This is a genomic window from Pseudomonas sp. SWRI77 (assembly GCF_014269105.1).
Taxonomy (GTDB): Bacteria; Pseudomonadota; Gammaproteobacteria; order Pseudomonadales; family Pseudomonadaceae; genus Aquipseudomonas; species Aquipseudomonas capeferrum.
Window position 1 is genome coordinate 54,086 of the sequence record NZ_JABWRV010000023.1, and the last position, 53,422, is coordinate 107,507.

General features: G+C 63.8%; 46 protein-coding genes (1 of these 46 only partly in view). 31 read left to right on the plus strand and 15 right to left on the minus strand.

Annotation, left to right across the window (positions count from 1 at the left end):
• The 3 genes from aat to infA form a co-directional block, all read left to right on the plus strand.
• On the plus strand, positions 1 to 171 hold the end of the coding sequence (gene aat, locus HU766_RS20420; protein WP_186660152.1) for a leucyl/phenylalanyl-tRNA--protein transferase. The gene continues 510 nt to the left of window position 1, outside the view; 171 of the gene's 681 nt are visible here — the last part of the coding sequence; its start codon lies off the left edge, out of view; it ends in the stop codon at positions 169 to 171.
• Between the two features lie 57 nt (positions 172 to 228).
• Positions 229 to 936, plus strand: a complete 708-nt coding sequence (locus tag HU766_RS20425) for an arginyltransferase (RefSeq protein WP_033696734.1) — start codon at positions 229 to 231, stop codon at positions 934 to 936.
• Positions 937 to 1,038: 102 nt separating this feature from the next.
• A complete protein-coding gene (gene infA / locus HU766_RS20430) occupies positions 1,039 to 1,257 on the plus strand; it encodes a translation initiation factor IF-1 (RefSeq protein WP_002553999.1) in 219 nt (72 codons plus the stop codon).
• Positions 1,258 to 1,413: 156 nt separating this feature from the next.
• Here infA and clpA read toward each other — a convergent pair whose 3' ends face one another.
• Together clpA and clpS are read right to left on the minus strand one after the other, a co-directional pair.
• On the minus strand, positions 1,414 to 3,684 hold the full coding sequence (gene clpA / locus HU766_RS20435; RefSeq protein ID WP_186660157.1) for an ATP-dependent Clp protease ATP-binding subunit ClpA: 2,271 nt from the start codon (positions 3,682 to 3,684) through the stop codon (positions 1,414 to 1,416).
• A 30-nt stretch (positions 3,685 to 3,714) separates the two neighbouring features.
• Positions 3,715 to 4,077: an ATP-dependent Clp protease adapter ClpS gene (gene clpS / locus HU766_RS20440; RefSeq protein ID WP_003251220.1), complete on the minus strand. Its 363-nt coding sequence runs from the start codon at positions 4,075 to 4,077 to the stop codon at positions 3,715 to 3,717.
• 230 nt (positions 4,078 to 4,307) lie between these two features.
• On the opposite strand from clpS, the gene cspD reads away from it, so the two are divergent.
• Positions 4,308 to 4,568 carry a cold shock domain-containing protein CspD gene (cspD, locus tag HU766_RS20445; RefSeq protein ID WP_033696731.1) on the plus strand — a complete coding sequence of 87 codons (261 nt, stop codon included), beginning with the start codon at positions 4,308 to 4,310 and terminating at the stop codon, positions 4,566 to 4,568.
• Between the two features lie 69 nt (positions 4,569 to 4,637).
• Here cspD and icd read toward each other — a convergent pair whose 3' ends face one another.
• On the minus strand, positions 4,638 to 5,894 hold the full coding sequence (gene icd / locus HU766_RS20450) for an NADP-dependent isocitrate dehydrogenase (protein ID WP_033696730.1): 1,257 nt from the start codon (positions 5,892 to 5,894) through the stop codon (positions 4,638 to 4,640).
• 414 nt (positions 5,895 to 6,308) lie between these two features.
• Between icd and HU766_RS20455 the strand changes: the two genes are divergently transcribed.
• The 13 genes from HU766_RS20455 to HU766_RS20515 all read left to right on the plus strand — a co-directional run bounded on the left by HU766_RS20455 (position 6,309) and on the right by HU766_RS20515 (position 21,453).
• Positions 6,309 to 8,534 carry an NADP-dependent isocitrate dehydrogenase gene (locus HU766_RS20455; protein ID WP_095064360.1) on the plus strand — a complete coding sequence of 742 codons (2,226 nt, stop codon included), beginning with the start codon at positions 6,309 to 6,311 and terminating at the stop codon, positions 8,532 to 8,534.
• A 152-nt stretch (positions 8,535 to 8,686) separates the two neighbouring features.
• Positions 8,687 to 9,127 (plus strand): NUDIX domain-containing protein, encoded by a 441-nt coding sequence (locus HU766_RS20460; protein WP_186660159.1) that lies wholly within the window; start codon positions 8,687 to 8,689, stop codon positions 9,125 to 9,127.
• A gap of 59 nt (positions 9,128 to 9,186) precedes the next feature.
• Entirely contained in the window at positions 9,187 to 10,311 is a 1,125-nt protein-coding gene (mnmA, locus tag HU766_RS20465; protein WP_186660161.1) for a tRNA 2-thiouridine(34) synthase MnmA, read from the plus strand.
• Complete coding sequence (gene hflD, locus HU766_RS20470; protein ID WP_186660163.1) at positions 10,308 to 10,934, plus strand: high frequency lysogenization protein HflD; 627 nt, start codon at positions 10,308 to 10,310, stop codon at positions 10,932 to 10,934. The genes mnmA and hflD overlap by 4 nt, the downstream gene beginning before the upstream one ends.
• 189 nt (positions 10,935 to 11,123) lie before the next feature.
• A complete protein-coding gene (purB, locus tag HU766_RS20475; protein ID WP_033699922.1) occupies positions 11,124 to 12,494 on the plus strand; it encodes an adenylosuccinate lyase in 1,371 nt (456 codons plus the stop codon).
• Positions 12,495 to 12,575: 81 nt separating this feature from the next.
• Positions 12,576 to 13,742 carry a cupin domain-containing protein gene (locus HU766_RS20480; RefSeq protein WP_186660165.1) on the plus strand — a complete coding sequence of 389 codons (1,167 nt, stop codon included), beginning with the start codon at positions 12,576 to 12,578 and terminating at the stop codon, positions 13,740 to 13,742.
• Positions 13,735 to 14,169: a GNAT family N-acetyltransferase gene (locus HU766_RS20485; RefSeq protein WP_033696724.1), complete on the plus strand. Its 435-nt coding sequence runs from the start codon at positions 13,735 to 13,737 to the stop codon at positions 14,167 to 14,169. Before HU766_RS20480 ends, HU766_RS20485 begins: the two co-directional genes overlap by 8 nt.
• Before the next feature lie 155 nt (positions 14,170 to 14,324).
• On the plus strand, positions 14,325 to 16,283 hold the full coding sequence (locus HU766_RS20490) for a DNA topoisomerase III (RefSeq protein WP_186660204.1): 1,959 nt from the start codon (positions 14,325 to 14,327) through the stop codon (positions 16,281 to 16,283).
• Positions 16,284 to 16,391: 108 nt separating this feature from the next.
• A complete protein-coding gene (locus HU766_RS20495) occupies positions 16,392 to 17,681 on the plus strand; it encodes an FAD-binding oxidoreductase (protein ID WP_186660167.1) in 1,290 nt (429 codons plus the stop codon).
• Entirely contained in the window at positions 17,674 to 18,225 is a 552-nt protein-coding gene (locus HU766_RS20500; RefSeq protein ID WP_033696721.1) for an XRE family transcriptional regulator, read from the plus strand. Before HU766_RS20495 ends, HU766_RS20500 begins: the two co-directional genes overlap by 8 nt.
• A gap of 15 nt (positions 18,226 to 18,240) precedes the next feature.
• The gene (locus tag HU766_RS20505; RefSeq protein ID WP_186660206.1) at positions 18,241 to 19,587 is read left to right on the plus strand and encodes a glutamine synthetase; all 1,347 of its coding nucleotides are present in this window, start codon (positions 18,241 to 18,243) and stop codon (positions 19,585 to 19,587) included.
• Positions 19,588 to 19,699: 112 nt separating this feature from the next.
• Positions 19,700 to 20,530, plus strand: coding sequence for an alpha/beta hydrolase (locus tag HU766_RS20510; RefSeq protein ID WP_156310083.1), 831 nt, complete (start codon positions 19,700 to 19,702; stop codon positions 20,528 to 20,530).
• Between the two features lie 143 nt (positions 20,531 to 20,673).
• Positions 20,674 to 21,453, plus strand: a complete 780-nt coding sequence (locus HU766_RS20515) for a TSUP family transporter (protein ID WP_033696718.1) — start codon at positions 20,674 to 20,676, stop codon at positions 21,451 to 21,453.
• Here HU766_RS20515 and nudC read toward each other — a convergent pair.
• Positions 21,421 to 22,251: an NAD(+) diphosphatase gene (gene nudC, locus HU766_RS20520; protein WP_186660169.1), complete on the minus strand. Its 831-nt coding sequence runs from the start codon at positions 22,249 to 22,251 to the stop codon at positions 21,421 to 21,423. The two genes, HU766_RS20515 and nudC, sit on opposite strands and share 33 nt — an antisense overlap.
• Before the next feature lie 34 nt (positions 22,252 to 22,285).
• Complete coding sequence (locus HU766_RS20525) at positions 22,286 to 23,098, minus strand: crotonase/enoyl-CoA hydratase family protein (RefSeq protein WP_047581826.1); 813 nt, start codon at positions 23,096 to 23,098, stop codon at positions 22,286 to 22,288.
• Between the two features lie 151 nt (positions 23,099 to 23,249).
• Between HU766_RS20525 and nhaB the strand changes: the two genes are divergently transcribed.
• The 4 genes from nhaB to HU766_RS20550 all read left to right on the plus strand — a co-directional run bounded on the left by nhaB (position 23,250) and on the right by HU766_RS20550 (position 27,275).
• Entirely contained in the window at positions 23,250 to 24,752 is a 1,503-nt protein-coding gene (gene nhaB, locus HU766_RS20530; protein ID WP_186660178.1) for a sodium/proton antiporter NhaB, read from the plus strand.
• Between the two features lie 172 nt (positions 24,753 to 24,924).
• Positions 24,925 to 25,476: a lipocalin family protein gene (locus HU766_RS20535; protein WP_077068357.1), complete on the plus strand. Its 552-nt coding sequence runs from the start codon at positions 24,925 to 24,927 to the stop codon at positions 25,474 to 25,476.
• A gap of 48 nt (positions 25,477 to 25,524) precedes the next feature.
• Positions 25,525 to 26,298, plus strand: a complete 774-nt coding sequence (locus HU766_RS26455) for an NIPSNAP family protein (RefSeq protein WP_346656701.1) — start codon at positions 25,525 to 25,527, stop codon at positions 26,296 to 26,298.
• A 17-nt stretch (positions 26,299 to 26,315) separates the two neighbouring features.
• The gene (locus HU766_RS20550) at positions 26,316 to 27,275 is read left to right on the plus strand and encodes a ribonuclease Z (protein WP_186660180.1); all 960 of its coding nucleotides are present in this window, start codon (positions 26,316 to 26,318) and stop codon (positions 27,273 to 27,275) included.
• 115 nt (positions 27,276 to 27,390) lie between these two features.
• Here the strand turns inward: HU766_RS20550 and HU766_RS20555 are convergent, their stop codons facing one another.
• Together HU766_RS20555 and HU766_RS20560 are read right to left on the minus strand one after the other, a co-directional pair.
• Positions 27,391 to 28,674 carry a Zn-dependent hydrolase gene (locus tag HU766_RS20555; RefSeq protein ID WP_186660183.1) on the minus strand — a complete coding sequence of 428 codons (1,284 nt, stop codon included), beginning with the start codon at positions 28,672 to 28,674 and terminating at the stop codon, positions 27,391 to 27,393.
• 45 nt (positions 28,675 to 28,719) lie between these two features.
• Complete coding sequence (locus HU766_RS20560) at positions 28,720 to 30,210, minus strand: NCS1 family nucleobase:cation symporter-1 (protein ID WP_033696709.1); 1,491 nt, start codon at positions 30,208 to 30,210, stop codon at positions 28,720 to 28,722.
• A 616-nt stretch (positions 30,211 to 30,826) separates the two neighbouring features.
• Between HU766_RS20560 and hydA the strand changes: the two genes are divergently transcribed.
• From hydA to preA, 3 genes are all read left to right on the plus strand, one after another.
• On the plus strand, positions 30,827 to 32,266 hold the full coding sequence (hydA, locus tag HU766_RS20565; protein WP_186660184.1) for a dihydropyrimidinase: 1,440 nt from the start codon (positions 30,827 to 30,829) through the stop codon (positions 32,264 to 32,266).
• Positions 32,267 to 32,372: 106 nt separating this feature from the next.
• The gene (locus HU766_RS20570) at positions 32,373 to 33,740 is read left to right on the plus strand and encodes an FAD-dependent oxidoreductase (protein WP_186660186.1); all 1,368 of its coding nucleotides are present in this window, start codon (positions 32,373 to 32,375) and stop codon (positions 33,738 to 33,740) included.
• The gene (gene preA, locus HU766_RS20575; RefSeq protein WP_033696706.1) at positions 33,741 to 35,015 is read left to right on the plus strand and encodes an NAD-dependent dihydropyrimidine dehydrogenase subunit PreA; all 1,275 of its coding nucleotides are present in this window, start codon (positions 33,741 to 33,743) and stop codon (positions 35,013 to 35,015) included.
• Positions 35,016 to 35,055: 40 nt separating this feature from the next.
• Here the strand turns inward: preA and HU766_RS20580 are convergent, their stop codons facing one another.
• The 8 genes from HU766_RS20580 to gnd form a co-directional block, all read right to left on the minus strand.
• Entirely contained in the window at positions 35,056 to 35,451 is a 396-nt protein-coding gene (locus tag HU766_RS20580) for a DUF4440 domain-containing protein (protein ID WP_186660188.1), read from the minus strand.
• 1 nt (position 35,452) lies between these two features.
• Positions 35,453 to 36,073 carry a TetR/AcrR family transcriptional regulator gene (locus HU766_RS20585; protein WP_033696704.1) on the minus strand — a complete coding sequence of 207 codons (621 nt, stop codon included), beginning with the start codon at positions 36,071 to 36,073 and terminating at the stop codon, positions 35,453 to 35,455.
• Positions 36,073 to 36,429: a VOC family protein gene (locus tag HU766_RS20590; protein WP_186660190.1), complete on the minus strand. Its 357-nt coding sequence runs from the start codon at positions 36,427 to 36,429 to the stop codon at positions 36,073 to 36,075. The genes HU766_RS20585 and HU766_RS20590 overlap by 1 nt, the downstream gene beginning before the upstream one ends.
• 60 nt (positions 36,430 to 36,489) lie before the next feature.
• Positions 36,490 to 36,777, minus strand: coding sequence for a HigA family addiction module antitoxin (locus tag HU766_RS20595; protein ID WP_033696702.1), 288 nt, complete (start codon positions 36,775 to 36,777; stop codon positions 36,490 to 36,492).
• Positions 36,778 to 36,792: 15 nt separating this feature from the next.
• Positions 36,793 to 37,071, minus strand: coding sequence for a type II toxin-antitoxin system RelE/ParE family toxin (locus HU766_RS20600; protein ID WP_077068355.1), 279 nt, complete (start codon positions 37,069 to 37,071; stop codon positions 36,793 to 36,795).
• Positions 37,072 to 37,200: 129 nt separating this feature from the next.
• Positions 37,201 to 38,997, minus strand: coding sequence for a glycoside hydrolase family 15 protein (locus HU766_RS20605; protein ID WP_186660192.1), 1,797 nt, complete (start codon positions 38,995 to 38,997; stop codon positions 37,201 to 37,203).
• A 72-nt stretch (positions 38,998 to 39,069) separates the two neighbouring features.
• On the minus strand, positions 39,070 to 40,575 hold the full coding sequence (zwf, locus tag HU766_RS20610) for a glucose-6-phosphate dehydrogenase (RefSeq protein WP_186660194.1): 1,506 nt from the start codon (positions 40,573 to 40,575) through the stop codon (positions 39,070 to 39,072).
• Positions 40,572 to 41,594 carry a phosphogluconate dehydrogenase (NAD(+)-dependent, decarboxylating) gene (gnd, locus tag HU766_RS20615; protein WP_227697295.1) on the minus strand — a complete coding sequence of 341 codons (1,023 nt, stop codon included), beginning with the start codon at positions 41,592 to 41,594 and terminating at the stop codon, positions 40,572 to 40,574. Before gnd ends, zwf begins: the two co-directional genes overlap by 4 nt.
• Positions 41,595 to 41,759: 165 nt before the next feature.
• On the opposite strand from gnd, the gene HU766_RS20620 reads away from it, so the two are divergent.
• The 7 genes from HU766_RS20620 to glgX all read left to right on the plus strand — a co-directional run bounded on the left by HU766_RS20620 (position 41,760) and on the right by glgX (position 53,138).
• Positions 41,760 to 41,927 (plus strand): DUF6026 family protein, encoded by a 168-nt coding sequence (locus HU766_RS20620; protein WP_077068354.1) that lies wholly within the window; start codon positions 41,760 to 41,762, stop codon positions 41,925 to 41,927.
• Between the two features lie 542 nt (positions 41,928 to 42,469).
• Positions 42,470 to 44,029: a glycogen synthase GlgA gene (gene glgA, locus HU766_RS20625; protein WP_186660196.1), complete on the plus strand. Its 1,560-nt coding sequence runs from the start codon at positions 42,470 to 42,472 to the stop codon at positions 44,027 to 44,029.
• Between the two features lie 14 nt (positions 44,030 to 44,043).
• Positions 44,044 to 45,786: a malto-oligosyltrehalose trehalohydrolase gene (gene treZ / locus HU766_RS20630; protein WP_186660198.1), complete on the plus strand. Its 1,743-nt coding sequence runs from the start codon at positions 44,044 to 44,046 to the stop codon at positions 45,784 to 45,786.
• The gene (gene malQ, locus HU766_RS20635; protein ID WP_186660200.1) at positions 45,783 to 47,852 is read left to right on the plus strand and encodes a 4-alpha-glucanotransferase; all 2,070 of its coding nucleotides are present in this window, start codon (positions 45,783 to 45,785) and stop codon (positions 47,850 to 47,852) included. Before treZ ends, malQ begins: the two co-directional genes overlap by 4 nt.
• Positions 47,849 to 50,623 carry a malto-oligosyltrehalose synthase gene (locus HU766_RS20640; protein WP_186660202.1) on the plus strand — a complete coding sequence of 925 codons (2,775 nt, stop codon included), beginning with the start codon at positions 47,849 to 47,851 and terminating at the stop codon, positions 50,621 to 50,623. The genes malQ and HU766_RS20640 overlap by 4 nt, the downstream gene beginning before the upstream one ends.
• A gap of 14 nt (positions 50,624 to 50,637) precedes the next feature.
• Positions 50,638 to 50,886 (plus strand): DUF2934 domain-containing protein, encoded by a 249-nt coding sequence (locus tag HU766_RS20645; protein ID WP_033696691.1) that lies wholly within the window; start codon positions 50,638 to 50,640, stop codon positions 50,884 to 50,886.
• A gap of 98 nt (positions 50,887 to 50,984) precedes the next feature.
• Positions 50,985 to 53,138 (plus strand): glycogen debranching protein GlgX, encoded by a 2,154-nt coding sequence (gene glgX, locus HU766_RS20650; protein WP_033696687.1) that lies wholly within the window; start codon positions 50,985 to 50,987, stop codon positions 53,136 to 53,138.
• Positions 53,139 to 53,422: the final 284 nt, after the last annotated feature.

Here is a 53,422-nt window from a genome sequence, read left to right on the forward strand (position 1 = left end):
TTCGTCACGCTGGTCACGCACCTGCGCCAGGCCGGTTTTGTCCTGATCGACTGCCAGATGCCGACCAACCACCTGCACAGCCTTGGCGCCCGCGCCATCAGCCGCGCCGAGTTTGCCGGGTACCTCGCGCGTTACCTTGACCAGCCCAACAGCGCCACCTGGGTTCCCTAGGCGAGTTCCCAGAGCTGGCTTACACTTAAAGGCAAAGTCTCACCGAAGGGGTTGATCATGACAGAGTTGGCGCGGTTGAAGTTCTATGCCACTCAGCCCCACTCCTGCAGCTACCTGCCCGAGGAGCAGGCCACCACGCTGTTTCTCGACCCCAGCCAGCCGATGGACGTGAACGTCTATGCCGACCTGTCTGAAATGGGTTTTCGGCGCAGCGGCGACCACCTTTACCGCCCCCACTGCCAAAACTGCAATGCCTGCGTGCCGGCGCGCATTCCGACGGCGCGCTTCATCCCCAACCGCCAGCAGCGCCGCATCCTCAAGCGCAACGCCGACCTGACCGTGACCGCGGCACGCCCGGCATTCAAGGAAGAGTACTTCGACCTGTACCGGCGCTACATCGAGACCCGTCACGCCGACGGCGACATGTACCCGCCCAGCCGCGACCAGTTCTCCACCTTCCTGGTGCGCGACCTGCCGTTCTGCTGGTTCTACGAATTCCGCCTGGCGGGGCGCCTGCTGGCGGTGGCGGTGTGCGACCTGCTGCCTAACGGCCTGTCGGCGGTGTACACCTTCTACGAGCCCGATGAAGAGCGCCGCAGCCTGGGCCGTTTCGCCATCCTCTGGCAGATCACCGAAGCCCTGCGCCAGAATCTTGAGGCGGTTTACCTCGGCTACTGGATCAAGAACTGCAAGAAGATGAACTACAAGACGCAGTATCGACCCATCGAGCTGCTGATCAACCAGCGCTGGGTCACCCTCAACTGAAAGCATTGGCTTGAAACACTATTTTCCGGCATAATCCACGCCACTTTTTTGCCCGGTGCGGTTATGCGTCGGGCCAACACTGGACACCGAGGGCTCAACTGCATGTCGAAAGAAGACAGCTTCGAAATGGAAGGTACTGTCGTCGACACCCTGCCCAACACCATGTTCCGCGTGGAGTTGGAAAACGGGCACGTCGTAACCGCGCACATCTCCGGAAAGATGCGCAAGAACTACATTCGTATTCTCACTGGCGACAAGGTCCGCGTCGAACTGACACCTTACGACCTGAGCAAAGGCCGCATCACTTACCGTGCGCGCTAAGCCCAAGCCATGAAAAAGCCCGGCCATGTGCCGGGCTTTTTTTTGGGGTTGAAGAACTGGGAGGGCTTTGCCCTCCTTTCGCGACGCAAGGCCGCTCCTACAGGATCGCGGTAACCTGCAGGTACGGTGAGAAAGGGCCGCATAGCGGCCCCACTGTCACGCCACCTCAGCCGTGGTCTCGAAGTCGAACACCAGCTCGCCATCGCGCAGGTCGACGTGCACCACGCCACCATGCTCGGCCAGCTCGCCAAACAGGATCTCCTCGGCCAGTGGCCGTTTGATCTTGTCCTGGATCAGCCGCGCCATTGGCCGCGCGCCCATCTGCACATCGTAGCCCGAGGCCGCCAGCCAGCCGCGGGCGTCATCACTGACTTCCAGCAGCACACGCTTGTCTTCCAGCTGGGCCTGCAGCTCGATGAGGAACTTGTCGACGATGCTCTTGATCGTCTCGTGGCTCAGGCGGCCAAACTGGATGATGGTGTCCAGACGGTTGCGGAACTCCGGCGTGAAGCTCTTGCGGATGACTTCCATGGCATCGGACGCATGGTCCTGATGGGTAAACCCGATCGAAGCCCGCGCCGCGGTTTCAGCCCCGGCGTTGGTGGTCATGATCAGGATCACGTTACGGAAGTCCGCCTTGCGCCCGTTGTTGTCGGTCAGCGTGCCGTGGTCCATCACCTGCAGCAGCAGGTTGAAGACTTCCGGGTGGGCCTTCTCGATTTCGTCCAGCAGCAGGACGCAATGCGGCTGCTTGGTGATTGCCTCGGTCAACAGGCCACCCTGGTCGAACCCGACATAACCGGGCGGGGCACCGATCAGGCGCGAAACGGTATGCCGCTCCATGTACTCGGACATGTCGAAGCGCACCAGCTCTACGCCCAGCGCCTTGGCCAGCTGCCGCGCCGCTTCGGTCTTGCCGACACCGGTAGGCCCGGCGAACAGGAACGAGCCGACCGGCTTGTCAGGCGCCTTGAGCCCGGCACGGGACAGCTTGATCGCGGTCGACAGCGAGTCGATGGCAGGGTCCTGCCCGAACACGGTCAGCTTCAGGTCACGCTCCAGGTTACGCAACAGTTCCTTGTCGGAGCTGCTGACATGCTTCGGCGGAATCCGTGCAATCTTGGCGACGATGTCTTCAACTTGCGGCACGTCGATGCGTTTGACCCGGTTCGCCTCTGGCTGCAGGCGCTGGTAGGCACCCGCCTCGTCGATCACGTCGATGGCCTTGTCCGGCATGTGCCGGTCATTGATGTAGCGCGAGGCCAGCTCGGCGGCGGCGCGCAGGGCTTCGTCGCTGTACTCGATGTTGTGATGGCTCTCGAACCGGCCCTTGAGCCCGCGCAGGATGCCCACGGTGTCCTCCACCGAAGGCTCGCTGACATCGACCTTCTGGAAGCGTCGCGCCAGGGCACGGTCCTTCTCGAAGATGCCGCGAAACTCTTGGAAGGTAGTCGAGCCAATGCAGCGAATGTCGCCAGACGACAGCAGCGGCTTGAGCAGGTTGGATGCATCCATGACCCCACCAGACGCCGCACCGGCACCGATGATGGTGTGGATCTCATCGATGAACAGGATCGCCTGCGGGCGCTTGCGCAGCTCGCCGAGCAGCGCCTTGAAACGCTTCTCGAAGTCGCCACGGTACTTGGTGCCGGCCAGCAGCGCACCCAGGTCGAGGGAGTACACCACGCTCTGGGCCAGCAGGTCAGGCACCTGACCGTCGACGATACGCTTGGCCAGGCCTTCGGCAATGGCAGTTTTGCCCACCCCGGCCTCACCCACCAGCAGCGGGTTGTTCTTGCGCCGACGCGCCAGAATCTGCGCGACGCGCTCGACCTCCTGCTCGCGCCCGACCAGCGGGTCGATGCGCCCGGCGCGGGCCAGCTCGTTCAGGTTGCTGGCGTAAGCATCCAGCGGGTTGCTCGACGATGACGCTTCGCCACCGTCCTCGTCCTGCATTTCCTGGTCGCCTTCAGTGTTCGGGCCATGGCCCGGCACCTTGGAAATGCCATGGGCGATGTAGTTGACCACGTCGATCCGGGCCACGCTCTGCTGCTTGAGCAGGAACACGGCCTGGCTTTCCTGTTCGCTGAAGATCGCCACCAGCACGTTGGCGCCGGTCACTTCGCGCTTGCCGGAGCTTTGCACATGGAACACGGCACGCTGCAGCACACGCTGGAAGCCCAGGGTTGGCTGGGTCTCGCGGTCTTCATCGTTGACCGGAATCAGGGGCGTGGTGGAATCGATGAACTCTTGCAGGTCGTGCTTGAGTTTGTCGAGATTGGCGCCACAGGCGCGCAGAACGGTCGCGGCAGCCTCGTTGTCAAGGAGTGCCAGCAGCAGATGTTCGACGGTCATGAATTCATGACGTTTCGAACGAGCCTCCTTGAAGGCCAGATTGAGGGTGACTTCGAGCTCGCGGTTTAACATAGCTTCACCTCATACCCAAGTGGTCGGCGATTAACCGTCCTTCTCGATTTCACAGAGTAGCGGATGCTGGCTTTCCCTGGCGTATTGGTTGACCTGCATGGCCTTTGTTTCGGCGATGTCACGGGTAAACAATCCGCACACTGCCCGCCCCTCGGTATGGACGGTCAGCATGATCTTGGTCGCCAGCTCGCGGTTCAGACTGAAGAACGTCTCGAGCACTTCGACGACGAAATCCATCGGTGTGTAGTCATCGTTGAACAAAACCACCTTGTACATCGGTGGCGCCTGCAGGATCGGCTTGGCTTCCTGGACAGCAAGACCTGAGCCGTCGTCCTCATTCGATTGCGGGCGATCCTGATTGAATGTTAGTCGAATCTCACTGGGTGCATGCATGGAAAGAATTTCATCATGATCGACAGGTTAAAGTTGTCGGTTGAGCGCAAAGTTCGCCTACGGCGCACGCGCCGCCTGACCTTGACTATCGGCAAAACGGTGTTACAACCAATAAGAACCCACCGTGGTCGATAAAGATCCGCGCAGTCAACCAGATTTTTCGCATGGTTCGTATGCGGATGAAGTGGATGATACTCCAGTGATGGAGTCCTTTGCAGAGGGACATAGGGATGGCAAGCGGTAAAGTCAAGTGGTTCAACAATGCCAAGGGCTACGGATTCATCAACGAGGATGGTAAATCCGATGACCTGTTCGCTCATTACTCGGCCATCCAGATGGACGGATACAAAACGCTCAAGGCTGGCCAGGCCGTGGAATTCGAAATCATCCAGGGCCCCAAAGGCCTGCACGCGGTCAAGATAATGGACGCCGTTACCGCTGCGGCTGCCAAGGCCCAAAGCCAGACCGCGAGCGAAACCGCCAGAGCCTGAACCCTGCTCCGTGTCGGTATACGAAAAAACCGGTCGCCTCTTTAGCCAGGCGACCGGTTTTCTCTTGCCTCACATATGCTTGATCATCTCATCGCCAAAGCCTGAACTGCCCACCAACTTCGCCCCTTCCATCAGGCGCTCGAAGTCGTAGGTCACGGTCTTGGCGGCAATCGCGCCGTTGGTGCCCTTGATGATCAGGTCAGCCGCCTCGGTCCAGCCCATGTGGCGCAGCATCATCTCTGCCGACAGAATCACCGAGCCCGGGTTGACCTTGTCCTGCCCGGCATACTTGGGCGCGGTGCCGTGGGTAGCTTCGAACATGGCCACGGTGTCGGACAGGTTGGCGCCCGGCGCGATGCCGATACCGCCCACTTCCGCCGCCAAGGCGTCAGACAGGTAGTCACCGTTGAGGTTGAGGGTGGCGATCACGTCGTACTCGGCCGGGCGCAGCAGGATCTGCTGGAGCATGGCGTCGGCGATGGCATCCTTGACGATGACCTCGCGACCGGTCTTGGGGTTGTTGAACTTCATCCAGGGGCCGCCGTCGAGCAGCTCGGCGCCAAACTCGTCGCGGGCCACCTCGTAACCCCAGTCCTTGAAGGCACCTTCGGTGAACTTCATGATGTTGCCCTTGTGCACCAGCGTGAGCGATTCGCGGTCGTTGTCCACCACGTATTGCAACGCCTTGCGCACCAGGCGCTTGGTGCCCTCCCTGGAGACGGGCTTGACGCCAATGCCGCAGTCCTGGTCGAAGCGGATCTTGGTGACGCCCATTTCCTCCTTGAGGAACTTGATCACCTTGTTCGCCTCGGGCGAGCCGGCCTTCCATTCGATGCCCGCATAAATGTCTTCGGAGTTCTCACGGAAGATCACCATATCGACATCGCCAGGCTTCTTCACCGGGCTCGGCACGCCCTGGAACCACACCACCGGGCGCAGGCACACGTACAGGTCAAGCTGCTGGCGCAAGGCAACGTTGAGTGAGCGGATGCCACCGCCGACCGGTGTGGTCAGCGGCCCCTTGATCGACACCACGTACTCACGCACCGCATCGAGGGTTTCCTGCGGCAGCCAGGTGTCCTGGTCATAGACCTGTGTGGCCTTCTCGCCCGCGTACACCTCCATCCAGGCAATCTTGCGCTTGCCGCCGTAGGCTTTCTGTACGGCAGCATCCACCACCTTGATCATCACCGGCGAGACATCGACGCCGATCCCGTCGCCTTCGATATAGGGAATGATGGGGTTGTCGGGCACATTGAGCGAATGGTCTGCATTGACGGTGATCTTGGTGCCGTCGGTCGGAACCTTGATTTTCTGGTATCCCATGCTTGCACTACTCCGCTTTCGGGTGTGATTGGACATCGTGCGATCCACTGAGCCTAAACCACATCTGCTGACCTGCAAGCACTGCGACAACGCGCCACATTGCCCCTACGTCTTTGGTCTTATAAATGGCGCCGATGTCACTTCGCCTTGCTGAATAGCCCGATTGGTTTGATATACTGCGCCGCGACCGTAGGGTCATCGGGGCGAACCCTTGGAAAATGCGGCTCGCCCTTGGCCAAGAACGGCCACGAAGCCTGGGCTGTTACCGCAGTTCAGCACTTGACGCTCGACTGATGCATCCACCATCACCGCTCGCAGCCTCTCGACTTTCCGCTCATGGCGTCGCCAGGGCGAAGCGCCTACCCTGCGCACCTCGAGACTCGAGTACGCTCAGCACATAGAGAGTTAAACCGCATGCCCACCCGTTCCAAGATCATCTATACCTTCACCGACGAAGCCCCTGCCCTCGCCACCTACTCGCTGCTGCCGATCGTCGAAGCGTTCACCGCCTCGGCTGACATCGCCGTCGAAACTCGCGACATTTCCCTGGCTGGCCGTATCCTCGCGGCTTTCCCGGAGCAACTGGGCGCCGAGAAGCAAGTAGGCGATCACTTGGCGGAACTGGGCCAACTGGCTACCACGCCTGAAGCCAACATCATCAAGCTGCCAAACATCAGCGCCTCGGTACCGCAGCTCAAGGCCGCGATCAAGGAACTGCAAGGCAAAGGCTTCAACATCCCCGACTACGCCGACGAGCCGTCCACCGAGGCCGAGAAAGAATCCCGCGCCCGCTACGACCGCATCAAGGGCAGCGCCGTCAACCCAGTACTGCGCGAAGGCAACTCCGACCGCCGCGCCCCGCTGTCGGTCAAGAACTACGCACGCAAGCACCCGCACAAGATGGGCGCCTGGGCTGCCGACTCGCAGTCGCACGTTGCCCACATGACCCAAGGCGACTTCTACGGCAGCGAAAAGGCCGCGCTGATCGAGGCTGACGACAGCCTGCGCATCGAGCTGGTCGGTAAAGACGGCACCACCACCGTTCTGAAAGCCAAGACTGCGGTCAAAGCTGCCGAGATCGTCGACTGCGCCACCATGAGCCGCAAGGCCCTGCAAGCCTTCATCGCCGAGCAGATCGCCGATGCCAAGGCCTCTGGCGTGCTGCTGTCGGTACACCTGAAAGCCACCATGATGAAGGTCTCCGACCCGATCATGTTCGGCGTCATCGTCGAAGCGTTCTACAACGACGTGCTGGCCAAGCATGCCGCCGCACTGGCTGAAGTGGGCTTCAACGCCAACAACGGCATCGGCGACCTGTACGCCCGCATCAAGGACCTGCCAGCTGACAAGCAGGCCGAGATCGAAGCCGACATCCAGGCCCTGTACGCCGTTCGCCCGGCCCTGGCCATGGTCAACTCCGACAAAGGCATCACCAACCTGCACGTGCCGAGCGACGTCATCGTCGACGCCTCGATGCCGGCCATGATCCGTGACTCGGGCAAGATGTGGAACACCGCAGGTGAGCTGCAGGACGCCAAGGCGATCATCCCGGACCGCTGCTACGCCGGCATCTACCAGGCCACCATCGAAGACTGCAAGGCCAACGGCGCCTTCGACCCGACCACCATGGGCAGCGTACCGAACGTCGGCCTGATGGCGCAGAAAGCCGAAGAGTACGGCTCCCACGACAAGACCTTCCAGATCCAGGCCGATGGCGTGGTGCGTGTGGTCGATGGCAAAGGCCAGGTCGTGCTGCAGCAGAACGTCGAAGCGGGTGACATCTTCCGCATGTGCCAGACCAAGGACGCGCCGATCCAGGACTGGGTCAAGCTGGCCGTCAACCGTGCCCGCCTGAGCAACACCCCGGCGGTGTTCTGGCTGGACCCGGCGCGCGCCCACGACGGCGTGATGATCGAGAAGGTGCAGCAGTACCTGAAGGATCACGACACCACCGGCCTGGACATCCGTATCCTGGCCCCGGTCGACGCCATCAAGTTCTCCCTGGCCCGCATCCGCGAAGGCAAGGACACCATCTCGGTGACCGGCAACGTGCTGCGCGACTACCTGACCGACCTGTTCCCGATCATGGAGCTGGGCACCAGCGCCAAGATGCTGTCGATCGTACCGCTGATGAACGGCGGTGGCCTGTTCGAAACCGGCGCTGGCGGTTCGGCACCCAAGCACGTGCAGCAGTTGGTCGAAGAGAACTTCCTGCGTTGGGACTCGCTGGGTGAGTTCCTGGCCCTTGCCGCTTCCCTGGAGCACCTGGGCAACACCTACGACAACCCGCGTGCCAAGGTCCTGGCCAACACCCTGGACCAAGCTACCGGCAAGTTCCTCGACACCAACAAGTCGCCTTCGCGCAAAGTCGGTGGCATCGACAACCGCGGCAGCCACTTCTACCTGACCCTGTACTGGGCCGAAGCCCTGGCCGCCCAGGCTGACGACGCCGCCCTGCAGGCGCGCTTCGCCCCGCTGGCTAAAACCCTGGCCGAGAACGAAGCGACCATCGTCGCCGAGCTCAACGCCGTTCAGGGCAAGCCGGCCGACATCGGTGGCTACTACGCCACGGATGCCGAGCTGACCGCCAAGGTAATGCGCCCAAGCCAGACCTTCAACAGCGCCATTGCCGCTCTGTAAGGTACGCTTGATGTAACACCACAAACCCCGGCCACGCACCGGGGTTTGTGCTTTTTAGCCGCAAGCTGCAAGCCACAAGTCAAAGCAGCCCGCGTACTGCTTCGACTTGTGGCTTGCAGCTTGAAACTTGCTACTTAGGGAGAGAATCGACCGTGTCCTGGCAACCCCATATCACCGTCGCCACCGTCGTCGAGCACGAGGGCAAATTCCTCTTCGTCGAAGAGTTCAAAGCTGGCCAGCATGTCTTCAATCAGCCCGCTGGCCACCTGGAACCCAACGAAACCCTGCCCCAGGCCGCCCTGCGCGAAACCCTCGAAGAAACCGCCTGGGAAGTCGAACTGACCGCCGTGGTCGGCATCTACCTGTACACCGCACCCAGCAATGGTGTGACCTACCAGCGCATCTGCTTCGCCGCGCGCCCGGTGCGCCATCACGCCGACCTGGGGCTGGACAGCGACATCGTCCGCGCCGTCTGGCTGACCCGCGACGAGTTGTTCGCCGACCCTAGCCGCTGGCGCAGCGAGCTGGTGCCGCGCTGCCTCGACGACTACCTGGCCGGCCCGCTGCACAGCCTCGCCCTGCTGCGCGACTGACGCGCGGCCTCGGGTTTGATAGAATCGGCGTTTTTCCCCTCTGATACACATCGGTAGCCATGACCAGCCCAGCACTCAAAGACCCCGCCAAGACCCGCGTCATCGTCGGCATGTCCGGCGGCGTGGACTCTTCCGTCTCCGCCCTTCTGCTCATGGAGCAGGGCTACCAGGTGGAAGGGCTGTTCATGAAAAACTGGGAAGAGGACGACGGCACCGAATACTGCACCGCCCGCGAAGACCTGGCCGACGCCCAGGCCGTGTGCGACCGCATCGGCATCAAGCTGCACACCGCCAACTTCGCCGCCGAGTACTGGGACCACGTGTTCGAGCACTTCCTCGAAGAATACAAGGCCGGCCGCACGCCCAACCCCGACATCCTCTGCAACCGCGAAATCAAGTTCAAGGCGTTTCTCGACTACGCCCTGTCGCTGGGTGCCGACCTGATCGCCACCGGCCACTACGTGCGCCGCCGCGACACCGGTGAGCTCACCGAGCTGCTCAAGGGCCTGGACCCGAACAAGGACCAGAGCTACTTCCTGCATGCCGTCGGCGGCAAGGAAATCGCCCGCACCCTGTTCCCGGTCGGCGAACTGGAAAAACCCGAAGTCCGCGCCATTGCCGAAAAGCACGGCTTGGCCACGGCCAAGAAAAAGGACTCCACCGGTATCTGCTTCATTGGCGAGCGCCGCTTCAGCGACTTCCTCAAGCAGTACCTGCCGGCCCAGCCAGGTGAAATCCAGACCACCGACGGCGAAGTCATCGGCCGCCATCATGGCCTGATGTACCACACCATCGGCCAGCGCCAGGGCCTGGGTATCGGCGGCCTCAAGGATGCCGGCGACGAGCCGTGGTACGTGCTCGACAAAGACCTCTCGCGCAACGTGCTGGTGGTCGGCCAGGGCAATGAGCACCCGTGGCTGTTCTCCCGCGCCTTGCTGGCCTCGGACATCTACTGGGTCAACCCAATCGACCTGTCCAGCCCACGCCGCCTGACTGCCAAGGTGCGTTACCGCCAGGGCGACCAGGGTTGTACCCTTGAGCGCAGCGATAACGGCTACCGCGCGGTGTTCGACGAGCCGCAGCGGGCCGTGACGCCCGGCCAGTCGGTGGTGTTCTACGACGGCGAGGTATGCCTGGGTGGCGGCGTGATCGAGACCGCCGAGCCCTGGAGCCCGCGCGCATGAGCAACCTGCAGGAGCAATTGATTGCCCTGGGCGGTGTGTTCCAGGCCGCCGTGCTGGTCGACCGCATCGCCCGCACCGGCCAGGCCAGCGAGGCCAACATCGGCTGCATGCTGGGCAGCCTGCTGGTACGCGACCCCAAGGACACCCTGGAGGTGTTCGGCGGTGACGACCTCAACCTGCGCGACGGTTACCGCGCCCTGGTCGGCGCGCTCGAGCGCGACCCCAGCAGCCTGCAGCGCGAGCCGCTGCGCTATGCCCTGTCGATGCTGGGCCTGGAACGCCAGCTGGCCAAGCGCGGCGACCTGCTCGACACCATCGGCAACCGCTTGCCGCAGATTCAGTCGCAGGCCGACCATTTCGGCCTGATTCATGAAAACGTCATCGCTTCCAGTGGAGCCTTGTACCAGGACACCCTGAGCACTTTGCGCCAGCGTATTCAGGTACACGGCGACATGCGTTTCCTGCAGCAGCCCAGCAACGCCTCGAAGATCCGCGCCCTGCTGCTGGCCGGCATCCGCGCCGCGCGCCTGTGGCGCCAACTGGGCGGCCATCGCTGGCAGTTGGTGTTCAGCCGCCGCAAGCTGCTCAACGAACTGTACGACATGATGCGCACGCCGTCCTGAAGAAAAACGCCGGACCTGTAGGAGCGGCCTTGCGTCGCGAAAGGGCTGCACAGCAGCCCCAGAATCGCCGCCCCAGCATAGATTGCCGGGGCCGCTGCGCAGCCCTTTCGCGACGCAAGGCCGCTCCTACAGGCATTTTTCATGTATGATATGCGCCCTTCCAAAAGCCTGACTGTCCGAGAACACCCCATGCAGCTTTCCTCGCTCACTGCGGTTTCCCCTGTAGACGGCCGTTATGCCGGCAAAACCCAGGCCTTGCGCCCCATTTTCAGCGAATACGGCCTGATCCGTTTCCGCGCCCTGGTCGAAGTCCGCTGGTTGCAGCGCCTGGCCGCCCACCCGCAAATCGGCGAAGTGCCGGCGTTCTCCGCCGAAGCCAACGCCGTGCTGGACACCCTGGCCACCGATTTCAAACTTGAGCACGCCGAACGCGTCAAGGAAATCGAGCGCACCACCAACCACGACGTCAAGGCCATCGAGTACCTGCTCAAGGAGCAGGCTGCCCAGCTGCCTGAGCTGGCCAAGGTCAGCGAGTTCATCCACTTCGCCTGCACCAGCGAGGACATCAACAACCTGTCCCACGCCCTGATGCTGCGCGCCGGCCGTGACGAAGTGCTGCTGCCGCTGATGCGCCAGATCGCCGACGCCATCCGCGCCCAGGCCCACGCCCTGGCCGACGTGCCGATGCTGTCGCGCACCCACGGCCAACCGGCTTCGCCGACCACCCTGGGTAAAGAGCTGGCCAACGTCGTGTACCGCCTGGAGCGCCAGATCGCCCAGGTGGCCGCCGTGCCGCTGCTGGGCAAGATCAACGGCGCCGTAGGCAACTACAACGCCCACCTGTCGGCCTATTCGCAGATCGACTGGGAAGCCAACGCCCGCGCCTTCATCGAAGACGAGCTGGGCCTGCAGTTCAACCCGTACACCACCCAGATCGAGCCGCACGACTACATTGCCGAGCTGTTCGATGCGATCGCCCGCTTCAACACCATCCTCATCGACTTCGACCGCGATGTGTGGGGCTACATCTCCTTGGGCTACTTCAAGCAGAAGACCGTCGCGGGCGAAATCGGCTCGTCGACCATGCCGCACAAGGTCAACCCGATCGACTTCGAAAACTCCGAAGGCAACCTGGGTATCGCCAACGCGCTGTTCCAGCACCTGGCCAGCAAGCTGCCGATCTCGCGCTGGCAGCGTGACCTGACCGACTCCACCGTGCTGCGCAACCTGGGCGTGGGCTTCGCACACAGCGTCATCGCCTACGAAGCCAGCCTCAAGGGCATCGGCAAGCTGGAAGTCAACACCGCACGCATCGCCGCCGACCTGGACGCCTGCTGGGAAGTGCTGGCCGAGCCGATCCAGACGGTCATGCGCCGCTTCAACATCGAAAACCCCTACGAGAAGCTCAAAGAGCTGACCCGTGGCAAGGGCATCACCCCTGAAGCGCTGCTGACCTTCATCGACGGCCTGGACATGCCAGCCGACGCCAAGGCCGAGCTCAAGCTGCTGACCCCTGCTACCTACATCGGTAACGCGGCAGCACAGGCCAAACGCATCTAAGCTGACCGTCGCGTTCAACGCCCGGCTTAGCCGGGCGTTTTTATTCCCGGACGAAAATTACGTTTTTTCAATAGGTTGAACATGAATCCTGATACTCCACTGCAGCTGCTGGGCGGCATCTCTGCCCGCGAATTCATGCGCGACTACTGGCAGAAGAAGCCCCTGCTGGTACGCCAGGCCTTCCCCGACTTCATCAGCCCGATCGAACCCGACGAACTGGCCGGCCTGGCGCTGGAAGAAGAAGTTGAATCGCGCCTGGTGCTCGAGCACGGCGAACACCCTTGGGAACTGCGTCGCGGCCCGTTCGAGGAAGATGTCTTCGCCACCCTGCCCGAGCGTGACTGGACCTTGCTGGTACAGGCCGTGGACCAGTTCGTCCCGGAAGTGGCCGAACTGCTGCAAGAGTTCCGTTTCCTGCCCAGCTGGCGCATCGACGATGTGATGGTCAGCTTCGCCGCCCCCGGTGGCAGCGTCGGCCCGCACTTCGACAACTATGACGTGTTCCTGCTGCAAGGCCACGGCAAGCGCAACTGGAAGATCGGCCAGATGTGCAACAGCGACAGCCCGCTGATCGAGCACGCCGACCTGCGTATCCTGGCCGACTTCGAACAGAGCGGTGAGTGGACCCTGGAGCCCGGCGACATGCTCTACCTGCCGCCGCGCCTGGCCCACTACGGCGTAGCCGAGGACGACTGCCTGACCTACTCGGTCGGTTTCCGTGCCCCGAGCGCCGCCGAAGTGCTGACCCACTTCACCGACTTCCTCGGCCAGTTCCTGCCGGACGAAGAGCGCTACAGCGACGCCGACGCGCAGCCGGTCAGCGACCCGCACCAGATCCAGCACGATGCCCTCGACCGCCTCAAGGGCCTGCTCGACAAGCACATGGGTGACAAGGACCTGCTGCTGACCTGGTTCGGCCAGTTCATGACCGAGCCGCGCTACCCGGAGCAGGTGGTGGGTGAAGAGCTGAACGAGAAAGAGCTGATCGAAGCCCTTGAGGATGGCGCCATCCTGATCCGTAACCCAAGTGCGCGCATGGCCTGGTCCGAGCTCAATGACGACCTGATGCTGTTCGCCAGCGGCCGTAGCTGCCCACTGCCCGCCAAGCTGCGTGAGCTGCTGAAGCTGGTCTGTGCGGCGGACGCGTTACACATCGAAAACCTTGCAGAGTGGTTGGAGGATGAAGATGGCCTTATGCTGGTACAGCAGCTGATCAAACAAGGAAGCCTGGGATTCGCCAATGAATAAGATTCGTGTGCGCCTCGCCGACTGGCATAAGGACAACGCCGACATCCGGCGTATCCGTGAAGCGGTGTTCATTGCCGAACAGCACGTACCGCCAGAGCTCGAGTGGGACTCGGACGATCCGACTGCGGTGCACTTCCTGGCCCTGGAGGGTGACTACCCGATCGGTACCGCCCGCCTGCTGCCCGACGGCACTATCGGCCGAGTATCGGTACTCAAGGACTGGCGCGGGCTGAAGGTGGGCGATGCACTGATGAATGCGGTCATCATCGAAGCCCAGCAGCGCGACCTGAAGCAGCAGACACTCAGTGCCCAGGTGCACGCCACGCCGTTCTACGAGCGCCTGGGCTTTCGCGTCGTCAGCGAAGAGTTCCTTGAAGCCGGCATCCCGCATGTGGACATGGTGCGCGACTCTCGCGAAATCGCCTGATCCCTAAGTGTTTGCCTGCACTGCCCCGCGAAAGGGGCAGTGCAGGCAAAACATCTCGACCGACAAAACCTGTACATCCATCCAGATAAAACTTGCCTCTGCGCCCCTGCTTGCGCATCCTAGTGCCCATCACCCCCGATGAAGCGTTTGCGGCCATGCGCCTGTTCCTCTGCGAAAAACCCTCCCAGGCAAAAGACATCGCCAAAGTACTCGGCGCCACTCGCAAGGCCGACGGCTGCTGGCAAGGCACCGATGTCTGCGTGACCTGGTGCATTGGCCACCTGCTCGAAACCGCCCCGCCCGACAGTTACGACGAACGCTACAAGCGCTGGAACCTCGCCGACCTGCCGATCATTCCCGAAAAATGGAAGATGCTGGTCAAACCCAAGACCGCCAGCCAGTTCAAGGCCGTCAAGCGCCTGCTCGGCGAGGCGCGCGAACTGGTGATCGCCACCGACGCCGACCGCGAAGGCGAGATGATCGCCCGCGAACTGGTCGAGCACTGCCGTTACCGCGGGCCGATCCAGCGTTTGTGGCTGTCGGCACTCGACGATGCCTCCATCCGCAAGGCCCTGGCGCGCCTGCTGCCCGGCCAGGAGACATTCAGCCTTTACCACTCGGCGCTGGGCCGCTCCCGTGCCGACTGGCTGATCGGCATGAACATGAGCCGGCTGTTTACCTTGCTCGGCCGCCAGTCCGGCTACCAAGGGGTGTTGCCGGTAGGCCGGGTGCAGACGCCGACCCTGCGCCTGGTGGTGGACCGCGATCGCAGCATCGCCGACTTCGTGCCAGTGCCGTTCTGGGCCATCGACGTGCAACTCGAACATGCCGGCCAAGGCTTCAATGCCCAATGGCGGGCCCCGGAGGACGCCTGTGACGACCAGGGCCGGTGCCTCAACCCGGCCTTGGCGCAACAGGCTGCCGCCGATATGAGTAACGCGGGCACGGCCCGAGCGGTCAAGGTGGCGACAGAACGCGTGCGCGAAGCTGCCCCCCTGCCCTTCGACCTGGGCACCCTGCAGGAGCTGTGCTCGAAAAAGTTTGGCCTCGGCGCCCAGGAAACCCTCGACATCGCCCAGGCCCTGTACGAAACCCACAAGCTGATCACCTACCCGCGCAGCGACTGCGGCTACCTGCCACTGAGCCAGCACGCCGAGGCGCCCGCCATTCTCGCAGCGTTGCAGCGCGCCGATAGCAGCCTTGCGCCGCTGCAGCCTTACCTTGAGCCACAGCGCCGCTCCCGTGCCTGGAACGATGCCAAGGTCAGTGCCCACCACGGCATCATCCCCACAGCAGCGGCCAGCGACCCCGCGCGCCTGCCCGCCAAGTACAAAGCGGTCTACACCTTGATACGTGCCCGTTACCTGGCGCAGTTTCTGCCCAACCACGAGTACGACCGCACCCAGGCCGATTTCGACTGTGCGGGCCATGCCCTGCGCGCCGTGGGCAAGCAGATCGTCGAGCCTGGCTGGCGGCGTGCCTTGCCCGAGGCATTGACCCCGGCCAAAGGCCGCGAGGCAGCGCCAGCCCAGGTCCTGCCAGCCTTGCGCGAAGGCCAGGACTGCAACGTGCAAGGCCTGCAGCTCAAGGACATGTGGACCCAGCCACCCAAGCCCTTCACCGAAGGCGACCTGATCAAGGCGATGAAGAACGTCGCCAAACTGGTAGATGACCCTCGGCTGAAACAGAAGCTCAAGGAAACCACCGGCATCGGCACTGAAGCGACCCGGGCCAGCATCATCCAGGGCCTGCTCGACCGCGGCTACCTGGTCAAGCACGGCAAGGCCTTGGCCGCGACGCCTGCGGCCTTCAGCCTGATCGACGCCGTGCCACGCGCTATCGCCGACCCCGGCACCACGGCAATCTGGGAGCAGGCCCTGGACATGGTGCAGAGCGGTGAAATGAGCCTGGAAGAGTTCGTCGCCCGGCAGTCGGCCTGGATGGGCAAGCTGGTCGAGCGCTGCAGCGGCATGCGCATGACCATCACAGGGCCTGCAGCCGGCGCCGCGCCGCCCTGGAAAAAGAAGCGCCGGGGCGGCGGGAAAGGCAAAACCACCGCAGGCAAGGCGGCCGCAGCCAAGCCAAGGCAACCGAGGAAAAAGGCGGCAACCTGAACCCTGGCAATGCCAAAACCACAAAACCCGACAAACAAACTGGCGCCGTGAAATTTACCTGCTAAATTTTCATGAAAATAATGATAAAAATTTTCATGAGGCCCCGGTATGTTCAAGCAATCCGCGCAACACATTGCCACCTACTACGCCCAGACCTACCCCACCCCTATTCCTCTACGCCCTACTCTGCAAGGCCGACACGACACTGACGTGCTGATTGTCGGCGCCGGGTTCAGCGGCCTGCACACCGCCCTGCGCCTGGCCATGGCCGGCAAGCGAGTGACGCTGCTGGAAGCCAGCCGTGTGGCCTGGGCTGCGTCCGGGCGCAACGGTGGCCAGGCGTTGCTGGGCTGGTCATGCGACATGCCGCCGCTGGAAAAAACCCTCGGCATCGAACGCACTAGGCGCTTGTGGGACAGCATGTGCTGGGCCGCCGATGAAATGCGTGAACTGCCGCAACGCCATGGTTTCGATGTCGACTATCGGCTTGGCAGCTTGTGGAGCGCCGTGTTGCCACGGCGGGTGAAGATGCTTGAGGATGCCCTGCATGACGCCCAGGCCAAGTGGGGCTATGGCGCCCTGCGCCTGATTGGGCGCGATGAGCTGCCCCAGTGGATCGACAGCCCGCGCTACCAGGCTGCGCTGTATGACGCCAAAGGTGCACACCTCAACCCGCTCAAGCTGGCCCAAGGCCTGGCCAGCACTATCGAGGCAGCCGGCGGGCACATCTTCGAGCAAAGCCAGGTGCTCGACTACCAGCAGACCGGCAACGGGTATGTCACCCGCACCGGCCATGGCGAGGTGCACAGCCAGGTCCTGGTGCTGGCCTGCAACGCCTACATCGACCGCCTCGACCCGGCACTGTCGCGCCGTTTGCTGCCCGTTGGCTCCTACCAGGTAACGACCGCGCCACTGGAAGCCGACTTCGCCAAATCATTACTGCCGCGCAACAGCTGCGTGATCGACAACCAGTTCGTGCCCGACTATTTCCGCCTTACCCCCGACAACCGCCTGCTGTTCGGCGGCGGCTGCACCTACCTGGGCGGCATCCCCAAGGACGTGGCCGGCGCCACCCGCCCCTACCTTGAACGGGTGTTCCCGCAATTGGCTGGGGTGGCCATCGACTTTGCCTGGGGCGGCCACATCGACTGCAGCATCCAGCGCACTCCCGACATCGGCCGTGACGGCCAGCGCTATTGGTTGCAGGGTTTCTCCGGCCATGGCGTGCTGCCGACCCTGGCTGGGGCGCGGGCGGTCAGCGATGCGATCCTCGGCAACGACGACCTGCTGACGTTGTACCAAGGCATCGACAACGGTCGCTTCCCTGGTGGCGACTTGATGGCCGCACCGCTGGAGGCCGCGGCCAAAGCCTGGTACAGGTTGCGCGACCATGTCTGATGAAGTTCAAACACTGGCGGTGCTGATCCGCGACCTGCGCAAGCACCGCGGGCTGACGCTTGACGAGCTGGCCGGCAAGGTCAAGCGCTCACTGGGCTTTCTCTCGCAGGTCGAACGCGGCCTGTCGCGCCCGACCGTGGCCGACCTGACGGCCATCAGCGAAGCCCTGCACGTGCCGACCACCTACTTCTACCAGGCCGGCCAGCCGCGCCCGCTGGACTGGGTCACCCGGCCCGGTGAACGGCGCACGATCTACTACGCCGAGGGCATCAGCGACGTGCTGGTATCGCCCACCCTCAATGGCGGCTTCTCCATGCTCGAAAGCCACCTGGCGCCTGGCGCCAGCAGTGGCGAGGGGCACCTGAACGACAGTTCCGAGCAAGGCGGCTTCGTCCTCGAAGGCGAGCTGACGCTTTGGCGCGAAGGCCACGCCGAGGCGGTGACGCTGCGGCGCAACGACAGCTTTCAGCTCCCCCCGCACAACCAGTTCCGCTACGCCAACCTGACCGACCAGACGACCCGGGTCCTCTGGGTCTTCCGATGAGAGCACAGCATGACCATCACCACAGGTTTTCCCGATCTGCTCAGTGAAGTACGCGCGTTCCGTGCCCGCTACCCCGGCGTACGCCACGTCGACCTGCTAAGCCTGGATATCCCCGGGCATTTCTACGGCAAGCGCTACCCCATCGACATGCTGGAAAAGGTCGCCGCCGGCAGCCCGCTGAAACTGCCACAGAACTGCGTGCTGCTGGGGGTACAGGGCGGGTTGTTCCCGATTGGCGACTATTGCTTCAACGATGGAGATCCGGATGCGCTGCGGCGCCTGATCCCCGGCACCCTCAAGCCGGTCACCTGGGAGCGCGAGCCGCTGGGCCAGATGCTGATCAGCTCCGATGGCACCGCAGCGCCCATCGAGTTCGAGCCACGAGAAGTGCTCGCCCGCGTGTTGCAGCGCCTGGCCCGGCGTGGCATTCGCCCGGTCGTGGCATTCGAGCTGGAGTTCTACCTGTTTGAGCGGGCACTCAAGGAAGGCCTGCCGCAGTTTCCGCGCGACCCGTTCAGCGATGACCCGGACGATCAGCCCAACATGCATATCGAGCGGCTGTCGCGTTTCAGCGACGTGCTGCGCGACATGGTCGAAACGGCCAACGCGCAGGGCGTCGACGCCAACGTCATCACGGCGGAATTGGGGCCGGGCCAGTTCGAGATCAATTTCGGCCACTGCGACGACGGCCTGCGCGCCGCCGACTGGGCAGCCCTGTTCTGCCGCAGCACCCGTGGCGTGGCGCTCAAGCATGGCCTGCGCGCCTCGTTCATGAGCAAACCCTACCTGCAAGCCCCGGGCAGCGGCATGCATGTGCATGTGAGCCTGTATGACAACGACGGCAACAACCTGCTGGCCGCCGACGGGCAGCGCCCGCTGCGCCATGCGGTGGCAGGCTGCCTGGCGACCCTGCCGCACTGCATGCCGATCTTTGCCGCCAACCACAATGCCTTTCGCCGCTATGGCGCCATGGTCAACGCTGCCAGCCGTGCGAGCTGGGGCTTCGAGGACCGCGATGCGTGCATCCGCATTCCCGAGTCCGATGCGCGCAACTTACGCATCGAGCATCGTCTGGCGGGTGCCGACGCCAACCCGTACCTGGTGCTGGCGGCGATCCTGTGTGGCATGGAGCATGGGCTGGATGCGGCGCGGGAGCCGATTGCGCCGCTGAACGAAGACCGTGGCAGCGGTATCGACTTTCCGACGGACATGCTCAGCGCCGTAGCCGCGATGCGCAATCACCCGGCGGTGAATGAGGGGCTGGGGGAAGAGTTCGTGATGGTGTATTGCGAGAACAAGCGTCAGGACCATCTGGCGTTCATGCAGGAGGTCAGTGCCAGAGAATATCGATGGTTCCTGTAATGACTTGATTGTCAGTGCTGGCCCTTTCGCGGGGCCGGTACTGACAAGACCAAAATCTCTCCTATTCTCAATAGCTCACTTGGCAATCCCCCTGCACAGAGGAGCCGCGACCATGAGCTACGTAACCACGAAGGATGGCGTTCAGATCTTCTACAAGGACTGGGGCCCGCGCGATGCGCCGGTCATCCACTTCCACCACGGCTGGCCGCTGAGTGCCGACGACTGGGACGCCCAGCTGCTGTTTTTCCTGGCCGAGGGCTTTCGCGTGGTCGCCCACGACCGCCGCGGCCATGGGCGCTCCAGCCAGGTGTGGGACGGCCATGACATGGACCACTACGCCGACGACGTGGCGGCCGTTGTCGAACATCTGGGCATCCAGGGCGCGGTGCATGTAGGCCACTCGACCGGCGGCGGCGAAGTGGTGCGCTACATGGCGCGCTACCCCGGCGACAAGGTCGCCAAGGCGGTACTGATTGCCGCCGTGCCACCGCTGATGGTGCAAACACCTGCCAACCCGGGCGGCCTGCCCAAGTCGGTGTTCGACGGCTTCCAGGCCCAGGTGGCAGATAACCGGGCGCAGTTCTACCGCGACGTGCCGACAGGGCCCTTTTATGGCTACAACCGGCCTGGCGTCGAACCTGCTGAAGGCATCATCGGCAACTGGTGGCGCCAGGGCATGATCGGCAGCGCCAAGGCGCACTACGACGGCATCGTTGCGTTCTCGCAGACTGACTTCACCGAAGACCTGAAGGGCATCAACCAACCGGTTCTGGTGATGCATGGCGACGATGACCAGATCGTGCCCTACGAGAATTCCGGCCCGTTGTCAGCTAAGTTGCTGCCTAACGGCACGCTGAAGACTTACAAAGGCTTCCCGCACGGCATGCCCACCACCCATGCCGATGTGATCAATGCCGATTTGCTGGCATTCATCCGCAACTGAAGCGGTGCCAGTGCGGGCCCCTATGGCAGCGGGTTTACCCGCGAAACGGCCCGCACTGGCAACACCCACTCGTCAGGATTACCATGTCCCACTTCTAGCGCGGCCGTTTGCCGCACCCTTGCCTCCCTGCCTGCCAGATACCAATGCCCTTCGAACTCACCGTAGAACCCCTCACGCTGCTGATCCTGGCCCTGGTCGCCTTCGTCGCCGGCTTCATCGACGCCATCGCCGGCGGTGGTGGCCTGCTCACCACGCCGGCATTGCTGACGGCCGGCATGCCACCGCACCTGGTGCTGGGCACCAACAAGCTCAGCTCCACGTTTGGCTCGGCCACCGCCGGTTTCACCTACTACAAGCGCAAACTGTTCCACCCTGCGCAGTGGCGCCCGGCACTGTTCGCCACCTTGGTCGGCGCCTCGCTGGGCGCAGTGATCGCCCACTATTTGCCCGCCGAATGGCTGAACAAGATGCTGCCGGTGGTGGTCTTCGCCTGCGGGGTCTACCTGCTGTTCGGCGGCACGCCAAAGGCACCGCTGGATGCCAATGCGCCGATCAAGAAGAAATGGCAAGTGCCGCAAGGCTTCACCCTGGGCTTCTATGATGGCGTGGCCGGCCCCGGGACCGGCGCATTCTGGACCGTAAGCACCCTGCTGCTGTACCCCATCGACCTGGTGCGCGCCAGCGGCGTGGCGCGCAGCATGAACTTCGTCAGCAACATCGCGGCGCTGACGGTGTTCATCATTTCCGGGCAGGTGGACTACATCGTCGGCCTGGCCATGGGCCTGTCGGTGATGGTCGGCGCCTTCTTCGGCGCACGCACGGCGATCAGCGGCGGCAGCAAGTTCATCCGCCCGGTGTTCATCACCGTGGTGCTGGCCTTGACCGTGCGCCTAGCGTGGCAGCACTGGTTCGGGCAGGCCTAGACGCCGAGCCACATACAGGTCGATCAGGTAGCGGGCGATGGAACGCCCGGCCGGCAGCGGCGGCAGGTCGTGCACGCTGAACCACTGGGCGTCCTCGATCTCGTCCGGTTGCATCACAATCTCCCCGCCCGCGTACTCGGCATGGAAGCCCAGCATCATCGAATGGGGGAATGGCCAGCACTGGCTGCCAACGTACTGGATGTTCTGCACCTCGACCGCCACCTCTTCACGCACCTCGCGTACCAGGCAGTCCTCGGCCGACTCGCCTGGCTCGGCAAAGCCCGCCAGGGTGCTGTAGACACCGGTGACAAAACGCGGCGAGCGCGCCAGCAGAATCTCGTCACCGCGGGTGACCAGCACGATCATGCTCGGCGAAATGCGTGGGTAGCTGCGCAGGTCACACGGCTGGCAATACATTGCCCGCTCCCAACGGATTTGCGTCATCGCCTGGCCGCAACTGCCGCAGAACCGGTGTTCGCGGGCCCAGGTGCCGATCTGCGCGGCGTAGCCCAGCACCTTGTACAGGTCGAAGTCGCCTTCGAGCATGAACGCACGCAACCCAAGCCAGGCACACCCCGGCACGTCGGTGGCGGTGCGCAATTCGAGCAGGAACACCGGCTGGCCATCGAAGTGACCGATGCCATGCTCGCACAGTACGTCCAGGTCCTGGCGCTTGAGCCACTCGCGGGGGAACAGCGCGCCGTTGTCGTCCACCAGGAACCCTTCCGGGCTGCGGGCGACGGCCCAGCCCCCGGTGATCTGCGGGTCGAGTACTGCGGTAGTCCAGCGTGCTGACATGTTGGGGGTTCCTTGCTGAGCGCCCCCCGAGCTGTCAGTCGGCGAACGTCGGTTTCTGTTTGCTCATGTGCGCCGCCACTGCCACGCGCAGGTCTTCGGACTGCAGCATCGCGGCGTTCCAGGTGGCGATGTACTCCAGGCCATCGTCAATGCGATGGTCACGCATGTAGCTGAGCATTTCCTTGGTGCCGGCCACGGCGATCGGCGATTTTGCGGCAATCTCGCGGGCAATGGCAAAGACCCCGTCGAGCAGCGCGGCCTGATCATCATAGACGCGGTTGACCAGGCCGATGCGCAGCGCCTCATCGGCCTCGACGTTGCGCCCGGTGAATGCCAGCTCACGCATCATGCCGTCGCCGATGATACGTGGCAAACGTTGCAGCGTGCCGACATCAGCGGCCATGCCCATGTCGATTTCCTTGATCGAGAACTGCGCATCCTGGCTGCAGTAGCGCATGTCGCACGCCGAGATGAGGTCGATGGCCCCCCCAATGCAGTAGCCCTGCACCGCTGCCAGCACCGGTTTGCGGCATTTGTCCACGGCGTTGAACGAGCCCTGCAGGCGCAGGATGGTACTGCGCAGGAAGCGCGCATTACGGCCGACGTCCTTGCCCATCTGGCCGGCCAGCGAGGCCAGCATCATCAAGTCGATGCCGGCGGAAAAATGCTTGCCCGCCCCGCTGATGACCACGGCACGCACGGCATCGGTGTCGTCGACCCACTGGAAGATGTCGATGATCTCTTCCCAGAAGGCCGCGTTCATGGCGTTGACCTTTTCCGGGCGGTTGATCTGAACGTGGGCAATGTTGTCGGTCAGTTCGACCTTGAACGCGCTGTACTCGGTCACGTGCGGCACTCCTGCGGTTGAAGGGTTCATAGCGCAGGATGGTAACCCAGCCGCGAGGCCGCACTTGTGCCAAAAACGGGACTGCACACCTTGCCTAAGGCGGCCCGATCCGGCACCGTGCGGCATTGCCGAATTATAAGGATACATATTCATGTCACGCTCCGTGGCCGGCGCGCTCGCGCACAATTTCCTGGGCCAGTCACCGCTCTGGTACAAGGCCGTCATCGGCCTGTTCCTGGTGCTCAACCCATTGCTGTTGCTGACTGCAGGCCCGGTCACGGCGGGCTGGGTGCTGGTGATCGAATTCATCTTCACCCTGGGCATGGCGCTCAAGTGCTACCCGCTGATGCCTGGCGGATTATTGCTGGTTGAAGCACTGCTGCTGGAGATGACCACGCCTCAGGCGCTGTACGAAGAACTGCAGCACAACTTCCCGGTGATCCTGCTGCTGATGTTCATGGTTGCCGGTATTCACTTCATGAAGGAACTACTGCTGTTCCTGTTCTCGCGGATCCTGCTTGGCGTGCGCTCGAAAGCGCTGCTGTCGGTCCTGTTCTGCGTGCTGTCGGCGTTTCTCTCGGCCTTTCTCGATGCCCTGACCGTTACGGCGGTGATCATCAGTGCTGCGGTAGGCTTCTACGCGGTCTTTCACCGTGTCGCCTCCGGGGCCAACCCGCGCGAAGACAGCGCGCTCGACAGCGACCAGCAGATCCCCCAACTGCACCGTGAAGACCTCGACCAGTTCCGCGCCTTCCTGCGCAGCCTGCTGATGCACGGTGCGGTAGGTACCGCGTTGGGCGGCGTGTGCACGCTGGTGGGCGAACCGCAGAACCTGTTGATCGGCCATGAGATGGGTTGGCACTTCGCCGACTTCTTTTTCAAGGTCGCGCCCGTGTCGTTGCCGGTGCTCGGCGCCGGGCTGCTGACCTGTGTGCTGCTGGAAAAACTGCGCCTGTTCGGCTACGGCACGCTGATGCCCGAGCGTGTGCGCCAGGTACTGGCCGCCTACGCCGCCGAAGACGATGCCGCGCGCACCGCGGCACAGCGAGCCGCGCTGTGGGTGCAAGGCAGCGCCGCGCTGATCCTGATCATCTGCCTGGGCCTGCACATTGCCGAGGTTGGCCTGGTGGGCCTGCTGGTGATCGTGCTGATCACCGCGTTTACCGGCATTACCGATGAGCACCGCCTAGGCCGTGCCTTCCAGGACGCCATGCCGTTCACCGCGCTGCTGGTGGTGTTTTTCGCCGTGGTCGCGGTGATCCATCAACAGCAGCTGTTCAGCCCGCTGATCGCCTGGGTACTGGCGCTGCCCGCCGAACAACAACCCGGCATGCTGTACCTGGCCAACGGTTTGCTGTCGGCGATCAGCGACAACGTGTTTGTCGCTACCATCTACATTACCGAGGTCAAGCAGGCGTTTCTCAATGGTGGCATGAGCCTCGAGCATTTCGAGACGCTGGCGGTGGCGATCAACACCGGTACCAACCTGCCGAGCGTGGCAACCCCAAATGGGCAGGCGGCGTTCCTGTTTCTGCTGACCTCGGCGGTTGCGCCGCTGATCCGGCTGTCGTATGGCCGAATGGTGTGGATGGCCTTGCCTTATACCGTGGTCATGGGTGGGCTGGGGTGGTGGGCGGTGACCTACTGGTTGTGAGGTCCTGGCTTGGGTTTTGCTGCGTCTGTGAGATCGAGCGCTGCCCGCGCGGCGCTCGATCTCAGACGCTGCAATCCTAAAGACAAACATCCCACACCCAACCCGATACAACTTTTGCCCCTAACCTGCATCGAATCACAATAAGTCCCCATCCGCTTCAAGGAGGTTCGCCATGGCGATGCGCTCGGCACTGTTGCTTTCCTGCATGACCCTTGCCCTGATCGGTTGCGCCGGGTCCAACGACGAACACAAGACGCCCCCCACCACGCAGCAGGTCGACCTGCAGCGCTACCAAGGCACGTGGTACGAGCTGGCACGCCTGCCGATGTTCTTCCAGCGCAACTGCGTGCAATCCGAAGCGCACTACGGCCTGCGCGAGGACGGCCGCATCGACGTCAACAACCGCTGCAAGGAAAAGGACGGCCAATGGAATGAAGCCAAGGGCATCGCCGAAGCCCAGCAGCCAGGCAAGACCGACAAGCTTTGGGTGCAGTTCGACAACTGGTTCAGCCGCCTGGCACCGGGCCTGACCAAGGGAGACTACTGGGTGCTTTACCACGACAAGGACTACCGCGTAGCCCTGGTCGGGCACCCTAACCGCGAGTACCTGTGGCTGCTTTCGCGCACCCCGGCGGTCACCGACCAGGAGCGCGAACAGCTGCTGTCGATAGCCCGCAAGCAAGGCTATGACACCAGCAAGCTGATCTGGCGCCAGGAGGGCTAGCCCGCCGCACGGCTGCTCGTCGACGACGCGGGGCAATCAAGCTAAGGTGTGCGCCCCGCATCCCCTCGAAGGAACGAGCCGTTGATCACCTGCCACGTCAAATACACCGTCGACCCTTACCAGCTGCCAGCGTTCGAGGCCTATTCGCGCCTGTGGATGGGCCTGGTCACGCGCATGGGCGGCAAGCACCACGGCTACTTCCTGCCTGCCGAAGGCGCCAACAATGTTGCCTACTGCCTGTTCAGTTTTCCCAGCCTGGCGGCCTACGAGCAATACCGCAAACAGGCGGAGACCGACCCCGAATGCATCGCCGCGGTGGCCCTGGCCACTGAGCAACGGTTTATCCTCAGCGATGAGCGCAGCTTCCTCAAGCCACTGCTCGAGCCGCGCATTCGCTCACTTGCCCTGTGCGTGTTCCATCACCAGGGCAAGATCCTGGTCAACGTCTTCGATGACCCTGTGACGCAACGGACGCTGTGCCGACCGCTCGGTGGCGGTATCGAGTTTGGTGAACGGGGCAGTGCAGCCATCGCCCGGGAAATCGAAGAAGAACTGGGGCAGTCGATCAGCGATGTGCGCTTGCTTGGTACGCTGGAGAGCCTGTTCACCTATGCCGGTGCACCGGGGCATGAGATTGTGCAGGTTTTCGATGCTCGCTTCGATGACGCCAGCTTGTACCAGCAGCCGTGGCTGGAAGGCCGCGAATCCAACGGCAGCCCTTTTCGCGCCAAGTGGTGCGACAGCGCCGACTTCGACAGTATCGGCCCGCTTGTCCCCGAAGGGTTGCAAGCCATGCTGCGCGACCTGTCGCTGCTCGGTTGAACTGAAGGAGGCAGATCATGGACCTGCTGTTTCTAGGCACCAGTGCCGGTGTGCCGACCAAGGCCCGCAACGTCAGTGCAACCGCCGTTATCGAAGCCAGCGGCAGCCACTGGTACCTGGTCGATTGCGGCGAAGGCACGCAACACCGGCTACTGCACACGCCGTTATCGATACGCGACCTGCGCGGCATCTTCATCACTCATGTTCACGGCGACCATTGCTTCGGCCTGCCGGGTTTGCTGGCCAGTGCCGGAATGAGCGGACGGACCCAGCCGCTGGACCTGGTCCTGCCCGCCGCGCTGCATGATTGGGTGAGGCTGAGCCTGGCTGCCAGCGACAGCTACCTGCCTTTCGAAGTGCGCCTGCTGGCAGTAGAGAGCCTGGCTGACTGGCGTAGCGAGACGCTGCAGGTCAGTACCGTGCAGCTGTCGCATCGGGTGCCGAGCGTTGGCTTCGTGTTTACCGAGCTCAACCCTGAGCCGCGCCTGGACGTGCAACGCCTGGATGCCGAGGGCATCCCTCGCGGGCCGTTGTGGGGTGACCTGGCCAAGGGGCTGTCGGTGGAACATGGGGGGCGAACCCTGCACGGGCATGATTACCTGCGCGCGTCGCGAGCGGCACGGCGAGTGATTGTGTGCGGTGACAACGACAGGCCCGAGCTGCTGGCGGAGGTCGCCAAGGGCGTGGATGTCCTGGTGCATGAGGCGACCTTTACCCAGGCGATCATCGAACGCACGGGGGCTACATTCGGCCATAGCACGGCGGCGCAAGTGGCACGGTTTGCCGAGGCCGCAGGGGTACGTAACCTGGTGCTGACGCATTTCAGTGCGCGGTATCAGAGTGATTCACGGCGCAGTCCATCCATCGATGATGTTCGGGTCGAGGCGCTGGCCCATTACCACGGGCATTTGACCTTGGCCCGGGACCTGCAGCGGTATCACATTGGGCGCGATGGGTGTCTGGTGGCGGTTGGGTAGATTGGGGTTGGGCTGACAGGTGCATGCCGTAGGTATGGCGCCATGAGATCGAGCGCCGCCCGCGTGGCGCTCGATCTCATGGGCGCTGAAACCTCAAACCAAGGGCCTAGCGGCTTTAAGCCGCCAACCGCCCACTGGCAATCGCCTCCGAAGCCGCCAGCATCGCCCGCAACAACACCGCACACCCCGCCGCCAGATCCTCCGGCGTGGCATTCTCGATTTCGTTATGGCTGATGCCATTCTCGCACGGCACAAAAATCATCCCCGCCGGCCCCAGCTCAGCCAAAAAGATCGCGTCATGCCCGGCGCCGCTGACAATATCCATGTGCGCCAGCCCCAGCGTATCTGCCGAATCCCGCACCGCATCGACACACGCCTTGTCGAAGTACAACGCCGGGAAATCCGCCGTGGGGGTCAGCTCATGCGCCAGGCCATGCTTGGCGCAAGTGCTTTCGATCACCCCACGCACCTCGGCGATCATCGCATCCAGCTGCTCACCTTCAAGGTGGCGAAAATCCAGGGTCATGCGCACCTCACCCGGAATCACGTTGCGCGACCCAGGGTAGGCCTGCAAGCAACCCACCGTGCCACAGGCATGCGGCTGATGACCAAGGGCGGCGCGGTTGACCGCCTCGACCACCGCCGCCGCCCCCACCAGGGCATCCTTGCGCAGGTGCATGGGCGTCGGGCCTGCGTGGGCTTCTACACCGCGCAAGGTCAGGTCGAACCACTTCTGGCCCAAGGCCCCAAGCACGACGCCGATGGTCTTGGCCTGGTCTTCGAGAATCGGCCCCTGCTCGATATGCGCTTCGAAGTAAGCCCCCACCGGGTGGCCTAGCACGGCGCGCTGGCCCGCGTAGCCGATGGCGTTGAGCGCCTCGCCAACACTGACGCCCTGGGCATCGCGCTTGGCCAGGGTGTCTTCCAGGGTGAACTTCCCGGCAAACACCCCCGAGCCCATCATGCAAGGCGCAAAGCGCGAACCTTCCTCGTTGGTCCACACCACCACTTCCAGCGGTGCTTCGGTTTCCACGCCCAAGTCGTTGAGGGTACGGATCACCTCCAACCCAGCCATCACCCCGAAGCAGCCATCGAACTTGCCGCCGGTGGGCTGGGTATCGATATGGCTGCCCGTCATCACCGGGGGCAGTTTGGGGTTGCGCCCCGGTCGGCGGGCAAAGATGTTGCCGACCGCGTCCACACTGACGCTGCAACCGGCCGCCTCGCACCATTGAACGAACAGGTCACGGGCCTGACGGTCGAGGTCGGTCAGCGCCAGGCGGCAGACGCCGCCCTTGGCCGTGGCGCCGAGGCGGGCCAGGTCCATCAACGATTGCCACAGGCGCGCGCTGTCGACGTGGCGTTGGGTGGAATGCAGCACTTGCTTGGCTGGGGTCATGGTCGTTCTCCTCAGGCATTTCTAGTTGTCGGTACTGGCAAGCGGTCACGGCAAAGGCTTGGCCAGCCGCGTCGGGCTGCGCGCCGCCACGCCGCCGAGGACGTAGTAAAGCGCCCCACCCAGCAGCGAACCGGTGAACCAGCCGTAGTCGTAGAACCAGCTGAAACTGCTGTTGCCGATGGCCATGACGGTCAGCGCCACCGGCAGAGCGAAGGCCGCAAAACCTGCCCAGTTCCAGGCCGGATACACGTCGTCGCGGTACAGCCCGGCCAGGTCCAGACGCTGGCGACGGATCAGGAAGTAGTCCACCACCATGATCCCGGCAATGGGCCCAAGCAGGCTCGAATAGCCCAGCAACCAGTTGGAATAGACGCTCTCAAGGCTCAGGTCGGAAACGATCAAGCCAAGCTTTTTGAGCAGTTCGTGACTCATCAGCGCCAAGCCGATAAGGCCGGTCAGCCACACCGCACGGCTACGCCCGATCAGGCGTGGGGCGATGTTCTGGAAGTCATTGGTTGGCGACACGATGTTCGCCGCAGTGTTGGTCGACAGTGTGGCGATCACGATCAGTGCCATGGCCAGGGCCACCCAGCCTGGGCTCTGGATCTTGCCGATCAGGCTCACCGGGTCCGACACCGTTTCGCCCACCAGCGACGCCGAAGCGGCGGTCAGCACCACACCCAGGGCGGCGAACAGGAACATGGTCAGCGGCAAGCCGAAGATCTGCCCCAGAATCTGGTCCTTCTGGCTTTTCGCGTAGCGGCTGAAGTCGGGAATGTTCAGCGACAACGTGGCCCAGAAACCGACCATGGCGGTGAGCCCGGCACAGAAGTAACTGACCACGCTGGCGCCCTCGGGCCGCTTGGGCGGTTGCGCCAGCAACTCGGTCATCGACATGTGCGGCAGAGCCCACACCAGCAGGCCGATGCCGACCGCCACCAGCAATGGCGCTGAAAGGGTTTCAAGCCATTTGATCGACTCCGCCCCGCGCAGCACCACCCACAGGTTGAGGGCCCAGAAGATCATGAAGCCAATCACCTCACCGGTGCCCTCCAGGGCCTTCCAGCCATCGAACATCGAACCGAGGAACAGGTGAATGGCCAGGCCGCCGAACATCGTCTGGATGCCGAACCAGCCGCAGGCGACGACGGCGCGGATCAGGCACGGCACGTTAGAGCCAAGGATGCCGAACGAGGAACGCAGCAGCACCGGAAAGGGGATGCCGTACTTGGTGCCGGGGAACGCGTTGAGGGTCAGCGGGATCAGCACGATCAGGTTGGCCAGCAGGATCGCCAGCAACGCTTCACCCACGCTCAGGCCAAAGTAGGCCGTGAGCACACCGCCCAGGGTGTAGGTGGGTACGCAGATGGACATGCCCACCCACAAGGCGGTGATGTGCCACTTGTTCCAGGTGCGCTGGTGCACCTTGGTGGGCGCGATGTCGTGGTTGTAGCGCGGGCTGTCGAGCACGTCACTGCCCGCCTCCAGCTCGAACAGGCCTTCCTGCTCGATCACTTGCGATCTGCTCTGTTGCATGGGGCCTTCTCCAGGTTTTTCTAATTGTTTGCTCATCGGGCTAACGCGATGGCCGGAGTACACACACCACCAGTACTGCTCCTCCGGTCCGGCCTGGCGGTTGTGGCCGTACTCAAATTGCGTGCCGGGTTGGCCTGCGCCGTCCCGGGTGGCCGCCGCCTACCGGAGGTAATCAACTGAACTGCAAAGCATTTATCTGCGCCTGGCGAAAGTACGGTGTTCCCCTCGCCTGCTGCGCATACCACCTTCGGCCGCCCCTGCACCCTGCCTTTGGTTTCAATCTGGTGCAGCCTGGTTTTTTGAGCAGGATAGCCGGCCCTTCGAACCGGTTATCAAGCAGCTGATTTTGCATGGAAAATCTTGACCAATTTGGCTTCTTGTCAAGTGCGTCAAAATGGTGAAGGGCCTCACCATTTTGGTGATTTCTATATTTTTACCTTTAATATCAATAACTTATAAATGTTATAAGCTAATAAATTATTTTCTTGAACAATCTCAAATCACCATCTAAATTTCATTCTTGTCAGGTCTGACAGGATTGCAAGTCACCCTTCAGCCACTGGCCGATAACAATTCAAGAACCGGCCCAGACCGGTCAGCCTGCGAGGAAGACGGCATGTCCCTGTTGATCCGTGGTGCCACCGTGATAACCCACGAAGAGCGTTACCCCGCCGATGTTTTGTGTGTCGAGGGTGTGATCCGCGCCATTGGCGAAAACCTCGACCCCCCCACCGACTGCGAAATCCTCGACGGCACTGGCCAGTACCTGATGCCCGGCGGCATCGACCCGCACACCCACATGCAACTGCCCTTCATGGGCACCGTGGCCAGCGAGGACTTCTTCAGCGGCACTGCTGCAGGCCTGGCCGGCGGTACCACCTCGATCATCGACTTCGTCATCCCCAACCCGCAGCAGTCGTTGCTGGAGGCCTTCCACACCTGGCGTGGCTGGGCACAGAAGAGCGCCTGCGACTACGGCTTCCACGTCGCCATCACCTGGTGGAGCGAGCAGGTCGCCGAAGAAATGGGCGAGCTGGTGGCCAAGCACGGGGTCAACAGCTTCAAGCACTTCATGGCCTACAAGAACGCCATCATGGCCGCCGACGACACGCTGGTGGCCAGCTTCGAGCGCTGCCTGCAACTGGGCGCGGTGCCCACCGTGCATGCCGAGAACGGCGAACTGGTCTACCACCTGCAGAAAAAACTGCTGGCCCAGGGCATGACGGGCCCCGAGGCACACCCCCTGTCGCGCCCTTCGCAGGTCGAAGGCGAAGCCGCCAGTCGCGCCATCCGCATTGCCGAAACCATCGGTACGCCGCTGTATGTGGTGCACATCTCAAGCCGCGAAGCGCTGGACGAAATCACCTATGCCCGGGCCAAAGGCCAGCCGGTGTACGGTGAAGTACTGCCCGGCCACCTGCTGCTCGATGACAGCGTCTACCGCAGCCCGGACTGGGCCACCGCCGCCGGCTACGTGATGAGCCCGCCCTTCCGCCCACGGGAACACCAGGAAGCCCTGTGGCGCGGCCTGCAATCGGGCAACCTGCACACCACCGCCACCGACCACTGCTGTTTCTGCGCCGAGCAGAAGGCTATGGGCCGCGACGACTTCAGCCGCATCCCCAATGGCACCGCCGGTATCGAGGACCGCATGGCCGTGCTGTGGGATGCCGGGGTCAACAGTGGGCGCCTGTCGATGCAGGAGTTCGTCGCACTGACTTCCACCAACACCGCGAAGATCTTCAACCTGTTCCCGCGCAAGGGCGCCATCCGCGTCGGTGCCGATGCCGACCTGGTGCTGTGGGACCCAGAGGGCACGCGATTGATCTCGGCGCAGACCCACCACCAGCGCGTGGACTTCAACATTTTCGAAGGCCGCACCGTGCGCGGCATCCCCAGCCACACCATCAGCCAGGGCCGTGTGGTCTGGGCCGATGGCGACCTGCGCGCCGAACCTGGCGCCGGCCGTTACGTGGAGCGCCCGGCCTACCCCTCGGTGTACGAGGTGTTGGGCCGACGCGCCGAGCAGCAGCGCCCGACACCCGTCCAGCGCTGAGCCTTACCCACAGCACCCGCACTGCCGTACCGGCCCTGAAGAGGCCGGGCGGCGCCGTATTGCCGTTGACTGCCACATCCAAAAAAGAAAAGAGAGGCTAACAACCGTGATCGATGCCCTGAACCACTTGCCGCGCCCCCGGGCCGGCGCCGACCAGTTGGCCGAGCGCTTCGGCGACCTCGCCCCGCCCCTCACCGCCCGCCAGGCCGCCGTGGAAAGCGCCCGCTGCCTGTATTGCTACGACGCCCCCTGCGTCAATGCCTGCCCAAGCGAAATCGACATCCCCTCGTTCATCCACCGCATCAGTGACGAGAACCTGCAAGGCGCTGCCGAACGCATTCTGTCGGCGAATATCCTCGGCGGCAGCTGTGCGCGGGTATGCCCGACCGAAATCCTCTGCCAGCAAGCCTGCGTGCGCAACAACGCCCAGGAATGCGCACCGGTGCTGATCGGCCAACTGCAGCGCTATGCCTTGGACAACGCCCACTTCACCGAGCACCCCTTCACCCGCTCGCCAGCCACCGGCAAGCGCATCGCCGTGGTCGGCGCAGGCCCGGCCGGGTTATCCTGCGCGCACCGCCTGGCCATGCATGGGCACGACGTAGTGGTCTTCGAAGCGTGCGACAAGGCCGGTGGCCTCAACGAGTACGGCATTGCCCGTTATAAGTTTGTAGACGACTACGCCCAGCGCGAGGTGGAATTCCTGCTGGGTATCGGCGGTATCGAAATTCGCCACGGTCAACGCCTGGGTAGCAACCTCAGCCTGGGCGAGCTGCGCGATCAGTACGATGCGGTATTCCTGGGCCTTGGCCTGAATGCTGTGCGTCAGCTCGGCCTGGCCGATGAAGAAGCGCCTGGCGTGCTCGCCGCCACTGCATACATCCGCGAACTGCGCCAGACCGACGACCTGAGCCAACTGCCGCTGGCCGACCGCTGCCTGGTGATCGGCGCCGGTAACACCGCCATCGACATGGCCGTGCAGATGAGCCGCCTGGGCGCCCGTGACGTCAACCTGGTGTACCGCCGCGGCCACGCCGACATGGGCGCCACCGACCACGAGCAGGACATCGCCAAGGCCAACCAGGTGCGCCTGCACACCTGGGCGCGCCCCGATGCCGTGTTGCTGGATGACGCCGGCAAGGTGCGCGGCATGCGCTTCGCCCGCACGGCACTGGCAGATGGGCGCCTGCGCGACACCGGCGAAACCTTCGAGCTGGCCGCCGATGCGATCTTCAAGGCCATCGGCCAGCGCTTCGACGACGCCAGTCTCATCGACCCCGTGGCCACGCAACTGGCCCGCGACGGTGAACGCATCCACGTCGATGCGCACATGCGCACCAGCCTTGCGGGTGTCTACGCGGGCGGCGACTGCACCGCCCTGGGCCAGGACCTCACCGTCCAGGCCGTGCAACACGGCAAGCTGGCCGCTGAAGCCATCCATGCCCAACTCATGCTCAATGTGGAGGCTGCGTAAATGGCCGACTTGTCTATCGAATTCGCCGGTATCAAGGCGCCCAACCCTTTCTGGCTGGCCTCGGCGCCACCCACCGACAAGGCCTACAACGTGGTCCGCGCGTTCGAGGCCGGTTGGGGCGGCGTGGTCTGGAAGACCCTGGGCGAGGACCCGGCGGCGGTCAACGTGTCGTCGCGCTACTCAGCGCACTACGGCGCCAACCGCCAGGTGCAGGGTATCAACAACATCGAGCTGATCACCGACCGCTCGCTGGAGATCAACCTGCGTGAGATCACCCAGGTGAAGAAGGACTGGCCCGACCGCGCGTTGATCGTATCGCTGATGGTGCCGTGCGAGGAACAATCGTGGAAGTTCATCCTGCCCCTGGTGGAGGCCACGGGCGCCGATGGCATCGAACTGAACTTCGGCTGCCCCCACGGCATGCCTGAACGTGGCATGGGCGCGGCGGTCGGCCAGGTGCCGGAGTATGTGGAGATGGTCACCCGCTGGTGCAAGACTTATTGCGCCCTGCCGGTGATCGTCAAGCTCACGCCGAACATCACCGACATTCGCCAGTCGGCCCGCGCCGCGCACCGCGGCGGGGCGGATGCGGTGTCGTTGATCAACACCATCAACTCGATCACCAGCGTTGACCTGGACCGCATGGTGGCCCACCCCATCGTCGGCGACCAGAGCACCCATGGTGGTTACTGCGGCTCGGCGGTCAAGCCGATCGCCCTGAACATGGTCGCGGAGATCGCCCGCGACCCCGAGACACGTGGCTTGCCGATTTGCGGCATCGGCGGTATCGGCAACTGGCGTGACGCTGCCGAGTTCATCGCCCTGGGCAGCGGCGCCGTGCAGGTGTGCACGGCCGCGATGCTGCATGGGTTCCGTATCGTCGAAGACATGAAAGACGGCCTGGCCCGCTGGATGGACCAGCATGGGCACCGCAACCTGGAGGCGTTCAGAGGCCAGGCTGTGGGGCATACCACCGACTGGAAGTACCTGGACATCAACTACAAGTCAGTGGCACACATCGACCAGGACGCCTGCATCGGTTGCGGGCGCTGCCACATCGCCTGCGAAGATACGTCGCACCAGGCCATTGCCAGCACGGCCAAGGCTGATGGCACCCACATCTACAGCGTGATCGAGGAGGAATGCGTGGGCTGTAACCTGTGCCAGATCACCTGCCCGGTGGAAAACTGCATCGACATGGTGGCGCAGGATACCGGCAAGCCTTATCTGAACTGGACGCAGGATCCGCGTAACCCCTATCGCGAGGCGAGCTGAGGCTGAAAAGGCCGGGGCCGCTGCGCGGCCCCATCTCTGGTCAAACCACCGCCGTCTCATGCAGGTACACCCACACCACCCGCTGCTCGTCACACTCCACAATGGCCAACGAATACCGCGCAGTCTCCTGCCCCTGCAACCGGTGCGTCTCCTTGTAGCGCACCGCCACACTCGCCCCCGCCTGCCACACTACCTGCACGTCACTGACCTCGATTTCCAGCCCTGGCCGAGCCCCGGCCCCCCGCTCGAACAACTGCCCCACCTGCTGCCGATCAACGATCGCGCCCGCCGTGGTGACCATACTGAAGTTGTCGGCAAACACTGCCAACAACTCGCTGCGAAGCGCCTCGGTTCGCGCAGCGGGCCGGGTGAATACTGCATGGATCAGATCATGTACATCGTGGATGCTGCGTGCAGCCCGTTCACTCAAGGTCATATCAAGGTTCCAAACCAATGCCACGCAGGATGACACTGGTCACCGTCTGCACCGCGTTTTCGAATGCCATGTCCGACAAGGGCTCGCCGCCATTGAGCAACGCCACTTGATAGCCAAAGTCGGCATAGTGCTGGGTCGATGCCCAGATCATGTACAACAGCGCAGACGGCTCTACCGGCAGGATGCGCCCGTCTTCCACCCAACGGCGAATCTTGGTCTCCTTCAGCTTCGCCCAGGGCACCAGGCTTTCGTCCAGGCTCACGCCCAGCACGGGCGCGCCGTGCAGCATTTCTTCAGCCCAGATTTTCGAGCCCAGCGAGCGTGACCGCGAATGGCCCATCTTGGCGCGGATGTAGCTGGTGAGCACCACACGTGGGTCATCGAAGTTCTCGAAACACAGCGCATCCTGCTTCCACACATCCAGCAGGTCCTGCAGCACGGCGCGGAACAGGTCGTCCTTGGTGCTGAAGTAGTAATGAAGGTTGGAGCGCGGCAACTCGGCCTGCTCGGCGATATCGCCCATCGAGGTGGCGCCATAGCCTTTCTCGGCGAACACCTTTTCTGCAGCCTGGAGAATCTTCTCGATGTTGCGCCGGCGGATCTCGATCTTGTGGTTGGCCATCAAGCTTGGGCCGTCCACACCGCCAGTTCATAGCCGTCCTGGTCGACGAAGTGGAACCTTCGCCCGCCGGGGAACGAGAACGTGGCACGGCTGATCTGCGCACCGGCGGCCTCGACCCGCTGCTGCGTGGCGTCGAGGTCGTCGGCGTACAGGATGACCAGCGGGCCACCCGGGCGTACCGGCTCGCCTGTAGTAAAGCCACCCGTCAGCCGACCATCGCTGAATTCAGTGTAGGCAGGGCCGTAATCGGTGAAGCGCCAGCCGAAGATGCTGCCATAAAAGGCCTTGCTCCGTGCGATATCGCTGACATTGAATTCGATGTTGTCGATCTGCCGATCGTGGCCACGAACGCTCATGCGTGCTCCTTGCCGAGAGGTAATTGCCCTAGTCTACTCCGGTCGTTTCGCTCAATCGAATCAGGCAGCCTGGAACAACCGCGTGATCACAGGCTGCTGGCGGTGCCGCGCCTGCCAGATGTCGTAATCGGCCTGGATGGCCAACCACAGCCTGGCCGTACTGATACCCGCCATCTCCAGGCGTAATGCCAGGTCTGGCGACATTGCCGCACGGCCATGCAACACCCGCGAAAGCGCTTCACGCGAGAACCCAAGGTGCGACGCAAAGGCTTTCACCGTCAGGCCTAGCGCCGGCAGAACATCCTCACGCAAGCTTTCGCCGGGGTGTGGCGGATTGTGCAAAGGCATGGTCAGCCCTCCTGTTCAGTGATAATCAAGGTAATCAACCAGCTCGACATCCGAACCTGTAAAACGAAAAGTCAGTCGCCAGTTACCAGAGACGCTGATTGACCAGAAGCCTGACAAGTCACCCTTGAGCGAGTGCAAGTGCCATCCTGGAAGGCTCACGTCTTGTGCCGTCATGGCGCGATCGAGAAATTGCAACTGACGCTTCAAACGCTGTATGTGAGCGGCCTGGACCCCTCGGGTATTGCCCGTTTCATGAAGGATTCGTAATCCCTTGTGCCGAAAACTGATGATCATGGGTAGCTCGCCGTGTCCATTTGGGAGACGGGCTAAGTGTGACCCCACGCATCACACACAGCAAAGTAACATATGTGACTCGATGCGTCACACATTTATTAAGACCTGAAATCCTCCACAATGGGCACGCTAACCACAACGCGCCCGATCGCGCACCGGGCACTGCGCGCGGTGCAGGTTCAGCGCCGTGTTGATGATGCCGATATGGCTGAACGCTTGGGGGAAGTTGCCCAGCATTCGCTTGCCTGCCGGGTCGTACTGCTCCGCCAGCAACCCCAAGTCGTTGCACAGGCCGGTCAAGCGTTCGTACAGGGCCTGTGCCTGGGCTTGCCGGCCTAACAGGACATAGACATCGGCCAGCCAGAACGAACACACCAGGAAGGTGCCCTCCCCAGGGGTCAGGCCGTCGCTGCAGCTGTCGGTGTCGTAGCGCAACAACAGGCCATTTTTCAGCAGCCGCTTTTCGATTTCTGCCAGCGTACGCAAAAACCGTGGGTCTTCCGCCGGCAGAAAGCCGGTCAATGCGATCTGCAACAGGCTGGCGTCCATTTCGTTGGCGCCGTAGGCCTGGACAAAAAACGCCCCGCTCGGATCCAGCCCGCGCTCGCACACCTCACGGCGGATCTCGTCTGCCACCTGGCGGTAATGGCGCCCGCGCTCGCGGTCCTCTTCGGTGGTTTCGGCCAACCCCGCCGCGCGGTCGAACGCCACCCAGGCCATGACCTTGGAGTGCACGAAATGCTGCCTGCCACCGCGAACTTCCCAGATACCTTCGTCCGGGTCTCGCCAGATGCGCTCCACGTACGGCAGGATCAAGCGGGCAATCGCGGCGCTGCGTGGGTGGCGGGGCAAACCGCCTTTGATCGCCTGGGTCATGGCATCGGCCAGCTCGCCGTAGATATCCAATTGCACCTGCCCGGCCGCCGCGTTGCCCACCCTCACCGGCTGCGAGTGCTCGTAACCGGCCAACCACGGCAGGGTGTACTCCTGCAGGTCACGCTCGCCGGCCAGGCCGTACATGATCTGCATCTGTTCGGGGTTGCCGGCCACCGAACGCAACAGCCATTCGCGCCAGGCCTGGGCTTCGTCGAAATAGCCCAGGCTCATGAACGCCAGCAGGGTCATGGTGGCGTCGCGCAGCCAGCAGAAGCGGTAGTCCCAGTTGCGTTCGCCACCTATGCGCTCGGGCAGCGAGGTGGTGACAGCGGCGACGATGCCGCCGGTGGGCGCGTAGGTCATGGCCTTAAGCGTGAGCAGCGAGCGCCGCACCAGGGCAGTGTAGGGACCGACCTCCGGGCTGCGGGCGGCAAAGGCCTGCCATTGGTTGATGGTTTGCGCCAGCGCTGCCTCGACATCGCAATCGGGCTGCACAGGCAGGTGCGAGGGTTGGTGGCGCATGCTGAACACCTGACGTTGGCCGGCACCGACGCGAAAGCGTGCGACGGTGTGGTGGTCGCGTGCATGCGAGGGGACCGTGCTGCACAGGATCAGGCGGTCAGGGCCGGCTACGGCGCTGAGGGTCAGGGGGTCGAGCTTTTCTACCCAAGGCACGCTGCGCCCATAGTCGAAACGCAGCACCAGGTCCATCTCGAAGCTGGTTTCGCCGGCCAGGCCTTCGACGATGCGCACGACCGAGTTGACCTCGCCCAGGGGCATCAGGTCGAGCACGCGCGCCCGGCCAGAGGCAGTGACCCAGGTGGTTTCAAGCACCAGGGTGTCCTCCAGGTATTGCCGGCTGGTGTGCTCGACCGGGTCGCAAGGGGCCAGGCGCCAGCGGCCGTTTTCTTCATTGCCCAGCAGGGCTGCAAACACGGCGGGGGCGTCGAAGCGGGGCAGGCACAGCCAGTCAATGGAGCCATCGCGGCTGACCAGGGCGGCGCTGCGGCAATTGCCGAGCAAGGCGTAGTCTTCGATGTGGGCGGGCATTGAGTCTCCTTTCGGTTGAGCCGGTTGGTCGCCTGTGTCGGCCTCTTCGCGGGGCAAGCCAGCTTGATCAGGTCACCCCAAACGGTGCCATTCCCGCCTGTCGCGGGTCAGCAGTTCATTGCCAGCCTCTGGCCCATCTTCACCTGCCGGGTATTCATGCACCTCGCCATCCTTGGCCCAGGCGTCGAGAAAGGGCTGCACCGCGCGCCAGCCGTTCTCGATGTTGTCGGCCCGCTGGAACAGCGTCTGGTCACCGGTCAGGCAGTCGTAGATCAAGGTTTCGTAGCCCGTCGCCGGGGTCATCTTGAAGAAGTCCTTGTAGGCAAAGCCCAGCTCGACGTTCTCCATCACCAGCTCAGGGCCCGGGCGCTTGGCCTGCAGGTCGAACCACATGCCCTCATTGGGCTGGATCTGGATCTTCAGGTAGTTGGGCTTGGGCCGCTCCAGCTCCGACTCGCGGAACTGCGCATAGGGCGCGGGCTTGAAGCAGATGGCGATCTCGGTGTCGCGCACGCTCATGCGCTTGCCGGTACGCAGGTAGAACGGCACGCCGGCCCAGCGCCAGTTGTCGATCATCACCTTGAGTGCCACGTAGGTCTCGGTCTGGCTGGCTTCGCCGACATTGGCTTCCTGGCGATAGCCGGGCAAGCGCTTGCGCCCCTGCTTGCCCGCCGTGTACTGGCCTCGCACCGAGTTTTTCAGCGCCATCTTCGCCGACCACGGGCGAATGGCGCCGACCACCTTGGCCTTTTCGCCGCGCACGGCATCGGCGCCAAAGGCGGCCGGAGGCTCCATGGCGACCATCGCCAGCAACTGGAACAGGTGATTGGGGACCATGTCGCGCAGGGCCCCGGTGTTGTCATAGAACGCACCGCGGGTTTCGACGCCGACGGTCTCGGCGGCGGTGATCTGCACGTGGTCGATGTAGTGGTTGTTCCAGAACGACTCGAACAGGCCGTTGGAGAAGCGGCTGACCAGAATGTTCTGCACCGTTTCTTTACCCAGGTAATGGTCGATGCGGTAGATCTGCCGCTCGCCCATCACCTTCAGCAAACAGGCGTTGAGTGCCTCGGCGCTGGCAAGGTCAGTGCCAAAGGGTTTCTCCACCACGACGCGACGAAAGCCACCGGCCGACTCGTCGAGCAGGCCGGCCTGGCCCAGGCGCAGGGCCACTTCGGGGAAGAAACGTGGCGAGGTGGCCAGGTAGAAGATCGCGTTGCCATGACGGGTCGCTTCGATGCGCTTGGCAATCGCCTGGTACGTGGCCGGGTCAAGAAAGTCGCCGGTCTGGTAGTCCAGCCGTTTGGCCAGCCGCGCCCACAGTTTTTCGTCCAGGCACTTGGCGCTGCCCTCGCCGCCCTTGTCACGCTCCAGCATGAAGGCGTGCAGGCGCTCGGCGAACGCCTCGGCGGTGGCCGCATTGTGATCGACGCCAACGATGCGCAGGTTGCGGTCCAGCAACCCGTCACGGCTGAGGTTGTACAGCGCCGGCATCAGCAGGCGCTTGACCAGGTCGCCATTGGCGCCGAACAGAAACAGGGTGCAGGGAGGGGCTGCAGGGATCGTCTGTTTAGTCATTCGCCTTTCTTCTCGACATGCCCACCAAAGCCCAGGCGCATGGCCGAGAGAATCTTGTCGCCATACGTGCCCTGCTGCTGGCGCGAACGGAAGCGGGCGAACAGCGCGCTGGACAGCACCGGCACTGGCACGGCCTGCTCCACGGCGGCGTCGATGGTCCAACGACCCTCGCCACTGTCGGACACCGAACCACTGAACTGCGCCAACTGCGGGTCGGCCACCAGCGCATCGGCGGTAAGGTCCAGCAACCAGGACGTGACCACACTGCCGCGGCGCCAGACTTCAGCGATCTCGGCCACGTCGAGGTCAAAGCGCTGGTCTTCGGGCAGCTCGTTGCCGCCCTTGCTGCGCAGCAAGTCGAAGCCTTCGGCGTAGGCCTGCATCAGGCCGTACTCGATGCCGTTGTGCACCATTTTCACGTAGTGCCCGGCACCGGGTGGGCCTGCGTGGATGTAGCCATGCTCGGCGCGCTGGTGCTCGCCCTCGCGGCCATGGGTACGCGGGATGTCGCCGACGCCGGGCGCCAAGGCCTTGAACAGCGGCTCGAGGCGCTCGAACACGTCCTTTTCGCCCCCGATCATCATGCAGTAGCCACGCTCCAGCCCCCACACGCCGCCAGAGGTGCCCACGTCCAGATAGTGCAGGCCACGTTTGGCCAGATCGGCGGCACGGCGCATGTCGTCTTTATAGAAGGTGTTGCCACCGTCGATGATCGCATCGCCCGGTTCCAGCAGGTCGGCCAGTTGGGCGATGGTCTGCTCGGTAGGGTCACCGGCCGGCAACATCACCCACACCGCACGCGGGGCCTTGAGTTTTTGCACCAGGGCGCCGAGGTCGTGGGCACCTTGTGCACCCTCGCCCTCCAGCCCGACGACGGCGTCGCGGTTGCGGTCGTGCACCACGGTGCGATGGCCGGCGCCCATCAGGCGCCTTGCGATATTGCCGCCCATGCGGCCCAGCCCGACGATTCCCAGTTGCATGAGCCGATGCTCCCGTTTCGAAAATGGATGATGATGCAGTTAAGCGTTTCAGATTAGTCCAGCGTACCGCCCAAGGGTTCAGCGACGAACGGCGAGACCACGATAAACAAAAAAGTTCCCATGGGCGGCGAAAGAATTCAGAATGCGCCCCGCGTGAAGCGACTACGCTTTAACTGTCACCAGCCAAAACCGCGAGGTGTGCTCATGGGTACCTTGATGCCTGCTACTCCAACCCAGACCCTCTATGTCTCCGTACGCCGTGATGAGCTGCGTAAGTTGAAAGACGAACGTGACCAGTTGCGTCAGCAGGTCGCTCAGTTGCACATGATGCTTGAGCAAGCTCGCTCCGGCGACAAAGCTATCAATCTCTGATCGTGACCTTCCCCGGTGGGGGCTGACCGGCTCCCACGCTGCTGTACCTCCCCCTCTTCGCTTGCCTCTGCGCGCGCACCAAAACAGGGCATCCCCGTTCCCTGCGCGACGAAATGATGCGCGTCTGAAAGCCTGTGCCCTACCCTCGAGCACCCCGTTCACATCGGGTCACAGACGCCAACGTTTGCGTCTAAACCGGCCATAACGAAAGTGACCAGTGGGTCACCTTTTTTACTTCTTCTCTCCTACACTCAGCTTTCGGCCCGCCATTTGCTCATAGGAAGAGTGACGTAAAAAAGTCGAACTTTCACAAACGGCGGTGGGTCAGGAACTAAGTAGGCCAAATGCAACGGGACCTCCCCCGCTTCGGCCCACCAACCCCATTCAGTCCAATCGCCTTCGGCCGGAATGCTGATCGCGCTGTGCCTGCGCGCACGACTCAGGGGCATGGATAGCACTACACGGATTTGAACCAGAGAGAACCAACACGAGATAACGCCGCGGGTGCCAGCACCCGGCCAAGCATAGGGACGGAGAGAAGTATGATCAGTGCCGCTGTCGAGCCTCACGTAGATTCATTCAAACCGGACAACCGCGAGCCGCTTACCCCGGAATTCGCCACGACAGGCAAGGCACCCGGCGCACAGCGCCAGCACAACCCGAACAAACGCAAGATCCTGTTCGTCACCTCGGAAATCGCCGACCTGGTCAAGACCGGCGGCCTGGGCGACGTCTCCGCCGCCCTGCCTCGCGCCTTGGCGCACCTGCACGATGTGCGCGTATTGATCCCCGGCTATCGCCAGGTGATGGAGAGCGACAACCCGATTCACATCGTCGGCGAATTGGGCGGCCACGCCGCACTGCCGCCGTGCAAGATCGGCCGTATGGACCTGGCCGATGGCCTGGTCATCTATGTGTTGATCTGCCCTGAGCTGTACCAGCGTGACGGCACTCCCTATGGTGCCAACAATGGCCGCGACTGGCCCGACAACCATATCCGCTTCGCCCGCCTGGGCCTGGCTGCAGCCGAGATTGCCGCCGGCGAAGGCATGATCCACTGGAAGCCAGAAGTGGTGCACGCCCACGATTGGCCTGCAGGCCTGGCCCCGGCCTACATGCACTGGCGCGGGCTGAACACGCCGACCCTGTTCACCATCCATAACCTGGCCTACCAGGGCGTCTACAGCCGTGGCTGCAGCCCGGAGCTGGCAATCCCCGAGCACGCCATGCAGCAGGAAGGCATGGAGTTCTACGGCAAGCTGTCGTTCCTCAAGGCCGGCCTGGCCTACTCCAGCCACATCACCACGGTCAGCGCCACCTATGCCCGGGAAATCACCACCCCCGAGTTTGGCTGCGGCCTGGACGGTTTCCTTGCGGCCAAGGCCCAGCAAGGCCTGCTGGGCGGCATCCCCAACGGCATCGACGAAAGCTGGGACTCGGCCACCGACAAGCACCTGCAACACAACTTCAGCATCAATGACTGGGACGGCAAGGCGCGCAACGCCGAAGCTGTACGCCAGCTGTTCGAGCTCGAGCCCTCCGAGGGCCCGCTGTTTGCCGTGGTCTCGCGCCTGGTCTACCAGAAAGGCCTCGACCTGACCCTGGGTGTGGCTGACTACATCGTCGAGCAAGGCGGGCAGATCGCGATCATCGGCCGTGGTGAGCCGGAAGAAGAACAGGCCATGCGCGAACTGGCGCTGCGCCACCCGGGCCGTATCGGCGTGCGCATCGGTTTCAACGAGACCGACGCGCGGCGCATGTTCGCCGGCAGCGACTTCCTGCTGATGCCGTCGCGCTATGAACCGTGCGGCCTGAGCCAGATGTACGCGCAGCGCTTCGGTTCACTGCCGGTGGCGCGCAACACCGGCGGGCTGGCCGATACCATCGAGTGTGGGGTCACGGGTTTTCTGTTCAACGAATCGACCGTCGAGAGCTACCGCGAGGCGCTGAGCCGCGCCTTCTATGTGTTCGGCAAGAAAGACTTGCTCAACGCCATGCGCTGCCTGTCGATGACCCAGCCGTTCAACTGGTGCCAGGCGGTGGAACCCTACGCTCGCCTCTATGAAGACTTGGTCAAGCAGGCACAGTTCAGCCACAACTGAGCGGAGAATCGAAGATGCACAGGCATGGCGCACAGTTGTTGGACGCCACGTCGGCGCGCTTCGCCCTCTGGGCGCCGGATGCGCGCAGCGTGAGCGTGGAAATCGAGCAGCAGCCGCCGGTCGAGCTGCTGCCCGACAATGATGGCTGGTACACCGGCACCGCCCAGTGCCAGGCCGGCGATCGCTATCACTATCGGATCGACGGCAAACTGCAGGTAGCGGACCCCGCGTCGCGCTACCAGCCCGAGGGCGTGCAGGGGCCGAGCGAACTGGTGGATGTGGCCAGCTACGACTGGCAACACCCCTGGCAGGGCCGCCCGTGGCACGAAGCGGTCATTCAGGAATTGCACGTCGGCGTGCTGGGCGGCTATGCCGGGGTTGCCCGGCAACTGCCACGCCTGGCCGACATCGGCATCAGTGCGGTCGAATTGATGCCGCTGGGGCAGTTTCCGGGTGAACGCAACTGGGGGTACGACGGCGTGCTGCCGTTCGCGCCGCAGAATACCTACGGCAGTCCGCAGCAGCTGTGCGCGCTGGTCGACAAGGCCCATGGCGAAGGGTTGATGGTGCTGGTGGACGTGGTCTACAACCACTTCGGCCCGGACGGTAATTACCTGCACCAGTACGCCAGCCCGTTTTTCCGCGAAGACCAGCAGACGCCGTGGGGCGCGGCCATCGACTTCCGCCGCGCCGAGGTGCGCGAGTTCTTCATCCAGAACGCCCTGATGTGGCTGTGCGACTACCGCTGCGACGGCCTGCGCCTGGATGCGGTGCACGCCATCGACCAGCCAGACTTTCTCGTCGAGTTGGCGCAACGGGTACGCGCTGCGGTGGAGCCTGGCCGGCATGTGTGGCTGGTGCTGGAGAACGAGCACAACCAGGCCTTTTTACTGGAGCAAGGTTTCGACGCGCAGTGGAATGACGACGGCCACAACGCCCTGCACGTGCTGCTGACCGGCGAAACCGAAGGCTATTATGCCGACTACAAACAGCGCCCCATCGACCAGCTCGCCCGCTGCCTGTCGGAAGGCTTCGTGTTCCAGGGCCAGGCCAACCGCCATGGCGAGCCGCGCGGTGAACCCAGCGGGCACCTGGCGCCGAGCGCGTTCGTGCTGTTCTTGCAGAACCACGACCAAATCGGCAACCGCGCCCTGGGTGAACGCCTGACCCGCCTGTGCCCGCCGCCAGCCCTGCGTGCGGCCACGGGCCTGCTGCTGCTGGCGCCGATGATCCCGCTGCTGTTCATGGGCGACGATGACGGCAGTTGCCGCCCGTTCCTGTTCTTCACCGACTTCCACGATGAACTGGCCGATGCCGTGCGCGAAGGCCGACGCGGCGAATTCGCCCACTTCACCGCATTCGCCGACCCCGCGCAGCGTGAGCGCATTCCCGACCCCAACGCCGAGCAGACATTCGAGTCATCACGCCCGCAGCACAATGAGGTCATTGCCGGCTGGCACGGCCTCTATCAGCAGTTGCTCGACCTGCGCCGTCGCCATGTCATCCCGCACCTGCCTGGCAGCCGTGCGCTGGGGGCCGACGTGCACGGCGACAAAGCGCTCAGCGCACGCTGGCGGCTGGGCGATGGCAACACCTTGCGCATCGACTTGAACCTGGCCGCAAGCCCCCAAGCCGTGGAACTACCCCCTGCCGCAACACGGCTGTTCGACAGCAGTGACAACCGCCACCCCGATACCCATCTGGCCGCGTACAGCTGCGTGGTCAGCCTGATTCCCCCTGGCCAGGAGCGCCCATGAGCGAAACCGCCCTGCACCGTCTGGCGGCCCGCGTCGGGCTCAGCCGTGACTGGATCGATGCCAACGCCCGGCCCCAGCAAGTCAGTGACGCCGTACTGCGCAACGTCCTCGAAGGCCTGGGCCACCCCGCCGTCGACGAGACCGCCATCCAGGCCAGCCTGCGCGCTGTGGAGGCCGCCGAGGACAGCGAGCACCTGCCGCCCTTGCTGACCGTCGAGCTGGGCCAACCGCTGGCCCTGCACCGCTATTTCAGCGCAGGCAGCGCGGTGCGTTGCACCTTGGAAGACCACAGCCAGCACAGCCTGGCCCTGGACAGCCAGGCTCGCCTGCCCGGCGAACTGCCCTTGGGCTACCACAGCCTGGAAATCGACGGCCGCACCTTCACCGTTGCCGTGGCGCCGTCGCGCTGCTACAGCCTCGAAGACAGCGTGCCGCAACCGCCACCGCGCTGCTGGGGCCTGGCAGTTCAGCTGTACAGCCTGCGGCGCAGCGGCGATGGCGGCTACGGCGATTGCCTGGCGCTGGAGCAACTGGCACGTACGGCCGCCGAGCGCGGTGCCGACGCCTTGGCCATCAGCCCGATCCACGCCCTGTCGTCCATCGACCAGCAGCACTACAGCCCCTACTCGCCCTCCAGCCGCCTGCTGCTCAACAGCCTTTATGCCAGCCCGGCCGCGCTGTTTGGCGAGCGCGCCGTGCGCATGGCCATCGAAGCCTGCGGGCTGCAGCAGCAGCTCGAAGACCTGGAGCAACGCCCGCTGGTCGACTGGCCCCGCGCTGCCAGTGCCCGCCTGCGCCTGCTCGAAGCGCTGTACCAGGACTTCAGCCAGGGCGATCACCCGCTGCGCAAGGACTTCGACAGCTACCGCGAAGCCGCCGGCCAGGCCCTGGAGCACCACTGCCGCTTCGAAGTACTGCAAGCACAAGCTGTGGAGCATGGTCTGGGCGCCGACTGGCGCAAGTGGCCCAGTGCCTGGCACGACCCCTACCACGCCGAGGTCGAAGCCTTCGCCAATGCCTACCCGGCCAAGGTCGAGTTCCACGCCTTCTGCCAATGGCTGACCGAACGCAGCCTGCAACGAGCCCAGGAGGCCGCCCGTGGCAATGGCATGGCCGTCGGCCTGATCGCCGACCTGGCGGTAGGCGCCGACGGTGCCGGCAGCCAGGCCTGGAGCCGCCAAGACGAGTTGCTGGCCAACCTCAAGGTCGGCGCGCCGCCCGACATTCTCAACCGCTCGGGGCAGGACTGGGGCATTTGCGCGTTCTCCCCAGAAGGCCTCAAGCGCAATGGCTACCGCGCCTTCATCGAGATGCTGCGGGCCAACATGGCCCATGCCGGTGGCCTGCGCATCGACCACGTCATGGGCCTGCGTCGGCTGTGGCTGATCCCCCGGGGCGCCAAGCCCAGCGAGGGCGCATACCTGAACTACCCCCTCGAAGACCTGCTGCGCCTGCTGGCGCTGGAGTCGGTGCGCCACCAGGCGATCATCCTGGGTGAAGACCTCGGCACCGTGCCCGAAGGCCTGCGCGAACACTTGGCCGACAAGGCCGTGCTGGGCATGCGTGTGCTGCCCTTCGAGCAGACCCAACCCGGCCACTTCAGGCCCATTCTCGACTGGCCGGACAGCGCCCTGGCCACCACTGGCACCCACGACCTGGCCCCGCTGGCCGGCTGGCTGCAGAACCGCGACATCGACTGGAGCCATCGCCTGCAGTTGATCGACGCCGCCACCGAACTCCATTGGCGCCACGAGCGCCAGAAAGAACACGACGGCCTGCGCCGCACCCTGGAGGCCAACTACGGCCCCTTGCCCGACAACGACGCGGTGATCGACGCCGCCCTGCGCTACGTCGGCCATACCCGCGCCCCGCTGGTACTGGTGCCACTTGAAGACCTGCTGGGCTGCGACGAACAACCCAACCTGCCCGGCACCACCGAAGGGCACCCCAATTGGCGCCGGCGCTTCGCCCTGCCGGTGCGCGAACTGCTCGACGACGAAGACGCCGCACGGCGACTGGAGCTGCTGGCCCAAGCCCGTGAACAAGCCTGGGAGCGTGACCGATGAAGCCCTTGACCGCGACCCTGCGCCTGCAATTTCACAGCGACTTCACCCTCGACCACGCCGTGCCGCTGGTGCCGTATTTTGCCCAGTTAGGCATCAGCCACCTGTATGCCTCGCCGATTCTCAAGGCCCGCGCCGGCTCCCGCCACGGTTACGACGTGGTCGACCCGACCCAGGTCAACCCGGAGCTAGGCGGTGAGGCTGCACTGGAGCGCCTGGTGGCCGCACTGCGCCAGCACGGCATGGGGCTGATCCTCGACACGGTGTCCAACCACATGGCCGTGGGCGGCGCCGACAACCCGTGGTGGCAAAGCCTGCTGGCCTGGGGCCGGCGCAGCCCGTATGCGGCGTTCTTCGATATCCAGTGGCACTCCAGCGACCCGCTGCTGGCCGGCCAGTTGCTGCTGCCCTTCCTGGGCAGCGATTACGGGGCGGCCTTGAAGCAAGGCGATATGCCGCTGACGTTCGACAAGCACCACGGTGTGCTGCAGATTGCCCACTACGAACACCGGTTCCCCATCTGCCCGATCGACTACGGCTGGATCCTCGCGCAAAGCCCCGAACCCGCCTTGCAGGCGTTGGCCGCGCATTTCACTGCCCTGCACGACAGCGCCCAACCGCTGGCCGACGCCCTGCCCTTGCAGGCTGAACTGGCGCGCCTGGTAAAAGACGGCGCCGACCTCGACGCGGCCCTGCTCGCTTTCGATAGCCGCAGCGAGGCCGGTTTCAAGCGCCTGCACCTGCTGCTAGAACGCCAGACCTACCGCCTGGCCAGCTGGCGCACCGCCGCCGACGACATCAACTGGCGGCGCTTCTTCGACATCAACGAGCTGGGCGGCCTGCGGGTCGAGCGCGCCGTGGTGTTCGAAGCCACCCACGCCAAGCTGTTCGAACTGATCGAACGCGGCCTGGTGGACGGCCTGCGCATCGACCATATCGACGGCCTGGCCGACCCACGCGGCTATTGCCGCAAACTGCGCCGAAGGGTCGATGGCCTGCTGGCCCGGCGGCCCTTGCATGCGGCGCTGGAGCACTTCCCGATCTACGTGGAGAAGATTCTCGGGGCCAACGAACACCTGCACCGCGACTGGCTCACCGACGGCACCACCGGCTACGAGTTCATGAACCAGGTCTCGCTGCTGCAACACGACCCGGCGGGCGAAGCGCCGTTGACCGAGCTCTGGGCCAACGTCAGCGAACGCCCGGACTTCGCCGAGGAGGTGCGCCTGGCCCGCCACCTGGTGCTCAACGCCAGCCTGGCCGGTGACTGCGAATCGGTGGCCCAGGCGTTGCTGCAAGTGGCTCGCGACGACCTGATGACCCGTGACTTGACCCTTGGCGCCATCCGCCGGGCCTTGCAGGCGCTGGTCGCGCATTACCCGGTGTACCGCACCTACTTCAACGCCTGCGGCCGCCCAACCGAGGACGAAGCGTTCTTCCAGCAGGCCTTGGCCGCTGCCCGCCAGGACCTTGGCGAGGCGGACTGGCCACTGCTCGAACAGCTCGAACGATGGCTGGGCGGCCAGCCCTGGCGCGGCTTACCACCGGGCCGGCCGCGCAAGCACCTGCGCCATGCCTGCGTTCGCTTCCAGCAACTGACCGCACCCAGCGCCGCCAAGGCAGTGGAAGACACCGCCTTCTACCGCAGTGCGCGGCTGCTGTCGCGTAACGACGTGGGCTTCGAGGCCGAGCGCTTCAGCGCGGGCCCAGCGTACTTCCATAACGAGGCACAGCGGCGCCTGCGCGACTTCCCCGACAGCCTGCTGGCCACCGCTACCCACGACCATAAACGCGGCGAAGACACCCGCGCCCGCCTGGCGGTGCTCAGCGAACGCGGGCCGTGGCTGGCCAGCCGCGTGGAGCATTGGCGCGAGCTGGCGGCGCCCCTGCGGGCGCAACTGGACGATGGCCTGGCACCCAGCCCCGGTGATGAGCTGATGCTGCTGCAGACGCTGCTGGGCAGTTGGCCGCTGGGCCTTGAGCCACACGATGACGGCGCACTGCGCCAGTACGCCGAGCGCCTGCGGCAATGGCAGCAGAAGGCCCTGCGCGAAGCCAAGCTGCGCAGCAGCTGGAGCGCCCCGAACGACGCCTACGAGGCCGCCTGCGCACGCTACATCGATGGCCTGCTGCTCGATGGCGAAAACCAGCAGTTGCGCAAGTCGCTGGCCGATGCCGCCCAGCTGATCGCCTGCCCGGGCGCGCTCAACGGCCTGGTCCAGGCGCTGTTGCGCATGACCGTGCCCGGCGTGCCCGACCTGTACCAGGGCAATGAATACTGGGACTTCAGCCTGGTCGACCCGGACAACCGCCGCCCAGTCGACTACGCCAGCAGGCGCCGCACCCTGGACGACGCCACGCCGGTCGCCGAACTGCTGGCGCACTGGCGCGATGGCCACATCAAGCAAGCGCTGGTGGCGCGGGTGCTGGACTGTCGCCAGGCGCATGCCGAACTGTTCCGCCGTGGCGCCTACCTGCCGCTGACCGTGCAGGGCCGGCATGCCGACAAGGTGCTGGCTTTCGCCCGCCTGGGTGACGACGAGCGCGCCATCGTGATCGCGCCGCGCCTGGCCAGCGGCCTGCTCGGTAGCGCCCCTACACCGTTGATCCCGGCCCATAACTGGGACGACACCCGGCTGATACTGCCGTTTGCCTTGTCGTCTGCCAACTCGACGGGACTTTTCCCCTGTGCTGCGGTCAGCCTTTCAAAGGAGCTGCCGTTGAGCGCCGTACTGTCGGAATTTCCAGTCAATGTGTTGATACAACAATCTTGAGCATCAGGAGCGTCATGATGAGTGTCGATGAAAAACGTATTCGTGAATTTGCCTACCAGATCTGGGAATCGGAAGGTAAGCCGGTCGGTGAGGAGGAGCGCCACTGGGACATGGCGCGCAAGCTCGCCGAGGCTGAAGCGCTTGCGCCCAAGGCAGCGCCACGCAAGAAAGCGCCGGCCAAGCCTAAGGTAGCAGCAGAGCCGGTTCAGAAACCTGCAGCGGTGAAGAAGCCTCGCGCGGTGAAGAAGCCGGCTGCTGGTTAAACCTGTACCGGCCTCTTCGCGATCCGACTCGCCCCGCGAAGAAGACGGCACAGACGCTGCACTGTTTCCCCCTTCACCACGGCCACACGAGGACCGCCATGAGCCCCCGCATCCCGAAGAAAACCCGCTCAGTCGCCCCATCGCGCATTCGCGAAGGTATGCCCTTCCCCCTCGGCGCCACCTGGGACGGGCTTGGGGTCAACTTCGCCCTGTTCTCGGCCAATGCCACCAAGGTTGAGCTGTGCCTGTTCGACTCCAGCGGCGAACAGGAAATCGAACGCATCGAACTGCCCGAGTACACGGACGAGATCTACCACGGCTACCTGCCCGACGCGCACCCGGGCCTGGTCTACGGGTACCGCGTCTACGGCCCTTACGAGCCCGAGAACGGCCACCGCTTCAACCCCAACAAACTGCTGATCGACCCCTATGCCAAGCAACTGGTCGGCAGCCTGAAATGGTCCGAGGCCCTGTTCGGCTACACCATCGGCCACCCCGACGGCGACCTGTCGTTCGATGAGCGTGACAGCGCGCCCTTCGTGCCCAAATGCAAGGTTATCGACCCGGCCTTCACCTGGGGCCGCGATCAGCGCGTGCAGATACCGTGGGAGCGCACCATCCTCTACGAAGCCCATACCCGCGGCATCAGCATGCGCCACCCGGCGGTGCCCGAAGCGCTGCGCGGGACCTTCGCCGGCCTTGCCAATGACGAGCTGCTCAAGCACATCAAGGACCTGGGCGTTTCCAGCATCGAACTGCTGCCGATCCACGCCTTCGTCAACGACCAGCACCTGCTGGACAAGGGCCTCAACAATTACTGGGGCTACAACAGCATTGCCTTTTTCGCCCCCCACCCCCGCTACCTGGCCAGCGGCAAGATCGCCGAATTCAAGGAGATGGTTGCGCACCTGCATGACGCCGGCCTGGAGGTGATTCTGGATGTGGTCTACAACCACACTGCCGAAGGCAACGAGCGCGGCCCGACGCTGTCCATGCGCGGCATCGACAACGCCTCCTACTACCGCCTGATGCCCGATGACAAGCGTTACTACATCAACGATTCGGGCACCGGCAATACCCTGGACCTGAGCCACCCTTGCGTGCTGCAACTGGTCACCGACTCACTGCGTTACTGGGCCGGTGAGATGCACGTGGACGGCTTCCGCTTCGACCTGGCGACCATCCTTGGCCGTTACCATGACGGCTACAGCGAACGCCACGGGTTCCTCGTCGCCTGCCGCCAGGACCCGATGCTGAGCCAGGTCAAGCTGATTGCCGAACCTTGGGACTGCGGCCCCGGTGGCTACCAGGTGGGCAACTTCGCGCCCGGCTGGGCCGAGTGGAACGACCGCTTCCGCGATACCGTGCGGGCGTTCTGGAAAGGTGACGAAGGCCAGCTGGCCGACTTCGCTTCGCGCATGACAGCGTCGGGCGACATGTTCAACAACCGCGGCCGGCGCCCCTATGCCTCGGTCAATTTCGTCACCGCCCACGATGGCTTCACCTTGCGCGACCTGGTGTCCTACAACAACAAGCACAACGAGGACAACGACGAGAACAACCAGGACGGCACCGACAACAACCTGTCGTGGAACTGTGGCGCCGAAGGCCCCACCGACGACCCGGAAATCAATGCCCTGCGCATGCGCCAGATGCGTAACTACTTCGCCACCCTGTTGTTTGCCCAAGGCACGCCGATGATCGTCGCCGGCGACGAGTTCAGCCGCACTCAGCACGGCAACAACAACGCCTATTGCCAGGACAGCGAGATCGGTTGGGTCAACTGGGACCTGGACGACGAGGGCGCCGCGCTGCTGGCCTTCGTCAAGCGCCTGACCCGCCTGCGCCTGGCCTACCCGGTGCTGCGCCGCTCACGCTTTCTGGTGGGCGACTACAACGAGGCGATCGGGGTCAAGGATGTCACCTGGTTGGCGCCGGATGGCAGCGAAATGAGCGTCGAGCAATGGGAAGACCCCCATGGCCGGTGCCTCGGCATGTTGATCGACGGGCGTGCCCAGGTCAGCGGCATCGCCCGGCCAGGCGCCGAGGCGACGGTGCTGCTGATCGTCAATGCCCATCATGACGTGGTGCCGTTCCAGCTGCCGACCGTGCCTGACGGTGATTACTGGAGCTGCCTGGTGGATACCGACCGGCCAGAGTTGCGCAAGGGGCAGCACTTGGCGTTCGAGAGCACGTTCGAGGTGAAGGGGCGCTCGATGCTTTTGATGGTGTTGCAACGCGAGGAAGAGTGAACCCGAAGGGCCCTGACCGGTCCCTTGTAGGAGCGGCCTTGCGTCGCGAAAGGGCTGCGCAGCGGCCCCTGGATTTCAGCTTCGCCGCAGAGCTGAATTTCAGCTTCGCCGCAGAGCTGAATTTCAGCTTCGCCGCAGAGATTGCTGGGGCCGCTGCGCGACCCTTTCGCGACGCAAGGCCGCTCCTATGTATGGACTCGCCCACATTGTCTAGCTGCTTTTGAGCATTGGAACCCGGTTGCATCTATGTATCAGGCCTATTCGAGGAAGCTTTTCGCTTCTGG

Bases quoted from the DNA above. Each gene is read 5' to 3' on its own strand.
- malQ (WP_186660200.1), top strand. From the start codon at position 45,783: ATGAGCGAAACCGCCCTGCACCGTCTGGCGGCCCGCGTCGGGCTCAGC.
- glgA (WP_186660196.1), top strand. From the start codon at position 42,470: ATGATCAGTGCCGCTGTCGAGCCTCACGTAGATTCATTCAAACCGGAC.
- HU766_RS20605 (WP_186660192.1), bottom strand. From the start codon at position 38,997: ATGCCCGCCCACATCGAAGACTACGCCTTGCTCGGCAATTGCCGCAGC.
- glgX (WP_033696687.1), top strand. From the start codon at position 50,985: ATGAGCCCCCGCATCCCGAAGAAAACCCGCTCAGTCGCCCCATCGCGC.
- HU766_RS20515 (WP_033696718.1), top strand. From the start codon at position 20,674: ATGCCCTTCGAACTCACCGTAGAACCCCTCACGCTGCTGATCCTGGCC.
- HU766_RS20535 (WP_077068357.1), top strand. From the start codon at position 24,925: ATGGCGATGCGCTCGGCACTGTTGCTTTCCTGCATGACCCTTGCCCTG.
- cspD (WP_033696731.1), top strand. From the start codon at position 4,308: ATGGCAAGCGGTAAAGTCAAGTGGTTCAACAATGCCAAGGGCTACGGA.
- HU766_RS20620 (WP_077068354.1), top strand. From the start codon at position 41,760: ATGGGTACCTTGATGCCTGCTACTCCAACCCAGACCCTCTATGTCTCC.
- HU766_RS20560 (WP_033696709.1), bottom strand. From the start codon at position 30,210: ATGCAACAGAGCAGATCGCAAGTGATCGAGCAGGAAGGCCTGTTCGAG.
- preA (WP_033696706.1), top strand. From the start codon at position 33,741: ATGGCCGACTTGTCTATCGAATTCGCCGGTATCAAGGCGCCCAACCCT.
- nhaB (WP_186660178.1), top strand. From the start codon at position 23,250: ATGTCACGCTCCGTGGCCGGCGCGCTCGCGCACAATTTCCTGGGCCAG.
- HU766_RS20510 (WP_156310083.1), top strand. From the start codon at position 19,700: ATGAGCTACGTAACCACGAAGGATGGCGTTCAGATCTTCTACAAGGAC.
- icd (WP_033696730.1), bottom strand. From the start codon at position 5,894: ATGGGATACCAGAAAATCAAGGTTCCGACCGACGGCACCAAGATCACC.
- HU766_RS20645 (WP_033696691.1), top strand. From the start codon at position 50,638: ATGATGAGTGTCGATGAAAAACGTATTCGTGAATTTGCCTACCAGATC.
- HU766_RS20455 (WP_095064360.1), top strand. From the start codon at position 6,309: ATGCCCACCCGTTCCAAGATCATCTATACCTTCACCGACGAAGCCCCT.
- hflD (WP_186660163.1), top strand. From the start codon at position 10,308: ATGAGCAACCTGCAGGAGCAATTGATTGCCCTGGGCGGTGTGTTCCAG.
- HU766_RS20480 (WP_186660165.1), top strand. From the start codon at position 12,576: ATGAATCCTGATACTCCACTGCAGCTGCTGGGCGGCATCTCTGCCCGC.
- HU766_RS20580 (WP_186660188.1), bottom strand. From the start codon at position 35,451: ATGACCTTGAGTGAACGGGCTGCACGCAGCATCCACGATGTACATGAT.
- HU766_RS20555 (WP_186660183.1), bottom strand. From the start codon at position 28,674: ATGACCCCAGCCAAGCAAGTGCTGCATTCCACCCAACGCCACGTCGAC.
- HU766_RS20495 (WP_186660167.1), top strand. From the start codon at position 16,392: ATGTTCAAGCAATCCGCGCAACACATTGCCACCTACTACGCCCAGACC.
- clpA (WP_186660157.1), bottom strand. From the start codon at position 3,684: ATGTTAAACCGCGAGCTCGAAGTCACCCTCAATCTGGCCTTCAAGGAG.
- HU766_RS20425 (WP_033696734.1), top strand. From the start codon at position 229: ATGACAGAGTTGGCGCGGTTGAAGTTCTATGCCACTCAGCCCCACTCC.
- infA (WP_002553999.1), top strand. From the start codon at position 1,039: ATGTCGAAAGAAGACAGCTTCGAAATGGAAGGTACTGTCGTCGACACC.
- zwf (WP_186660194.1), bottom strand. From the start codon at position 40,575: ATGACTAAACAGACGATCCCTGCAGCCCCTCCCTGCACCCTGTTTCTG.
- treZ (WP_186660198.1), top strand. From the start codon at position 44,044: ATGCACAGGCATGGCGCACAGTTGTTGGACGCCACGTCGGCGCGCTTC.
- HU766_RS20640 (WP_186660202.1), top strand. From the start codon at position 47,849: ATGAAGCCCTTGACCGCGACCCTGCGCCTGCAATTTCACAGCGACTTC.
- hydA (WP_186660184.1), top strand. From the start codon at position 30,827: ATGTCCCTGTTGATCCGTGGTGCCACCGTGATAACCCACGAAGAGCGT.
- clpS (WP_003251220.1), bottom strand. From the start codon at position 4,077: ATGCATGCACCCAGTGAGATTCGACTAACATTCAATCAGGATCGCCCG.
- mnmA (WP_186660161.1), top strand. From the start codon at position 9,187: ATGACCAGCCCAGCACTCAAAGACCCCGCCAAGACCCGCGTCATCGTC.
- nudC (WP_186660169.1), bottom strand. From the start codon at position 22,251: ATGTCAGCACGCTGGACTACCGCAGTACTCGACCCGCAGATCACCGGG.
- HU766_RS20485 (WP_033696724.1), top strand. From the start codon at position 13,735: ATGAATAAGATTCGTGTGCGCCTCGCCGACTGGCATAAGGACAACGCC.
- HU766_RS20595 (WP_033696702.1), bottom strand. From the start codon at position 36,777: ATGCCTTTGCACAATCCGCCACACCCCGGCGAAAGCTTGCGTGAGGAT.
- HU766_RS20590 (WP_186660190.1), bottom strand. From the start codon at position 36,429: ATGAGCGTTCGTGGCCACGATCGGCAGATCGACAACATCGAATTCAAT.
- HU766_RS20600 (WP_077068355.1), bottom strand. From the start codon at position 37,071: ATGATCATCAGTTTTCGGCACAAGGGATTACGAATCCTTCATGAAACG.
- HU766_RS20585 (WP_033696704.1), bottom strand. From the start codon at position 36,073: ATGGCCAACCACAAGATCGAGATCCGCCGGCGCAACATCGAGAAGATT.
- HU766_RS20500 (WP_033696721.1), top strand. From the start codon at position 17,674: ATGTCTGATGAAGTTCAAACACTGGCGGTGCTGATCCGCGACCTGCGC.
- purB (WP_033699922.1), top strand. From the start codon at position 11,124: ATGCAGCTTTCCTCGCTCACTGCGGTTTCCCCTGTAGACGGCCGTTAT.
- HU766_RS20550 (WP_186660180.1), top strand. From the start codon at position 26,316: ATGGACCTGCTGTTTCTAGGCACCAGTGCCGGTGTGCCGACCAAGGCC.
- HU766_RS20490 (WP_186660204.1), top strand. From the start codon at position 14,325: ATGCGCCTGTTCCTCTGCGAAAAACCCTCCCAGGCAAAAGACATCGCC.